General features: G+C 41.3%; 56 protein-coding genes and 13 tRNA genes (1 of these 69 running past the window's edge). 47 read left to right on the plus strand and 22 right to left on the minus strand.

The window, feature by feature from the left end; translation table 11 throughout:
• Positions 1-5 precede the first annotated feature (5 nt).
• The 12 genes from CSV60_RS11295 (at position 6) to CSV60_RS11350 (ending at position 1,102) form a co-directional block, all read left to right on the plus strand.
• Positions 6-80: transfer RNA gene (locus CSV60_RS11295), tRNA-Met, on the plus strand.
• A gap of 1 nt (position 81) precedes the next feature.
• Positions 82-157 (plus strand) — tRNA-Asp (locus CSV60_RS11300).
• 47 nt (positions 158-204) lie between these two features.
• Positions 205-280, plus strand: a tRNA-Phe gene (locus tag CSV60_RS11305).
• Between the two features lie 7 nt (positions 281-287).
• A tRNA-Thr gene (locus CSV60_RS11310) sits at positions 288-360 on the plus strand.
• A gap of 8 nt (positions 361-368) precedes the next feature.
• Positions 369-453, plus strand: a tRNA-Tyr gene (locus CSV60_RS11315).
• Positions 454-456: 3 nt separating this feature from the next.
• Positions 457-527 (plus strand) — tRNA-Trp (locus tag CSV60_RS11320).
• Positions 528-552: 25 nt separating this feature from the next.
• Positions 553-625: transfer RNA gene (locus CSV60_RS11325), tRNA-His, on the plus strand.
• A gap of 55 nt (positions 626-680) precedes the next feature.
• A tRNA-His gene (locus CSV60_RS11330) sits at positions 681-756 on the plus strand.
• Between the two features lie 4 nt (positions 757-760).
• Positions 761-832: transfer RNA gene (locus tag CSV60_RS11335), tRNA-Gln, on the plus strand.
• A gap of 8 nt (positions 833-840) precedes the next feature.
• Positions 841-915, plus strand: a tRNA-Gly gene (locus CSV60_RS11340).
• A gap of 7 nt (positions 916-922) precedes the next feature.
• Positions 923-993, plus strand: a tRNA-Cys gene (locus CSV60_RS11345).
• Between the two features lie 28 nt (positions 994-1,021).
• Positions 1,022-1,102: transfer RNA gene (locus tag CSV60_RS11350), tRNA-Leu, on the plus strand.
• A gap of 659 nt (positions 1,103-1,761) precedes the next feature.
• Here the strand turns inward: CSV60_RS11350 and CSV60_RS11355 are convergent.
• The 3 genes from CSV60_RS11355 to CSV60_RS11365 all read right to left on the minus strand — a co-directional run bounded on the left by CSV60_RS11355 (position 1,762) and on the right by CSV60_RS11365 (position 5,540).
• A complete protein-coding gene (locus CSV60_RS11355; RefSeq protein WP_099637077.1) occupies positions 1,762-3,435 on the minus strand; it encodes a ribonuclease J in 1,674 nt (557 codons plus the stop codon).
• A gap of 888 nt (positions 3,436-4,323) precedes the next feature.
• Positions 4,324-4,836, minus strand: a complete 513-nt coding sequence (locus CSV60_RS11360) for a hypothetical protein (protein WP_369823629.1) — start codon at positions 4,834-4,836, stop codon at positions 4,324-4,326.
• Between the two features lie 2 nt (positions 4,837-4,838).
• Positions 4,839-5,540, minus strand: a complete 702-nt coding sequence (locus tag CSV60_RS11365) for a B3/B4 domain-containing protein (RefSeq protein WP_099630603.1) — start codon at positions 5,538-5,540, stop codon at positions 4,839-4,841.
• A 55-nt stretch (positions 5,541-5,595) separates the two neighbouring features.
• Here CSV60_RS11365 and queG point away from each other — a divergent pair, with 55 nt between their 5' ends.
• Positions 5,596-6,732 carry a tRNA epoxyqueuosine(34) reductase QueG gene (gene queG, locus CSV60_RS11370; RefSeq protein WP_099637145.1) on the plus strand — a complete coding sequence of 379 codons (1,137 nt, stop codon included), beginning with the start codon at positions 5,596-5,598 and terminating at the stop codon, positions 6,730-6,732.
• 14 nt (positions 6,733-6,746) lie between these two features.
• Positions 6,747-7,223 carry a tRNA (uridine(34)/cytosine(34)/5-carboxymethylaminomethyluridine(34)-2'-O)-methyltransferase TrmL gene (gene trmL / locus CSV60_RS11375; RefSeq protein WP_099637079.1) on the plus strand — a complete coding sequence of 159 codons (477 nt, stop codon included), beginning with the start codon at positions 6,747-6,749 and terminating at the stop codon, positions 7,221-7,223.
• 258 nt (positions 7,224-7,481) lie between these two features.
• Here the strand turns inward: trmL and CSV60_RS11380 are convergent, their stop codons facing one another.
• Entirely contained in the window at positions 7,482-8,780 is a 1,299-nt protein-coding gene (locus CSV60_RS11380) for an NCS2 family permease (RefSeq protein ID WP_099630605.1), read from the minus strand.
• A gap of 159 nt (positions 8,781-8,939) precedes the next feature.
• On the opposite strand from CSV60_RS11380, the gene CSV60_RS11385 reads away from it, so the two are divergent.
• Entirely contained in the window at positions 8,940-9,764 is an 825-nt protein-coding gene (locus tag CSV60_RS11385; RefSeq protein WP_099637080.1) for an aldo/keto reductase, read from the plus strand.
• Positions 9,765-9,998: 234 nt separating this feature from the next.
• On the opposite strand, the gene CSV60_RS11390 is transcribed toward CSV60_RS11385, so the two are convergent.
• The 6 genes from CSV60_RS11390 to CSV60_RS11410 all read right to left on the minus strand — a co-directional run bounded on the left by CSV60_RS11390 (position 9,999) and on the right by CSV60_RS11410 (position 13,874).
• Positions 9,999-10,841 carry an RluA family pseudouridine synthase gene (locus CSV60_RS11390; protein ID WP_099630607.1) on the minus strand — a complete coding sequence of 281 codons (843 nt, stop codon included), beginning with the start codon at positions 10,839-10,841 and terminating at the stop codon, positions 9,999-10,001.
• Between the two features lie 13 nt (positions 10,842-10,854).
• Entirely contained in the window at positions 10,855-11,328 is a 474-nt protein-coding gene (locus CSV60_RS11395) for a thioredoxin family protein (protein WP_099630608.1), read from the minus strand.
• Positions 11,329-11,334: 6 nt separating this feature from the next.
• Complete coding sequence (locus CSV60_RS11400; protein ID WP_099630609.1) at positions 11,335-11,754, minus strand: disulfide oxidoreductase; 420 nt, start codon at positions 11,752-11,754, stop codon at positions 11,335-11,337.
• 59 nt (positions 11,755-11,813) lie between these two features.
• The gene (locus CSV60_RS11405) at positions 11,814-13,151 is read right to left on the minus strand and encodes a hemolysin family protein (RefSeq protein WP_199173137.1); all 1,338 of its coding nucleotides are present in this window, start codon (positions 13,149-13,151) and stop codon (positions 11,814-11,816) included.
• 322 nt (positions 13,152-13,473) lie between these two features.
• A complete protein-coding gene (locus CSV60_RS15875) occupies positions 13,474-13,626 on the minus strand; it encodes a hypothetical protein (RefSeq protein ID WP_158232078.1) in 153 nt (50 codons plus the stop codon).
• Between the two features lie 44 nt (positions 13,627-13,670).
• Positions 13,671-13,874 carry a YheE family protein gene (locus CSV60_RS11410; RefSeq protein WP_099630610.1) on the minus strand — a complete coding sequence of 68 codons (204 nt, stop codon included), beginning with the start codon at positions 13,872-13,874 and terminating at the stop codon, positions 13,671-13,673.
• Between the two features lie 83 nt (positions 13,875-13,957).
• Here CSV60_RS11410 and CSV60_RS11415 point away from each other — a divergent pair, with 83 nt between their 5' ends.
• Complete coding sequence (locus CSV60_RS11415) at positions 13,958-14,350, plus strand: ferritin family protein (RefSeq protein WP_099630611.1); 393 nt, start codon at positions 13,958-13,960, stop codon at positions 14,348-14,350.
• 1 nt (position 14,351) lies between these two features.
• Here the strand turns inward: CSV60_RS11415 and CSV60_RS11420 are convergent, their stop codons facing one another.
• Complete coding sequence (locus CSV60_RS11420; protein WP_099630612.1) at positions 14,352-15,131, minus strand: helical backbone metal receptor; 780 nt, start codon at positions 15,129-15,131, stop codon at positions 14,352-14,354.
• Positions 15,132-15,304: 173 nt separating this feature from the next.
• Here CSV60_RS11420 and CSV60_RS11425 point away from each other — a divergent pair, with 173 nt between their 5' ends.
• From CSV60_RS11425 to CSV60_RS11440, 4 genes are all read left to right on the plus strand, one after another.
• Positions 15,305-16,462, plus strand: a complete 1,158-nt coding sequence (locus CSV60_RS11425; protein WP_099630613.1) for a DUF445 domain-containing protein — start codon at positions 15,305-15,307, stop codon at positions 16,460-16,462.
• 11 nt (positions 16,463-16,473) lie between these two features.
• Positions 16,474-16,824, plus strand: a complete 351-nt coding sequence (locus CSV60_RS11430; protein WP_099630614.1) for a YlbF/YmcA family competence regulator — start codon at positions 16,474-16,476, stop codon at positions 16,822-16,824.
• Positions 16,825-16,885: 61 nt separating this feature from the next.
• Entirely contained in the window at positions 16,886-18,394 is a 1,509-nt protein-coding gene (locus tag CSV60_RS11435) for a coproporphyrinogen III oxidase (protein ID WP_099630615.1), read from the plus strand.
• A 117-nt stretch (positions 18,395-18,511) separates the two neighbouring features.
• Positions 18,512-19,294 (plus strand): enoyl-CoA hydratase, encoded by a 783-nt coding sequence (locus tag CSV60_RS11440; protein WP_099637081.1) that lies wholly within the window; start codon positions 18,512-18,514, stop codon positions 19,292-19,294.
• Between the two features lie 64 nt (positions 19,295-19,358).
• Here the strand turns inward: CSV60_RS11440 and mgsA are convergent, their stop codons facing one another.
• Positions 19,359-19,763 carry a methylglyoxal synthase gene (gene mgsA / locus CSV60_RS11445; RefSeq protein ID WP_199173138.1) on the minus strand — a complete coding sequence of 135 codons (405 nt, stop codon included), beginning with the start codon at positions 19,761-19,763 and terminating at the stop codon, positions 19,359-19,361.
• Between the two features lie 172 nt (positions 19,764-19,935).
• Positions 19,936-20,121 carry a YhzD family protein gene (locus tag CSV60_RS11450; RefSeq protein ID WP_029054126.1) on the minus strand — a complete coding sequence of 62 codons (186 nt, stop codon included), beginning with the start codon at positions 20,119-20,121 and terminating at the stop codon, positions 19,936-19,938.
• A 185-nt stretch (positions 20,122-20,306) separates the two neighbouring features.
• Between CSV60_RS11450 and CSV60_RS11455 the strand changes: the two genes are divergently transcribed.
• The 5 genes from CSV60_RS11455 to yhaM all read left to right on the plus strand — a co-directional run bounded on the left by CSV60_RS11455 (position 20,307) and on the right by yhaM (position 27,705).
• The gene (locus CSV60_RS11455; RefSeq protein WP_099630618.1) at positions 20,307-21,206 is read left to right on the plus strand and encodes an ABC transporter ATP-binding protein; all 900 of its coding nucleotides are present in this window, start codon (positions 20,307-20,309) and stop codon (positions 21,204-21,206) included.
• On the plus strand, positions 21,199-22,458 hold the full coding sequence (locus tag CSV60_RS11460) for an ABC transporter permease (protein WP_099630619.1): 1,260 nt from the start codon (positions 21,199-21,201) through the stop codon (positions 22,456-22,458). The genes CSV60_RS11455 and CSV60_RS11460 overlap by 8 nt, the downstream gene beginning before the upstream one ends.
• Positions 22,459-22,710: 252 nt before the next feature.
• Positions 22,711-23,913, plus strand: a complete 1,203-nt coding sequence (locus CSV60_RS11465; RefSeq protein ID WP_099637082.1) for a metallophosphoesterase family protein — start codon at positions 22,711-22,713, stop codon at positions 23,911-23,913.
• 1 nt (position 23,914) lies between these two features.
• Positions 23,915-26,767 carry an ATP-binding protein gene (locus tag CSV60_RS11470; RefSeq protein ID WP_099637083.1) on the plus strand — a complete coding sequence of 951 codons (2,853 nt, stop codon included), beginning with the start codon at positions 23,915-23,917 and terminating at the stop codon, positions 26,765-26,767.
• Entirely contained in the window at positions 26,767-27,705 is a 939-nt protein-coding gene (yhaM, locus tag CSV60_RS11475; RefSeq protein WP_099630622.1) for a 3'-5' exoribonuclease YhaM, read from the plus strand. The genes CSV60_RS11470 and yhaM overlap by 1 nt, the downstream gene beginning before the upstream one ends.
• Positions 27,706-27,908: 203 nt before the next feature.
• On the opposite strand, the gene CSV60_RS11480 is transcribed toward yhaM, so the two are convergent.
• Complete coding sequence (locus tag CSV60_RS11480; RefSeq protein ID WP_099630623.1) at positions 27,909-28,865, minus strand: peptidylprolyl isomerase; 957 nt, start codon at positions 28,863-28,865, stop codon at positions 27,909-27,911.
• A gap of 159 nt (positions 28,866-29,024) precedes the next feature.
• On the opposite strand from CSV60_RS11480, the gene CSV60_RS11485 reads away from it, so the two are divergent.
• Entirely contained in the window at positions 29,025-29,126 is a 102-nt protein-coding gene (locus CSV60_RS11485; protein WP_099630624.1) for a YjcZ family sporulation protein, read from the plus strand.
• Between the two features lie 42 nt (positions 29,127-29,168).
• Here CSV60_RS11485 and CSV60_RS11490 read toward each other — a convergent pair whose 3' ends face one another.
• The 4 genes from CSV60_RS11490 to CSV60_RS11505 form a co-directional block, all read right to left on the minus strand.
• Complete coding sequence (locus CSV60_RS11490; RefSeq protein WP_099630625.1) at positions 29,169-29,354, minus strand: hypothetical protein; 186 nt, start codon at positions 29,352-29,354, stop codon at positions 29,169-29,171.
• An 86-nt stretch (positions 29,355-29,440) separates the two neighbouring features.
• Entirely contained in the window at positions 29,441-30,004 is a 564-nt protein-coding gene (locus tag CSV60_RS11495) for an HTH-type transcriptional regulator Hpr (RefSeq protein WP_099630626.1), read from the minus strand.
• Positions 30,005-30,182: 178 nt separating this feature from the next.
• Positions 30,183-30,539: a YtxH domain-containing protein gene (locus CSV60_RS11500; RefSeq protein WP_099637084.1), complete on the minus strand. Its 357-nt coding sequence runs from the start codon at positions 30,537-30,539 to the stop codon at positions 30,183-30,185.
• A gap of 189 nt (positions 30,540-30,728) precedes the next feature.
• Positions 30,729-31,154, minus strand: coding sequence for an HIT family protein (locus tag CSV60_RS11505; protein WP_099630628.1), 426 nt, complete (start codon positions 31,152-31,154; stop codon positions 30,729-30,731).
• 121 nt (positions 31,155-31,275) lie between these two features.
• On the opposite strand from CSV60_RS11505, the gene CSV60_RS11510 reads away from it, so the two are divergent.
• The 6 genes from CSV60_RS11510 (at position 31,276) to CSV60_RS11535 (ending at position 39,905) form a co-directional block, all read left to right on the plus strand.
• A complete protein-coding gene (locus CSV60_RS11510; RefSeq protein ID WP_099630629.1) occupies positions 31,276-32,022 on the plus strand; it encodes an ABC transporter ATP-binding protein in 747 nt (248 codons plus the stop codon).
• Positions 32,006-33,217, plus strand: a complete 1,212-nt coding sequence (locus tag CSV60_RS11515) for an ABC transporter permease (protein WP_099637085.1) — start codon at positions 32,006-32,008, stop codon at positions 33,215-33,217. The genes CSV60_RS11510 and CSV60_RS11515 overlap by 17 nt, the downstream gene beginning before the upstream one ends.
• 192 nt (positions 33,218-33,409) lie before the next feature.
• Positions 33,410-33,667 (plus strand): IDEAL domain-containing protein, encoded by a 258-nt coding sequence (locus CSV60_RS11520; protein ID WP_099630631.1) that lies wholly within the window; start codon positions 33,410-33,412, stop codon positions 33,665-33,667.
• A gap of 208 nt (positions 33,668-33,875) precedes the next feature.
• Positions 33,876-35,858 (plus strand): excinuclease ABC subunit UvrB, encoded by a 1,983-nt coding sequence (gene uvrB, locus CSV60_RS11525; protein ID WP_099630632.1) that lies wholly within the window; start codon positions 33,876-33,878, stop codon positions 35,856-35,858.
• Positions 35,859-35,865: 7 nt separating this feature from the next.
• Positions 35,866-38,733, plus strand: coding sequence for an excinuclease ABC subunit UvrA (gene uvrA, locus CSV60_RS11530; RefSeq protein WP_099637086.1), 2,868 nt, complete (start codon positions 35,866-35,868; stop codon positions 38,731-38,733).
• A gap of 80 nt (positions 38,734-38,813) precedes the next feature.
• Positions 38,814-39,905, plus strand: a complete 1,092-nt coding sequence (locus CSV60_RS11535) for a DUF4097 family beta strand repeat-containing protein (RefSeq protein ID WP_099630634.1) — start codon at positions 38,814-38,816, stop codon at positions 39,903-39,905.
• A 263-nt stretch (positions 39,906-40,168) separates the two neighbouring features.
• Here the strand turns inward: CSV60_RS11535 and CSV60_RS11540 are convergent, their stop codons facing one another.
• Positions 40,169-40,720, minus strand: coding sequence for an N-acetylmuramoyl-L-alanine amidase (locus CSV60_RS11540; protein WP_099637087.1), 552 nt, complete (start codon positions 40,718-40,720; stop codon positions 40,169-40,171).
• A gap of 204 nt (positions 40,721-40,924) precedes the next feature.
• Between CSV60_RS11540 and hprK the strand changes: the two genes are divergently transcribed.
• From hprK to CSV60_RS11600, 12 genes are all read left to right on the plus strand, one after another.
• Positions 40,925-41,875 (plus strand): HPr(Ser) kinase/phosphatase, encoded by a 951-nt coding sequence (gene hprK, locus CSV60_RS11545; RefSeq protein WP_099630636.1) that lies wholly within the window; start codon positions 40,925-40,927, stop codon positions 41,873-41,875.
• Entirely contained in the window at positions 41,876-42,691 is an 816-nt protein-coding gene (gene lgt / locus CSV60_RS11550; protein ID WP_233189608.1) for a prolipoprotein diacylglyceryl transferase, read from the plus strand.
• Entirely contained in the window at positions 42,681-43,640 is a 960-nt protein-coding gene (locus tag CSV60_RS11555; RefSeq protein ID WP_099630637.1) for a nucleoside recognition domain-containing protein, read from the plus strand. The genes lgt and CSV60_RS11555 overlap by 11 nt, the downstream gene beginning before the upstream one ends.
• The gene (gene ppaX / locus CSV60_RS11560) at positions 43,633-44,289 is read left to right on the plus strand and encodes a pyrophosphatase PpaX (RefSeq protein WP_099630638.1); all 657 of its coding nucleotides are present in this window, start codon (positions 43,633-43,635) and stop codon (positions 44,287-44,289) included. Before CSV60_RS11555 ends, ppaX begins: the two co-directional genes overlap by 8 nt.
• The gene (locus CSV60_RS11565; RefSeq protein ID WP_099630639.1) at positions 44,286-44,807 is read left to right on the plus strand and encodes an acyltransferase; all 522 of its coding nucleotides are present in this window, start codon (positions 44,286-44,288) and stop codon (positions 44,805-44,807) included. The genes ppaX and CSV60_RS11565 overlap by 4 nt, the downstream gene beginning before the upstream one ends.
• Positions 44,808-44,895: 88 nt before the next feature.
• Positions 44,896-46,419 carry a tetratricopeptide repeat protein gene (locus CSV60_RS11570; RefSeq protein WP_099630822.1) on the plus strand — a complete coding sequence of 508 codons (1,524 nt, stop codon included), beginning with the start codon at positions 44,896-44,898 and terminating at the stop codon, positions 46,417-46,419.
• A gap of 149 nt (positions 46,420-46,568) precedes the next feature.
• Entirely contained in the window at positions 46,569-47,522 is a 954-nt protein-coding gene (trxB, locus tag CSV60_RS11575) for a thioredoxin-disulfide reductase (protein WP_099630640.1), read from the plus strand.
• 204 nt (positions 47,523-47,726) lie between these two features.
• On the plus strand, positions 47,727-48,203 hold the full coding sequence (locus tag CSV60_RS11580; protein WP_099637088.1) for an 8-oxo-dGTP diphosphatase: 477 nt from the start codon (positions 47,727-47,729) through the stop codon (positions 48,201-48,203).
• A gap of 5 nt (positions 48,204-48,208) precedes the next feature.
• Positions 48,209-49,096: an RNase adapter RapZ gene (gene rapZ / locus CSV60_RS11585; protein WP_099637089.1), complete on the plus strand. Its 888-nt coding sequence runs from the start codon at positions 48,209-48,211 to the stop codon at positions 49,094-49,096.
• Between the two features lie 6 nt (positions 49,097-49,102).
• Complete coding sequence (locus CSV60_RS11590) at positions 49,103-50,065, plus strand: gluconeogenesis factor YvcK family protein (protein ID WP_099637090.1); 963 nt, start codon at positions 49,103-49,105, stop codon at positions 50,063-50,065.
• A gap of 41 nt (positions 50,066-50,106) precedes the next feature.
• The gene (gene whiA / locus CSV60_RS11595) at positions 50,107-51,033 is read left to right on the plus strand and encodes a DNA-binding protein WhiA (RefSeq protein WP_085131583.1); all 927 of its coding nucleotides are present in this window, start codon (positions 50,107-50,109) and stop codon (positions 51,031-51,033) included.
• Between the two features lie 48 nt (positions 51,034-51,081).
• Entirely contained in the window at positions 51,082-51,339 is a 258-nt protein-coding gene (locus tag CSV60_RS11600; protein ID WP_099637091.1) for an HPr family phosphocarrier protein, read from the plus strand.
• Positions 51,340-51,680: 341 nt separating this feature from the next.
• Here CSV60_RS11600 and clpP read toward each other — a convergent pair whose 3' ends face one another.
• Positions 51,681-52,277: an ATP-dependent Clp endopeptidase proteolytic subunit ClpP gene (gene clpP, locus CSV60_RS11605; RefSeq protein ID WP_099630644.1), complete on the minus strand. Its 597-nt coding sequence runs from the start codon at positions 52,275-52,277 to the stop codon at positions 51,681-51,683.
• Positions 52,278-52,508: 231 nt separating this feature from the next.
• Here clpP and CSV60_RS11610 point away from each other — a divergent pair.
• Positions 52,509-52,580: transfer RNA gene (locus CSV60_RS11610), tRNA-Arg, on the plus strand.
• A gap of 243 nt (positions 52,581-52,823) precedes the next feature.
• Here CSV60_RS11610 and CSV60_RS11615 read toward each other — a convergent pair.
• Both CSV60_RS11615 and CSV60_RS11620 read right to left on the minus strand, forming a co-directional pair.
• On the minus strand, positions 52,824-54,050 hold the full coding sequence (locus CSV60_RS11615; RefSeq protein WP_233189609.1) for a benzoate/H(+) symporter BenE family transporter: 1,227 nt from the start codon (positions 54,048-54,050) through the stop codon (positions 52,824-52,826).
• A gap of 152 nt (positions 54,051-54,202) precedes the next feature.
• Positions 54,203-55,090: a LysR family transcriptional regulator gene (locus CSV60_RS11620; RefSeq protein WP_099637092.1), complete on the minus strand. Its 888-nt coding sequence runs from the start codon at positions 55,088-55,090 to the stop codon at positions 54,203-54,205.
• Between the two features lie 717 nt (positions 55,091-55,807).
• Between CSV60_RS11620 and CSV60_RS11625 the strand changes: the two genes are divergently transcribed.
• Both CSV60_RS11625 and CSV60_RS11630 read left to right on the plus strand, forming a co-directional pair.
• The gene (locus tag CSV60_RS11625) at positions 55,808-56,584 is read left to right on the plus strand and encodes an SDR family NAD(P)-dependent oxidoreductase (protein WP_099630646.1); all 777 of its coding nucleotides are present in this window, start codon (positions 55,808-55,810) and stop codon (positions 56,582-56,584) included.
• A gap of 92 nt (positions 56,585-56,676) precedes the next feature.
• Positions 56,677-57,671, plus strand: the 5' portion of a protein-coding gene (locus CSV60_RS11630) for an aromatic ring-hydroxylating oxygenase subunit alpha (RefSeq protein WP_099637093.1). Its footprint extends 277 nt past the window's final position; the window shows 995 of its 1,272 coding nt (coding positions 1-995); the start codon lies at positions 56,677-56,679; its stop codon lies beyond the right edge, outside the window.

Below are 57,671 nucleotides of genomic sequence, written 5' to 3' on the forward strand. Positions count from 1 at the left end.
ATTATCGCGGGGTGGAGCAGTGGTAGCTCGTTGGGCTCATAACCCAAAGGTCGCAGGTTCAAATCCTGTCCCCGCAACCAAGGTCCCGTGGTGTAGCGGTTAACATGCCTGCCTGTCACGCAGGAGATCGCGGGTTCGATTCCCGTCGGGACCGCCATTTTATACATACGCTTCAAAAAGCGTTTTTATGGAAATAACAAATGTGGCTCAGTAGCTCAGTTGGTAGAGCAAAGGACTGAAAATCCTTGTGTCGGCGGTTCGATTCCGTCCTGAGCCACCATTTATATGCCGGTGTAGCTCAATTGGTAGAGCAACTGACTTGTAATCAGTAGGTTGAGGGTTCAAGTCCTTTCGCCGGCATCCTTACTGGTGGGGTAGCGAAGTGGCTAAACGCGGCGGACTGTAAATCCGCTCCCTCCGGGTTCGGCGGTTCGAATCCGTCCCCCACCACCATTTAGGGGCATAGTTCAACGGTAGAATAGAGGTCTCCAAAACCTTTGGTGTGGGTTCGATTCCTACTGCCCCTGTATTTTTAAATAAATAATTACTATGGCGGGCGTGGCGAAGTGGTTAACGCATCGGATTGTGATTCCGACATTCGGGGGTTCGATACCCCTCGTCCGCCCCTTATTTTTAAAAACATTAACAATCATTACTATACTATAAGTAATCATAACATGGCGGGCGTGGCGAAGTGGTTAACGCATCGGATTGTGATTCCGACACTCGGGGGTTCAATTCCCCTCGTCCGCCCCATTAGTGGGGTATAGCCAAGCGGTAAGGCAACGGACTTTGACTCCGTCATTCGTTGGTTCGAATCCAGCTACCCCAGTCAGTTTTGCGGAAGTAGTTCAGTGGTAGAATACGACCTTGCCAAGGTCGGGGTCGCGGGTTCGAATCCCGTCTTCCGCTCCACTATGTTGGCGGCATAGCCAAGCGGTAAGGCACGGGTCTGCAACACCCTTACCACCGGTTCGATTCCGGTTGCCGCCTTATAAGTTTATATAATTACTTTACACATGCCCGAGTGGTGGAATGGCAGACACGTCGCACTCAAAATGCGATGCCGCGAGGCGTGCCGGTTCAAGTCCGGCCTCGGGTATCACCAAGTCTTATTGTGTTATTTTTAGTAAGACCTATAGCATCTACAAACGTTGATATAATAACGTTTGTAGATGCTTTTTATTTTGAGTAAATACGATGAAATACGAGGTGTTTTTAAAACCTTCATACTAGCATATTCTTACAGATCTAAATTACATCAATATTTAACAACATCGCTTATTTTGTTCCACATATGCGAAATGGTCTTCAGCTTATCCCTAGATTCATATGTCCAATTCATTCGCTGACAGCGTTCATGGAAGTCCTTAAATTGAATTACATGCCCATCAAAACATGTATACATGAGTGTGACATTAAACGTAGAAAGTTATTTTGAAATATCTAATTAGAAGAAGACTTTGTTTAATAATCTATTTAAATTGGTATCGAGTTGTCTTGTATTTTGAAAAGAAAACAGTTGCCTCAAAAGCGGGTTTTTCATGTAATACCTTGAAATAAAAATGCACTAGCAGAAGCGATTAAGCTTTTCAAAAGTCTATTGTTAATTATAATAATATTTTGTGAGAGGAGATTGGAACCGAGAATAATTGAAGTGAACATCTCATTAAACTTCTGACTTTTACAAAACATGTTTCAATCACGCCTGGTTAAGCGTGATGATTTAAATTGACACTATTATTGGCTTGTGAATTTGTTTCATATCTCTATTATGAAGGGAAGGATCATCGGTCTTCTCTTTGTTTGTGTATATAAGAGTTTTTCAATTGACTTTTTTAGAGTATGTTTTAATTCATTTCGTTTATCCCCATTCGATTGTCTTGACTCGGTAACGATCGTAATAACTAACTGATTCACTTCATTTAAAATATTTTCCGCAGCCCGTTCATATACGAACCCGCGGGAAATTATATCCGGATTTGAAATGATATGTCCATCCGTTTTGCTAAGGGAAATCACAACAATCAGCATACCTTCCTCTGAAAGCAATTTACGATCACGTAATACAATTTTTCCTACGTCTCCAACACCTAGTCCATCCACGAAAACATTCCCAGCCTGTATCCGTCTAGTTTGACTAGCAACGGTATTCGTAATATCTACAACATCTCCATTGTTAATAATGAAGATGTTCTCACTTTTCACGCCAACCGATTCGGCTAATGTTCGGTGTTGCTGAAGCATACGAAATTCACCATGAATGGGAATGAAATAAGTTGGTTTCATCAAAGTGAGCATAAGTTTTAATTCTTCCTGGAAAGCGTGTCCTGAAACATGCATACCCGATGCGCTACCGGATCCATAGATAACTTTGGCCCCTAAATGGAATAAATTATCGATGATGCGCGACACACTTTTTTCGTTACCAGGTATAGGGCTTGACGCCAGAATGACGGTATCTCCAGCCAATACAGATACTTGACGGTATGTTGAGGTGGATAAACGTGATAATGCCGCCATAGGCTCGCCTTGACTGCCTGTACAAATAATGACAACCTTATCAGGTGCTATTCGATTGATTTCATTTGTATCAATCAAAGTGCCATCAGGTATTGTTAAGTATCCGAGTTCTGCTGCAACGGATACTATATTCACCATACTTCTGCCGAGCAACGCGACCTTTCGATTTGTTTTAAGGGCAGCGTTAATGATTTGCTGAACACGGTAAACGTTTGATGCAAATGTAGAGATAAATATCTTTTGATTGGCCTTGCGAAATGCATCTTCAATATGTTCGCCAACGACGCGTTCAGATTGTGTGAAACCTGGGCGTTCAGCATTAGTACTTTCAGATAATAGAAGTAGTACTCCGCTGTTTCCAATTTCGGTCATTTTATGAAAATCTGTATATTTCTTATTTATAGGGGTCAAATCAAATTTGAAGTCGCCTGTGTGTACCACAGTCCCTTCTGGTGTATGAATCGCAATACCCAAACAATCCGGAATACTATGATTTACATTGAAGAATGTCAAGTTTAACGTACCTGCTTCGAAGTTCGAATCCGCATTAATCTCATTAAGTTCCGTTGCACGTTGAAGTCCGTGTTCTTTTAATTTCAATTTAATTAAACCAAGTGTCAATTTAGTCGCATACACGGGAATACTTAACTGTTTTAATAAGTATGGAATACCACCGATATGATCTTCATGCCCGTGAGTTACAATCAATGCACGAATTTTATCTTTGTTTTTTTGTAAGTAAGATATATCTTGAATAATTAAATCCACACCTAATAAAGTTTCATCTGGGAACTTGGCACCACAGTCTATAATGATAATATCATCTTCATATTGGAGTACATACATATTTTTACCGATTTCATTTATACCACCCAAAGCAAAAATGGATAACGTGCTTTCTCCTATATTCAAAATAAAAACCCCTTACCTAGTTATTTTCAATTAGTTTGATGTAGATTAAGTTCCTGTCGATTAGGATGCCCATAATAATGAATTTTATGTAGTATAGACTAAGGTGATTTTACTCCGCGTATTTCTAATTTAGGAAGCGCATTTAGATTAGGAAGAAGAGAATTTGAAAAGGTATTAGATAGGAAAGCGATTGAAATAAGTTTAGCTCAGGAAAAATCAGGTGTCTGAATTATTGGAGTTCGAGAAGTAGTAATTCGCTATAAAAGGTAATCAAGAGAAGCTTATAAAGCTATATCATCGAAAAATGTCATGCGGTAGCGGAAGCCGTATATGAAAAAGTGTAGCTTCATATATGTCGACATGGTTGCTTAGAGTTCGAAGGTCAAGGTGTAGATGGCGAGGCAATATGAATAGTGAACGGAAACTAATAAAAAATAAAATACCGTGTGTCGCATTGTAAAGAAGCATGTTGAGTTCTGTTTTCTATACTATATACAATTTGTTAAATACCTCCAAACAAGCATCGGAATTCAGTGCTGTGTTGTAATTTAACGTGCCTTATTTAGAAGATCCAGCTTTTATAGTAACGTTTTATAAAAAGCTTGCCATCATTTCGGTCATTCGATGGCCTTTAGCTTTTGGCTAGCTGTGTTCCGCTTCTCTTATATGGAAAAAATATAAAATTACCTGCTGCCTGTCAACATGACAGGCAGCAGGCCATAGAGGAGAAATATGAAAGGATGTTACTCAGTAAGGGGTCATTGCCATGGACATGGTTGGTTATAGGTCATTGGTCAATGTGTAAAGGGTAACAAGTGATTGGTTTTAGCAAGTTTATGTTCATATTCCCCGCCCTATGCCTCAAAAAGGAGTCTCACCTTTTTGAGGTTAAAAGTAATTAGTGCCATCAAAGTCAAGAGTGATAGTGTAATTTTTCATGTTGATGCGATTCGATAGTTGGTGTGCTGCTTTTTCAGCTTGTTGTGCTCTTTGCCGATATTCTTCCGGATCAAACAATGCTACACGATAAATCGTCGTGGATTCGGCAAAACCATATTGTATTTCTTCTTTACTCGCTAAAGAGAACTGTTTATAGTATGAAGACTTTGCACGCAATTGGATAGCCAGTTCAATAGCTTCAACTAATGGAATTTGTTTGTCTTCAAATTCTACTGTATGGGTACTGTTTGCTACGTAAATGAGATAGTCTAGTTTACGTTGATCTATTCTTACTTGTTCCATCTCAGCTTCTACATCTTCTAATTTCCGGCTGGTTATAGGACGTGGTGCCCCTTTTTCCACTGTAATGAAAGCCACTCGTTGTGCCTCTGTTTCTAATTCCCGTATTTGCCTTGACAGAATACTTTTTAATTTAATTCCTTCAGCTAATGTAATATTCAAGATTACACCTCGTTTGTTAGTATAAAGTTAGGATTTTGACTATCCAATATAGAACTTTGATAGTCTCCACCGTTTATGCTAGTGAACATTTTACCGCAAGCTTCGGCTAATTGCTGAGCCTTGTCTTGATCCAATGAAGGACGAATAAATAGTAATTGAATGATGTTTTCTGTTTCTTCGGTTACGGCTGTTCGTATAGAATCAATATACGGGCTACCGAACGGACTATATCCGTCGCTTAGCAGTAAGATGTTTTCAAAGGTATTGAATTGATTATTCAATCCTTCGTAGCCATCTCGGGCGGTGCCGACAGATAAAATAACATCACCGGCTATTTTATCAGCATCATAAATCACTGTTGGGATTTCGTATTGCAAGGAAAAGAATGTATTGAGATCTTCTGCACTATGGAAGGAAGGGGTATAGAGACGGTCTTGGATCTGTTGTAAGAGTAACTGAAGAGCTGGTGGCTTAGTTGATGGGTCCGCTCCGAAAGTTGTCCAGATGGATTGCCATTCCGCTAAACCGTTGAAATCGGTAACTTCTTTGTCAAGTAGTTCGAAATAGAGTTGTTCTTGAAATAATTGTAGTCGCCCTTTTAGCATCTGAGGTGATGCGGAGACGATTGTTTTGTTATAATAGATTATGCCTAATTTAAAATCAGGGATTTTCGTGAATATAGAAGAATCAATAGTAAGTTGCATCAGTATCACCTGCTTGTAATTTTATTTCATCTTATCATAAGGGAGGCGGGGAATGGTGAATGTCGCTCAGTTACAGCTTGAAATACGAACGTTTGCGGCGTCCATTGGAATAGACAAAATTGGTTTTACGACAGCAGCCCCGTTTGTAAAATTGAAGGATCGTCTAAAACAACAGCAACGATTGAATTATCAATCTGGTTTTGAGGAGCCGGATATAGAGAAGCGAACGGAGCCTTTATTATTACTGGATCAGGCAGAAAGTATTATTGCTATTGCAGTTGCATACCCATCGAAATTATCGGATAGTCCCCGTGGGAAAAAAGGGGAGCGGCGTGGTATATTTTGTAGGGCTTCATGGGGTGAAGATTACCATACAGTATTGCGTGACAAACTAGCACAGCTGGAATTATTTATTCTTACTAAGGTACCGGATGCGCGGCTTCGTTCCATGGTGGATACAGGAGAGCTTGTAGATCGCGCAGTAGCAGAACGTGCGGGGATTGGTTGGTCGGCTAAGAACTGCTCGATCATTATACCGGAGTTCGGGTCTTACGTCTATCTAGGCGAGATGATTACGAATCTGCCATTTATACCAGATGAGCCGATGGAAGATCAATGTCTAGACTGTAATTTATGCTTGGATGTTTGTCCTACGGGTGCGATAATACAGCCGGGACAATTAAATGCCCAGCGTTGTATTGCATTTTTGACACAAACGAAGAAGCCTGTGCCAGAAGAATTCCGGCACAAGATTGGGAATCGCTTGTATGGCTGTGATACATGCCAAACGGTCTGTCCGAAAAACAAGGGAATGAATCATACGCACCAACTGGCATTCACACCTGAGCCCGAGCTCGTTAAGCCTTTGTTGCTGTCACTCTTGTCATTATCAAACCGGCAATTTAAGGAACAGTATGGCCATATGTCAGGCTCTTGGCGTGGAAAGAATCCCATTCAACGAAATGCACTGATAGCATTGGCTCATTTTAAGGATGAATCAGCGATACCAGAACTAACTAGATTAATAAAAGAAGACCCACGACCCATGATCAGAGGAACAGCCGCATGGGCACTTGGGGAAATTGGTACGACAGAAGGGCACGAGGTGCTAAAAGAAGTGTTGCTCATTGAAGAAGATGAGTTTGTAGTAAGTGAAATTACGAAGGCTATGGAACTGCTGCATATTAATTGAAAGAAGGTAGTAAGATGACGATTCACGTTGCATTATTTGAACCACAAATTCCTGCAAATACAGGAAATATTTCACGAACTTGTGCAGGCACCGATACAGCCCTCCATTTAATAAAGCCGCTTGGTTTTTCTACTGAGGATAAAATGTTGAAACGCGCTGGACTAGATTACTGGGAGCATGTTGATATTACGTATCATGAGGGAATCCAGGAGTTTCTAGATGCCTATCCAGAAGGCAAGTTTTATTTCATTACAAAATTCGGAGAGACGAGTTATGATACGTTTGATTATTCGAATACCGATCAGGATATTTTCTTTGTGTTTGGCAAAGAAACTACCGGGTTGCCGAATGAAATTACGGATAAGTATAAAGAGAATTGTTTGCGCATTCCGATGAACGATGAGCATATCCGCTCATTGAACTTGTCGAATACTGCTGCAATTCTTATTTATGAAGCACTTCGTCAACAGCGTTTTGCACATTTAACGTAATGTATAAAAAAAGGGGATTGGCTCATGGCCAATCCCTTTTCTATTTTATTTCATTTGATTCGTTTTTGATTCGCCTGGCTTATTTTCATATCCGCCAGTCAAGATTGCAGATAAGAATGCAAAACAAACAGCAATAATTAGAATTAGTCTCATTGTTTGTACCTCCTATGAAATCAATAGTCCTTCTTACAGTATACCGTAAAAATTATATAAATGAAATAATCTTCGGCATTTTATGTGACAGGTTACTAACAAATCTTAATGAGGCAAGAAAAGCAATTGATAGGTGAACAATACCGCAAAGATATACATTAATAGGGGAACTTGTTTACCTTGTCCCTTTGTAATTTTCAGTAATGGGTATGTAATGAACCCAAGGGCGATTCCTGTCGCAATACTGGATGTAAGCGGCATGGTCAAAATAACCAGAAATGCAGGGAACGATTCATCAAATGAATCCCAGTCGATATTTTTTACCGCACCGATCATTAAACTACCCACAATAATCAAAGCAGGTGCTGTAATGGCCGCGACACCAGATAATGCGCTAACGATAGGACTGAAAAATGCTGCGGCTATGAATAGCACTGCAACTGTTAAAGTAGTCAACCCTGTACGCCCACCTACAGCTACGCCAGAGGACGACTCGACATAAGCGGATGTAGGGCTGGTTCCGACCATTGAACCAACTGTAGCGGCCACTGAGTCGGCTAGAAGCGCATGACGAGCACGTGGTAAAGATTTGCCTTTCATAAGTCCAGCTTGCTTGGCTACCCCAATCATTGTTCCGGTTGTATCAAATAAAGTGACGAGTAGAAACGACAGAACAACACCGTATAAACCGTAAGAAATAACATCTTGCATCGCCAGTACCGGATTCCACACTAAAATACCTTCAGGCAAGTGGGGCATTTTCACAATACCATCGAACTGTAACTGCTTCGTAAAGAATGCGACAATACCTGTTGCAATCATTCCAATAAAAATAGCACCATAGACATTGCGGTTCATTAGAATAATGGTCACGAGCAATCCGAACAATGTCAGTAATACGGCGGGCGAGGTAAGTTCACCTAGCTGAACGATGTTGGACTCGTGGGGAACTACTAATCCCGATAAACGTAAACCGATAAATGCGATAAACAAACCGATTCCGGCAGTGATACCGTGTTTAAGATTTTCGGGAATTTCTTCAATTAGCTTTTCTCGGAAGGAAGTCATCGATAATAAGACAAAGATTAGACCCGCTATAAAGACTGCAGAAAAAGCTGTCAAGTAGTCGAGTTGACCGTCAGACCCAACTACGATGGATGCAAAGTATGCATTCAATCCCATTCCGGGTGCAATAGCAATGGGATAGTTTGCGAATAAGGCCATCCAAAGCGTACCGATCACAGTCGCTATAATGGTGGCTAAAAATACTTGATCAAATGGGACACCGGCTTCGGATAAAATAATTGGATTGACGATGACGATATAGACCATCGTCAGGAAAGTGGTCATTCCTGCAAGTAATTCTGTTTTGACAGTCGTGTGATTTTTCTTTAATTGGAACACTGTGTATTCTCTCCTTATATTACGAACGTAATGAAGTCCATAGACAATAATATTCGTTTTTTTAGAAGAAATCAACCTGTTATATCGAAAAAGCATTCGTAAATTCTGTGAAATAATGTACAATTGCACTAGGGAGTAGTTCAAAGAGGAGGATTTTTCATGACAACAATTTTTGATCAAATGGTTATACTGAGCAACGGTGTGCAAATGCCACAGTTCGGTTTAGGAACCTATAAAATGACAGAACCTGAGCAAACCATTCAAGCTATTGAGAAAGCGGTTTCAATAGGCTATCGAGCAATTGATACTGCATCCATTTATGAAAATGAACAAGCAGTGGGGGAAGCAATTCGTCACACTGGTATTGCGCGTGAAGACTTCTTTGTGACATCAAAAGTATGGAATGATAACCAAGGATATGATGAAACACTACGTGCATTTGAGCGTTCATTAACTAGATTGGATATGAATTATTTAGACTTATATTTGACACATTGGCCTGTTGCCAGCAGCTACGTAGATACATATCGCGCGATTGAAAGGCTATATGATGAAAAATTGATTCGATCAACAGGTGTTTCCAATCACCACGCGTCACATTTACAAGAGATATTTACGATTGCTAATATTCGTCCTATGGTAAATCAAATAGAACTCCATCCACGTCTAACTCAAGAGCCGTTGCGTCTGTTTTGTAGTGAACATCAAATTGCAGTAACATCTTGGAGTCCTTTAGTTAGAGGTCAAATTCTTGAGGATGCAACACTCACTGCAATCGCTGCGCAACACGGGAAGACTGTAGCTCAGGTCATCATCAAATGGCATCTCCAAAATGGATTGATTGTTATTCCAAAGTCTGTGTCATTTGATCGTATTCAAGAAAATAGTGAAGTGGCTGATTTTGAATTGACACTTTCTGATATGGCGATGATTGATGCGTTAAACCGTGATGAACGGACAGGTACAGATCCAGATTCGTTTTAAGTGAATGTATTTAGTTAAACGAATCAAGTTGAAAAGAAGTGGACAACTATTTAGACGACGATATGTAGCTGTTGTTAATGTGTGAAATTTTTTTGACTTTAGACATTAGTAGATTCAGGTTCAAATGCTCAACAGTTTACAAGTCCACTACCTACTTTCCAAGAAATTAATCAAACAGAAATAAAAAAGAGCTGTCACAAGTGGTCTCTACGACCTCCTGGATAGCTCTTTTTTTTATTCAGTTTCCACTACAATCATCTCTGACGTAATGGGATGTGTGAAAGTGACCTTTGTAGCGACTAACTTATAAGGTCCTCTTGATATGGTCTCGCTACCATACAGTTGATCTCCAACTACAGGGTGACCCAGATGGGAGAAGTGGACACGAATCTGGTGTGTTCGTCCTGTTTCCAACTGAGCTTCAACAAGTGTCGTATCAGGTTTACGTTCAAGTACCTTGAAATGCGTGACCGCGGATTGACCGGATGGTGATACTCTACGCTTTGTTGCATGATAGCGATCTTTACCGATTGGCATATTAATCGTGCCACGCGGTTTTCTTAGCTGGCCTTCAAGTTCAGCCGTATAATAGCGTTCGATTTGATTCTGTTCCAACATCCGGTCGAACATCGTTTTCGCTAGTGGATGTTTTGCGATAAGTAAAACTCCAGCTGTATGTTGATCCAATCGGTGGATATGCTCTGCATAGGTACCGCTCTTTGCTTCGATATAACCCATGACTTCGTTCATCAATGTGCCGGTACCAGGTAAGTGTTCCGGGTGTACGGACACCCCTGCAGGTTTGTGTACGGCAAGTATATGTTCGTCTTCCCATAGTACACGTAAGGAATTGAATGCTTCTGGTTTGTAGGCAGATTGTGCCTCAGTGAAACCGAAGACCAGTTCGGTGCCTTCCGGAAGGGGCTCTTTCCAATCCACTGGTTGTCCATCTGTATCCGTTACACTTTTATCCATGCGCATTTGGTGCACAGATTTCTTACCACCTTGCCATTGTTCTCTTAGTAGTTTTTCAATCGTCTCGCCAGGTTGTGTAGTCGTATAATGAAAACTTGTCATTTACGTAGTCTCCTTAGTTGCTTTCAAATTCATCGAAGAATGCTCTAATTTGCTCGTCGGGCTGTGAACCAACTGTTCTGCCTTGTTCTTTACCATCTTTATAATGAACTAGTGTAGGCCATGCTGTAATATCGTATTCTGGTTTCATCTGATCTCCGTACTCGAGCAGATTATACTGATAGACATGTACACCATATTCATCTGCAATTGGCATTAAACGCGGTGTCATATCCATGCAGTGCGGGCATTCCGGACTGAAATAATAAACAGTTGTCGGTTCACCGCTTTCAATTTTTTTGAAGATCTCTTCCGGAAGTGCGACGTTCTGATAACTTTCATTGTCTAATAAATCAATTGTAGATTGTTGTAGGTTATTTGTACCGTACGGATTGTCGGCGAGCTTTGTTTCATTGGATTTATTATTGAGTACGACGATTAAAATGAAGATCACGACAATAACTCCACCAATAGCTAGTAATTTTTTCAATGTGTTTCACTCCTTTGTTTGTTTCAAGATTACAAGACTTGCGATGAAAATAAAAGCAAATGCTATCAATGCAAGAAAAGGAATCGTAATGAAGCCGAGATAATTGATATATGTAGCAGTACAAGAGGCTCCGCTACATTCAGGAGCACTGTCTTGTAAGAAAGTCAGTTTCTGAATACCATAGTGGTAGAGAGAAATACAGCCTCCGATAAAAGCGAATGAAGCCGTAGTCCAGGCAATCGAAATGTTTTTCTGAATGAGTGCGATTAAACCAATCAATACAATAGGATACATGAAAATTCGTTGATACCAGCACATCGTACAAGGTATGTAACCTTTGATTTCAGAGAAATACAAAGAGCCAAGTAATGCGATGAATGCGACGGCCCATATCGAGAGAAGCCAGTTTTCCTGTTTTTTATTCATGGAGCATCTCCTTACAATTAGGTAATAGATAAAAGCTTTCCCGTTTAGACGGGAAAGCTTTATTTAGACGAATCGGTAGCTTCATTGGTTGCAACTTCTGGAGGTTGCTTTTTTGCTTCAAGGTAAAGAATATGGTTGCCATCTACTTCTTTGACAGTAAACTCATACCCTTGTTCAATAATCTTTTCACCTTGTATAGCTTCGAAGCGTTGATCCATGAACCAACCGCCAATTGTATCGATGTCCTCTTCCAGTATTTCGATGTTCAATGCATGATTGACATTTTCAATCAGCATTTTGGCATCTAGAATATAGTGGTCTGCGCCAACAATTTGAAGTTCAGGTAGTTCATCCATATCGAATTCATCGCGGATCTCACCAACAATTTCTTCTAAGATGTCTTCAATAGTGACCAGACCGGAAGTCCCTCCATATTCATCCAGTAGAACGGCCATATGAATACGTTCGCGCTGGATCTTCAAGAGTAACTCTCCAATTGGGATCGTTTCGATGACTCGGATAATCGGCTGCATATAATTAATGACCGATTTACTACCATTTGACGGATCTTTAATATAGGCCGTCAATAAATGTTTCATGTTGATCAGACCGATGACGTGATCTTTATCCCCGTCGATAATTGGATAACGAGTAAACTGTTCAACGCCTAGTAATTCAAACACTTCGGATAATGTCATTTCTTTATCGACTGTCATCATTTCTGTTCGTGGTAGCATAATTTCCTTTGCGACTCGATCATCAAACTCAAAAATACGATTGACGTATTTGTACTCTGCTTGATTTATTTCACCGCTTCGCAAACTATCAGATAAAATGATACGCAATTCTTCCTCTGTATGACCTACTTCTAACTCGGAAATGGATTTGAAGCCTAGCAATCGTGTAACAAGACGTGCCGATCCGTTCATTCCTTTAATAATCGGGTACATAAGACGGTAAAATAGATTCAGTGGGACGGCAAGGGATAAGGATAATTCTTCCGCCTTGTGCAATGCGATGGTCTTTGGAGCTAGTTCTCCTACCACGACATGCAAATAGGTGACGATCGCTAGAGCGATAGTGAATGAAAGAATGGTTTCGACATGGGCATCGAGTATAAACATGTCAAAAATGGGAGCTAGCATCATGCGGACTGTTGGTTCCCCGAGCATACCTAGGCCAAGTGCCGAAATCGTAATTCCGAGCTGACAAGCGGATAAATATTCATCTAAATTATCGGCAATTTTTTTTGAAAGAACCGCACGTTGATTACCTTCGACGATTAGTTGGTCGAGACGTGATGAACGGACTTTCACGATTGCGAATTCACACGCGACAAAAAAAGCGGTGATTGCGATCAAGGCAGCAAATGCTGCCAATCGTATGGCAATATCCAAATAATAGCTTCGCGCTTAACCCAGATGAGGGAAAAGAACAAAGCGTACACCTCCTGTAAAGTAAAGTTAGTTATCTTTTATAATAATTTATTTATAGAGAAATTACAATTCGATTTGCTTACAGAACAGAAAAAAATCGTATTAAGGATACGCAATGTGTCGATATATAAAGTGAAAGGGGATGTGGTAACACTTATACACAGTGAAACCACTATCCATTTACATTTAATTTTGGTATTTTTAAAGTTTTAAAAAATCTTTTAAAAAAGACTGAAGACCATGTCCTTTACATAAGGAAAGTCTTCAATCTTAGGCAATATTTTTACTCACCGTATTTTGGCTGGGTTTCTTTAAATGCGTTTTGCTCGTTGGGGATGTGGCTTTTGTCTTCAAAGACATTTTCAGTTTTTTGGTTTTGTACTCTCAACCGCTCTTTTTCTAACTGTTGTTTACCTTTTGATTGTTCTTTGCCCATAAAAGCACCTCCTCTAGTTAGAGGATGGTCGGTTTAGATGGATCTCATTCATAGACGTGGAAAGTCATGAGATCGTGGACCATTAGGACGATCTTTTCTTCGTCTGGCGGTGTGCCATTTGTCCAATTGATCGTGCCGTCTTTATGGTAATCACCTTTATATTGTTTGTTCTGGTAATAAAATGAGATAGTCCAACCCGGTAGATCAGTATCTTCAAACATTTTTTTATGACTGAAGTGTTGTAGCATCTTGTTTTCTCCTTTATTGTTCCATTAGTGATATCCTGTTCGTTCATTTCATAAACTGACCAAAAGGACGAAAGGATGAGTGTGTGTTTGTTACTCAACTACGTAATGCGATTGAGGAAAAGTATAAATCATATTTTTATTATAAGTCCATGTACCAGCTGACGAATGATTTGTTATGGCAGGAATTCATTCGCCATGCGTATGAGGATGAAAAAAGTCATTACGAGATGTTCCAGCAGCTTCATTATATAATGACAAAAGAGTTTGTGCCGAATCCGAAAAAGCCAGCGCCTTGTACGAATTTGAAAGAATCAGCTAAAAATGCGCTAGTTAATGAACTTGAAGCAGTGGAACAGTGTAAGGAACTGTTTTTGACGATTCCTTTTGAAGAGGCATATGATCCGATTTTTATCGCTTTACATGATGATATGGAGCATGCTATTCGAATGTCTACCATATTCAATGGAGTAAATTAAATCAAACATCGAAAGAAAAGTCTTTGAAATAATCGGCACCATCAAGCATTCGAACCCCATACCAGAACATTTCGCCATCAATTAGCTGGATCCTTGAATTAGGTAACATGTCCTGGAACTGAATTAGTTGTTTTTCCTTAAATGGATAGGGTTCAGAGGATAGCAAGACTAAGTCCAGATCGGCTTTCTCTAATTGTTCTTCCGTTACAGCTGGATAGCGGTCAGATGATTCCGCGAAAGGTGTGATGAAACCGAGTTTTTGTAATAACGAGTTGATATAGGTGTCTTTGCCGACAACCATATACGGCTTTTGCCAAATGACATAAGCAACTCGTGCAGCAGGAAGTGTGGGGAGCGTCGTGAATGCTTGCTTGATTTCCGCGACAAGCGATTTTGATTGTTGCTCATGATCAGTCAAAGATCCCATATCTGTAATCATTCTATAAGCTTGTTCGATCGTCTGCACTTCCGCTACATATACCGGATAGAACTCGGAAAGAATTTCGACCATCTCTTTTGTGTTTTCTTCTTTTTCCATAATAATTAAATCGGGCTGTACTTCATGTATTTTTTCCAACTTCAAATCTTTCGTTCCTGCGACTGCGGGAACGTCCTTAACCTGTTCAGGATATATACAATACCTTGTGCGTCCAACAATTTCTTTTCCAAGTCCAATTCCGAATAAAGTTTCTGTAATACCAGGACATAATGTGACGATTCGTTTGGGTGGGAAATTATACACAACGGTTCTTCCTAAGTGGTCGATAATTTCTTTTTTCAATGAAATGATTGCCTCCTTTAATGGTATGTGAAAACATAGGATTGTGGTAAGTAATACTCTACTTGCAACGTACCTGAACTGCTATCAAATGTAAAGTCAGAAATCTCCGCCTCTAATTGCTTTTCATTCAGCTGGTTTTTGTTATAATTGGAACGAAGACCAAGTGGAATAAGGTGAAGCGATTGAAAATAGTACTAACTATTTTGTTCATGGCGTTTATTGGCGCATTGATTGGTGGAGTAACGAATCATCTGGCGATCAAGATGCTGTTTAGGCCACATGAGGCAAAATACATTGGAAAAACACGTTTGCCGTTTACACCCGGCTTGATTCCGAAGCGCCGAAATGAATTGGCGACTCAGCTTGGAAAAACAGTGACAAATTATTTGCTGACACCTGACCTATTCCGGAAAAAGATGTTGACTCCTGGAATGGAAAAGCGTGTAGAGACATTTATCCAAAGTCAAATGGATAAATACATCTTGCAATCAGATAAGACCTTGAACGATTGGCTCAAGCTTGCGGGTGCCGACAAACTTCCAGAACAAGTGGAAGACAAGTTGATCACATTGATTGATCAACAATTGTATGAGATGAAAGTTAAAGTAACAACAGGTACCGTGGAGGAGGTTATGCCGCTTCGTTGGCAACAACAAATCGAAGAAAGAATTCCTTTAGCCTCTGACTTTGTACTAATTCGCGCAAGTCAATTTGTGGATTCAGCAGAAGGAAGACAGACATTCCAAAAGTTGATCGATGATTTCTTGGCTTCAAAAGGAACATTCGGTGGCATGCTCAATATGTTTTTTGGAGAATCGGAGTCGCTTGTCGGCAAGGTTCAACGGGAAGCATTGAGATTTATAGAAGCGCCTGGAACAAAAGAATTATTAGATAAACTGATTTCGAAAGAGTGGCAAAATGTTCAGCAACAACCAATGGAACAGTTGACGTCTGGATTCGACTTTGATAGTGTGTTTGCTTCAGTGAGAAAGTATGCACTGGATCAATTGGCACTACAAGAAAGACTCGATCACAGTTTGTCACATTATTGGCCACAAGGATCCACATGGACGGCTAACAATGTAACACCACAAATTGTCAACTTTTTATTCACACAGGCTGAAGCGCACCTTGAACAATCATTAAGAAAGCTAAAACTTGATGAGCTGGTGAAAGAGCAAGTAGACACGTTCCCTGTGGCTGTTCTAGAAGATCTAGTTCTCGGCATTTCACGCAGAGAGTTTAAAATGATTACGGTTCTGGGCGCATTTCTGGGTGGTATCATAGGAATTGTGCAAGGAGTTATTGCACTTATATTAAATGGATTGTAGGAGGAGATAGTATGTCAGTAAACATTTATGATGATATGAACAAATTGGAATCTACTTTACGTAAAACAGATGAGTATGTAGCGGTGAAAACAGCAATGGCCGAAGTGAAAGGTGACGAACAAGCTCTTGCATTGTTCGAAAGCTTCCGCGAAATCCAAATGAATTTACAACAAAAACAAATGGCTGGTGAAGAGATTGAAGGAGACGAGCTTGAGCACGCACAGAAAACAGCGCAACTTGCTCAAGAAAACCCGAAAATCTTGGCTATGCTGACTGCTGAAATGAAGCTTAGCGAATTGATTGAAGAAGTAAACCGTGTAGTATTGAAACCGATTCAAGATTTATATGAAGACTTCAATTAATAGATACATCGAAACCGGCCTTGGCCGGTTTTTTTCAACAGATGGAGAGTAGGAGAAAATTATGCAACAATTACATGTAAATCAACAATTCCCCCAAGATTGGATACGAATGTTTACACACTTGGCCAATTTATTTTTTGAACAGTCTAAAATAGTTACGGAACAAACAGATGATACAGCAATTGAATTACGGTTTACTGAGGAATACGAAGAATCACCAAGTGTAACGGTGGATATTCAATGGCAAGGTAAGCAGTATACGTCGCGTTTTGCCGAAGAGGTTAAGGAAATAGAAGAACGCGGGCAAATACGTCAGCGTAAAAGAATGTATTCCCACGTATTGCTAGATGCGCTAGAACAAGCAACTGGAATGAATCAAGAGTGGGGGATCCTAACGGGAATCCGACCTACAAAGTTGTATCATATGTATCGTCAAGATGGCCATACGGTTGCGGAAGCAAAGCAGCTACTTCAGCAACGGCATAGGGTATCCGTACGAAAAAGTGAATTGATTGCAGAAATTGCAGACGTTCAACTGAATGCATTGCCAGATTTGTATTCATTGAAAGAACAAGTGAGTATATATATTGGCATACCGTTTTGTCCAACAAAATGTGCGTATTGCACGTTCCCAGCCTATGCAATTCATCGAAAAAGTGGACGAGTAGAAACATTTCTAGACGGCTTGCATGAAGAAATGCGCGCGATGGGTAAATGGTTAAAAGAGCGTGATATTCGTATTACGACAATTTATTTCGGTGGCGGAACACCCACGTCTATTGAAGCAGATGAAATGGATGCACTCTATCAAACGATGACGGACTCATTCCCTTATATGGAACATGTTCGTGAAGTGACGGTGGAAGCCGGGCGTCCTGATACGATTACGGTACCGAAACTCGAAGTACTGAAGAAGTGGGGCATAGATCGAATCAGTGTCAATCCACAGTCCTATACGGATGAAACATTGAAAGCAATCGGCCGTCATCACACGGTACAGGAAACAATCGATAAATATTGGTTGTCCCGAGAGCAAGGAATGCGCAATATTAATATGGACTTAATCATCGGTTTGCCGAATGAAGGTCTTGAAGAATTCGAACACTCATTGGCTGAAACAGAAAAGATGCAGCCGGAATCTTTGACCATCCATACATTGTCGTTCAAGCGTGCTTCTGAAATGACACGGAATAAGGACAAGTACCAAGTGGCGGATCGGGAAACTGTAGGAAAAATGATGACACGCGGAGAAGAATGGTCGCGCGATAACGGCTATATACCCTACTATCTATACCGCCAGAAAAACATTTTAGGAAATCTTGAAAATGTCGGTTATTCCAAACCAGGTGAAGAAAGTCTTTATAACATATTGATCATGGAAGAAGCACAGACCATTATCGGTTTAGGTTGCGGAGCTTCAAGCAAGTTCATGGAACCGGCAACTGGCAAGCTGACGCAATTCCATAACCCAAAAGAACCTGGCGCCTATATAGTAGGGTTTGAAGAGGCCATAGATAAGAAAATAGCGTATTTGGAAGAGTTATTTCCGTCTTCAGAAACAATAAAATAATACGGATTCCCTCGTCGTAACTGATCGAGGGAATTTTTTTTGTTAAAGTTATGCAAATGCTCGGATAATTGTGTATAATATAATGAATGAACAACCATTCATATAAAGGGGGATTTAATTTTGACAAAACAAATCAAAGTGGAAATTGAAGGAAGATTAGCAACAGTAACCTTTAACCAACCTGAAGTAATGAACGCGATGGATGGAGTTATGATGAAAGAATTGACAGATATCGTAGATCAACTAAAAGACAATTCATCAGTACATGTCGTACTGTTCAGGGGAGCAGGTCGAGCATTTTCCGCCGGTGGCAACGTCAAGGCGATGCTTGACCCGAGTAGCCCGATGAAAATGGAAGATATTATGATCGACTTATCCAGATTGGCATTATCTATGTATAGCATGCCACAAATCACGATCGCATCTGTACACGGTGCAGCAGCTGGGCTTGGATGCAGTATCGCAATCGCATGCGATGTCGTCATTGCAGAAGAATCAAGTAAAATTGCAATGAACTTTATCGGCATTGGACTCGTACCAGATGGTGGCGGTCACTTCTTCCTGAAGGAACGCGTAGGTATAGCCAGAGCTAAACAACTCATTTGGTCCGGGAAAGTACTGGATGGAAAAAGTGCCATGCATATCGGACTCGTTGATGAAGCGGTAGCAGACGGAGAAGCGTGGAATACGGCACAACAACGTGCTCAAGTTATCCTGCACTCCCCAACAGCTTCCATGGCCGCAACAAAGAAAATACTCCATGCAACAGGCATCGCTGAACTCGAGAAAATCTTGAAGCTTGAAGGCGAAGCACAAGTAGCTATGCGCTCAACTACTGATCATCGCGAAGGCGTACAGGCATTTATTGAAAAAAGAAAACCGAGCTTCACAGGCCAATAAATGGAAAGAAGACGCGCTATGAAAACTGCGCGTCTCGTTTATATCTATGATCATTTTTATAGAATTATTGATACTTAGCGGCTGTTTCTCTCCATGAGAAATAGCCTTTTTCTATAGCACGCAATAGTAACTCCGCTGAAGCTAAATTCGTAGCGAGAGGTATACCATAGACGTCACATAATCGAAGTAAGGCGCTCACATCAGGTTCATGTGGCTGTGCAGTCAACGGATCACGGAAAAATAAAATTAAATCTAGCTCGCCTGTCGCGATCATGGCACCCATCTGTTGATCCCCACCAAGTGGACCTGACATGAGTCGTGTGACAGAAAGATCGGTTTCCTTCATGATGCGTAATCCTGTTGTGCCCGTTGCGTAAAGAGTATGTTTAGCAAAAATCTGCTCATAAGCAATTGTGAAATTGACTAATTCAGCCTTTTTTTCATCATGCGCAATCAAAGCAATGTTCAAACGAGTCACTTCCTTCTACGATTTCTTAACGAACATAGCGTATCACAAAATTCTGAAAAAATCTTGTGCTATTTGTATAAAAATTTGTAACTGTGCGCAATACAATATCCCTCTGTTCAGGATTATCGTATAAAAAACAAAACCTCCTCAAAATGGAGATTTTGTCATTTGTTCATGTATGGAATAATAATAGTTTACCAAGAGGGGAAGCTAGGCGGTGTGTTCGCTCGAGCAAATCTTTTTCTGTCAGCAGCTGATGACCTTGTTCTTTTGCTGCATCATCAGATTCCGCAGTGAAAGTCTCTTCTGTAATTAATGAACCATCTTTTTCGTACGCTGTTAGTTTGTAGGTTTTCATTATATCGCCTCCATCATCTTTTACCTAGTATACTATGAATCGTGTGAAATGAATAATGATTCATTTAATAGAAGTGCAAAAAGTTACTTCATGTTAGAATGTAGTGGAGGAATATTTATAATTATGAAACATATGGTCTTTTGGAACGTAGAACGAGATAGAGAGTATTGAAGGAGATGATGTGTATGGCTTTGGAATTGGAACGAGTAACTAAACGATTTGGCGATTTCACAGCAGTGGATCAGCTGTCATTGACGGTGGAAGAAGGGACGATGTACGGATTCCTTGGAGCGAACGGTGCAGGGAAGACCACTACATTTCGAATGATTTTGGGATTATTAACCCCGACAGAAGGAAATATTTCATGGAATGGCCGCACGATTTCGTATGAAACGAGTCCGCTAATTGGCTATTTGCCTGAAGAGCGAGGTCTTTATCCAAAAATGAAAGTGCTAGATCAGTTAATCTTTCTTGGACAGCTGCGCGGAATGAAAAAATCCGCAGCGAAAAGTGCAGCACTTCATTGGTTGGATCGTTTCGAAGTACCGCAAAATACGAATAAAAAGGTAGAAGAGTTATCCAAGGGGAATCAGCAAAAGATACAAGTCATTGCTGCATTATTACATAGTCCCCAATTACTTATCTTGGATGAACCGTTCTCGGGACTTGATCCAGTTAACGTAGAGATGTTAAAAAAAGCAATCGTAGACTTCCGTAACAGCGGGGCAACGATTCTATTCTCTAGCCACCGCATGGATCATGTGGAAGAGTTATGTGAGCAACTCAGTATTATTCACCATGGCAAACAATTAGTCAGTGGAAATTTGCGTGACGTTAAACGTTCATTCGGCAAACAAAATGTCCGGATTCGTGCAGACTTTCCTTTAATGGAGCTAGAGAGCATCGAAGGCGTAACGACAACTCATCACTCATTAGAAGGTGCAGTCTTTCAAGTGGAGGATGAACGAGTGGCGCATACGTTGTTGCAAGCAGCATTGCTAAAGGGACCGATTCGTCAGTTTGAAATAGAAGAACCATCTTTGCAAGACATATTCATTGCGAAAGTGGGGAATGAGCATGCGTGAATTTTGGATTATTTTCAAACAAAGCTTCTTAACTAAAGCTAAAACAAAATCATTTTTCATTACGACACTTATTATGGTAGCAGGGATTTTTCTTTTCGCGAATTTGCCGAGCATTATGGAAAAGGTCGGTAAAATGATGGGGAATGAAGAAGATGATCGTGTACTGGTTGTTGATGAAAGTGGAGTGTTATTTGACCGTCTGCTTGAACATCTTCAGCAAAATGAGCAAGGAATTTCATTAGAGCTGACAGAAGACACGAAAGATCAGCTGTTAGAGCAAGTAAAATCGGAAGAAATTGCCTCGTTCATGGAATTAAGTTTCGATGCGGATCAAACGATTCAAGCGAATTACACTACAAGCAGTCTAGTAGATCAATTTTTACCTTCTGCTCTGCAAGACGCATTACAGAACATTCAAACCGAGGTGAAAGCTGAAAGGCTCTCTCTATCTGTTGAACAAGTTTCCGAGTTGTTTGCACCCATTCAATTTGAGAAACATAATATTTCAGAAACAGCAAAATCAGAAGAAGAACTAAACCAAGCTCGTATCTTGGTGTATGTATTGATGTTCGTTATTTATTTTGCCGTTATTATTTATTCATCGATGATTGCAACCGAAGTCGCAACTGAAAAATCCTCACGCGTGATGGAAATTCTTATCTCGAGTGTATCACCCGTTAAGCATATGTTCGCAAAAGTACTTGGAATCGGCTCACTCGGGATTGTGCAAATTCTCGTCTATGCAGTGTCAGGATTTTTAGCATATAGACTTTCTTCCACAGGAGAGAAAAATGAGCTATCCGCATTCTTTAGTTTAGAAAACCTAGAAGTAAGTACACTTGTTTACGCCGTGATATTCTTCTTGCTCGGCTACTTCTTATACGCTACACTCGCAGCCTTGCTTGGTTCGTTAGTGAGCCGTACAGAAGATGTACAGCAAATGATTATGCCGATGTCGTTGCTGATTGTTGCAGCCTTCATCATCGCAGCAACTGGACTTGGGAATCCAGAATTGGGCTACTTGAAAATCGCGTCGTTCATCCCATTCTTCGCTCCCCTTGTCATGTTCCTACGAGTAGGCATGCTTGACTTACCTTTATGGGAGCCTTTGCTCTCGATAGGCATTATGGTGGTGACCATCTTGATCCTCGGCTGGTTCGGATCAAAGGTGTACCGTGGCGGTGTCTTGATGTATGGGCCATCCCGTTCGCTGAAAGATTTGAAGAAGGCTGTTCAGCTTGGAAAAGAATAGGTTTAAGTGTCCCAAGAAGTCACGGAGCTTCTTGGGGCTTTTTTGCGTGATGATACGTTCAAAATCAAAGTGTGAATGGTAGAATTAGGTAATTAATGTGTACGATGTGATGGAAGCTGTACCTCGGAAAGCGTCCGCCTGGAACGTCGATCAACGGTGCCTTCAAGTCACCTCATTTATAGATGTTCACTTTCCAGTAATAGATGAAATATGGTAAAATAGGAACGAGTATTCGTGGAAGAGGTGCGACCTATGGAACCTATACGTTTTTTACATACAGCCGACCTGCACTTGGACAGCCCCTTTAAAGGCATGGCCGCAGCAGGTCCGGACGAGCTAGCCAGACTGCAGCAGTCCACATTCGCTGCATTCGACCGATTTATAGCATACGCAGTCAAAGAGCGACCGGATTTCATTGTCATTGTCGGCGATATTTACGACGGTGAAGACCGTAGCTTGCGTGCGCAAATCCGTTTCCAGCAAGGTATGCAACAACTTCAAAAAGTGAATATCCCTGTCTATCTATCATACGGAAATCATGATAACTTGTCGGGCAGATGGACTAGAGTTTCATTGCCTGAAAATGTCCACGTGTTTTCTGAACAAGTGGAACAAAAACAATTGGCTATCCGTGACGATATAATATACTTACACGGCTTCAGTTATCCGCAGCGCCATGTGAAAGAACCAATGATTAGGGATTATCCGGAAGCTACTGACGGAATACATATCGGTCTATTACACGGAAGTGTGGCAGGAGATGTAGAGCACGCTGTCTATGCACCGTTTACAGTCAGTGAATTGCAAGATAAGCACTATCAATACTGGGCGCTTGGGCATATTCATAAACGCCAACTATTATCAGAGGAACCACCGATCGTCTATCCCGGCAATATTCAAGGTCGTCATCGCAATGAATCAGGACAGAAAGGTTTTTATGATGTCCTGTTGACATCGACTCAGACGTCCATGAAATTTGTAGGCACATCGGATATTATGTACACTTCATTGACTGTTTCGTGCGAAGGAATTGAATACGCAGATGACTGGATTTCTGCTTGTCAGGAAGCGATAGATCAACTGACAGCTGAAGCCGGTAGTGTCGTCGTGGAGTTAGTGATGGAACAAACGGAAGGCCTTACAAACGACTTGGCTAGAGTGGAAGGGGAATGGCTCGACATTTTGCGAGAACAGTATGAAGCTATAGAACCATTTGTGTGGATATCAGCAATTGAATGGCCACCAATCCATGATTCAGTAGTTCCGAATTCTTTACTGGAACCGGTGGAAAGAACCATGTCTTCTTGGGAAACGAATGACTGGCATGATTTGGTGAAAGAAGTATACAGTCATAAAGCCGGTCGTTATTTAGAGGCATTGAAGCCTGTGGATTTTGAGCGGTTGAAACAGCAGGCAACTGCATTGCTTAAGAATGAACTGTTGAAGGAGAGCTGAAATGAAAATCCAGAAAATACTTCTTTATGGATTCGGTCAGCATGAGAATCTAGAAATTAATCTGCGCCCCGGTATGAATCTTTTGTATGGACCGAATGAAGCGGGGAAGACGACCATTCAGCAAGCCATCCTTCATATTTTATTTGGATTTCCTCAAAAGAATCAACAGGAATTGCGCTATGAGCCGAAAACAGGTGGTAAATATGGCGGCTGTCTGTATATAGAAGATCAAGAGTATGGTAATTGGATGATTGAGCGGGTGCGCGGTAAGTCCTCAGGTGACGTCTTAATCCGTTTTGAAGATGGGCGTATTATGGAGGAAGCCGAACTAAAGAGGTTATTGAGAGGTTATGATCGACAAGCATTTGAATCTATATTCTCTTTTTCCTTATTCCAATTACAAGGTCTCGAGAAGATGGATGAAAATGATTTAAGCCGTACATTACTTGCATCCGGAACGACCGGCCTGGATACACTTTGGAAAGTGGAAAAGAAGATGGAGAAAGAAATGGGTAGCCTCTTCAAAAAGACTGGGAAAATACCACAGATGAATAAAAAACTGACCGAAATACGTGAACTTGAACAAGCGATGCAAAAAGAGCAGCAGAAGCTATCGATGTATGAACCGCTTACTAGTCGCAAGCAAGAACTCGACGAGCAAGTGGCGACTTTACGCTTGGAAGAGCAACGTCTTTATAAGCAGTCTGAAGAACAACGAATTGCCATGCAAATTGTTCCGCTACAGCAACAACGTAATCAATTACTTGAACAACTTTCCCACTTGACAGATACATTCCCAGCGGCAGGCATCCGACGGTACGAGGAACTGGCTAGTAAACAATCCGAATTGCAATTAAAGAAAACGCGTCTAGAGAAAGAACAATCGGAATGGCAATCGGAGTGGATCGATTTACGGCCTACTAGTGAAAGGCAGCAGTTAGAGCGCTGGGTCACACAAGAAGCAGAGTGGCATCGGTTACGTACGGACCGAATTTCTGCTGAACAAGAAATCCGTTTGCTCGAAAAGAAACTACAGCAACTCAGTAATCGTTTAGGATTAACCCATGATCAGCAGTTGTCGATAGGGAAGATGGATGTTTCCATCCAACGTGAACGCCAGCTTGAACCAATCCTCGAAGAACAGAAAGAGTTGGATCAGCAATTAAAAGCATTGCAACGTCTTCTCGCGGAAGCGGAAAGTGAACGGCAGGAATCAGAGCAACGAAAAGAACATACTGAACGTATGCAATTGACTGAAACTGAACGAAAGAAACTGACGGCCTTGCCCGAACTGCAACGTCAGCTCGCGGAAGCTAAATTCATTGTATCTGCGTCGGATAAGCAGGCATCGAATCAGATGGTTCCAGTAATTATTATGCTCATTGGCCTAGCGATTGGGGCATATAGTGTCTTGCAGCAGCAATGGTTGTTCACGTGCCTCGGTATAGTAATGGTGGCGATCGGTGCTTGGTTATGGAAACAACGACCCGCTTCTGTATCAGATCAGCAATCGTTCATTCGAGATAATGAACCGTTAGTGGCGGAACTCGAAAGACTGGCTGAGCGTGATGAGCTGCAACAGCGTGACCAACGGCAAGTGGCAGCAGAGATTGAAAGACTAGATTACAAATTACAGAAATATGCGGAAGAAATGGAACAACTTTATGATCAGAAACAACAAGCGGTGAAGAAATGGCAAGACCTGTTGCAAGATGAACCATTCGATTTGACATTCAATATTCAGGAAAGCTTCCGCCTACTGCGCGAGTTCCAGGATGCGGAAATAGATCAGAAAACATGGCGGCTACGTTTACTAACCGCGACGCAACACGTACAGTCGCTAATTAAAGAAGTGGAAAAAGTGCTCGGACCTGTCGCGGAAGAAGGTTTATTTGAAAGAATTCGCCAAGAACTACTTCATCAGAATAGCTTGCAAGAAAAGCAGTTAAGCAAGCAAAAAACAGTACTTGAAATCGAAGAGCAATTACTAGAAACAAATGAGCTGTTGGAAACGACAACAGCGGAAATTTTACAATTGTTTACGATCGTTGGCGTATCAGAAAAAGAGCAATTTTATACAGCGTATCAGCAAGACCAAGATGCACAATTGCTGAAACGACAGCTAAAAGAAGTAGAAGCCCAGCTTTCCTTATACAATAAGGAACCATTGGTAAAAGAGTGGACTATACCGGAACTAGAACGACAACGCAGCGAGACGACGAACCGCCTTCAAATAATACGGCAAGAAGTAGAAGCGCTTGTAGATGAGCAAGTCAAAGTAGGGCATGAAATCTCACAAATGGGTACCAGTCAGTCGTACAGTGAGCTTCAGCAGTTAGTTGAAGTGCGAAAAGCCGAGTTGGAAGAAATGACAGAGCAATGGGTAATCCGTAAAGCTGTCCGTGAGTCGATTCGACAGACGATGAGTGAGTGGAAAGAACATCAATTGCCAGCCGTACTCATTCAAGCAAATAAATGGTTCAGCTATTTAACAGGGGATCGGTATGCGACGATTGGTTTAACGGCAGAAGGTTATTTTGAGGCAGTCACTGCCGAAGGACAAACGTTCATGATCAATGAGCTCAGTCAAGCTACAAAAGAGCAAGCTTATCTTTCTTTACGACTAGCGTTAGCCTATGAATTATCAGAGCGTGCACCGTTCCCAATCATTATGGATGACCCATTTGTTCACTTTGATAATGAGCGACTTTCGCGTATGATAGAAATACTTACGGAGTTACAGCCATCACATCAATTTCTGTACTTTACTTGCCATCAAGAAATGAAATTGAAATGGCCAAGTGAACCTCATACAATTGAGATTGGACGAAAAGTAAAAGGGGAGATTTACTGATGAAAAAACTACTTGACTATCAAGTCGGTGAAACGATCGACATGTATTTATTGATTAAGCAGGCAACAAAAGGTGTCACACAGCAGGGGAGTCCGTTCATGACGTTGATTCTGCAAGATAAAAGTGGGGACCTTGAAGCTAAACTTTGGGATGCGGGTGAAGAGCAAGCCCAGATGTATCAGGGAGCGACCATCGTAAAAGTAGGTGGAGAAATCCATGAATACCGCGGGAAAAACCAACTTCGTCTTAAAGCAATCCGTCCTGTAAAAGAAGATGAAGGCGTGACAATTGCAGATTTAGTACCGTCTGCTGAAAAGAGTAAGGAAGTATTGCTAGACGAATTGATGCAATATTTCTTTGAAATGAAAAATCCACAAATTCAGCGTGTTACCCGTCATTTACTGAAGAAGCATCAGCAGGACTTCGTGTTATATCCAGCAGCTACGAGAAATCATCATGACTACGTATCCGGCTTGCTAGATCATGTAGTTTCGATGCTGAAACTTGGCAAGGCGATTGCGGAATTGTATCCGACGTTGAACAAAGACTTGCTGTATGCAGGAATTATTTTGCATGACATCGGAAAGGTCATCGAGTTGTCAGGTCCAGTCGGCACGCAGTATACGATTGAAGGGAACTTGCTAGGTCATATTACGATCATGGTCAATGAAATTTCCAAGGCAGCAGAAGAGCTGGAGATCGATGGTGAAGAAGTGATGTTGCTTCAGCATATGGTGTTGTCTCACCACGGTAAAGAGGAGTGGGGCAGTCCAAAGCGCCCGATGTTGAAAGAGGCGGAAATTCTTCATTATATCGATAATATTGATGCGAAGATGAATATGCTGAACCGCGTGATGTCAAAGACTACGCCAGGCGAATTCTCCGAGCGCGTATTCCCGCTAGATAACCGTTCGTTCTACAAGCCTACTTTTGAATAAACTACTATGGAACGGGGCACGACCCGTTGCAAAATAATAAATTTTGTTAAGTTGTGGTTTTACAAGAAGAACGATTCATGAAGATACTGAGTTTTTACTTATCATTGTAATAAAAAGAAAACAGGCAAACATTACGATTATAAAAACACAAAAAAGGTCTGCCAGTGGAAGTTATAACTTCCAAGGCAGACCTTTTTCATATATTACTTACCTTCTTTAACTTCCACTTCAGCATCGTCAGCTGGAGCATCTTCTGCAGGTGCTTTTTCGTCAGTTGGAGTACCTTCTTCAGCCGGTTGCTCTTCCATCTTGAACAAATCAAGTGCAGATTTTAAATCTTCATCTTTAATTTTTACATCTGCTGCTTTCACTAGCTTTGCAACTTTACTCAATAGCTCGTTTTCATCAGCCTTTTCCATCAATAGTTCATGACGGATTTCGTCTTTCTTTTCATCCGTAATCTTTTTATCATCAGTTTTGCGCTTTTCTTTTACTTCGATGATATGGAAGCCGTTATCTGATTGAACAGGCTCACTGATTTTACCTGGCTCTAAGTCATATGCAGCGTTCCAGAATTCAGGAACCATTACACCGTAAGCGAACCAGTCAAGATCTCCACCTTCATCTTTAGAGCCTGGGTCAGTGGAGTATTCTTTTGCTACTTTTGCAAAGTCTTCTCCCTTATCCAACTTTTCTTTTACTTCTTTTGCTGTCTTTTCATCTTCAACTAATATGTGACGAGCGTTGATTTCTGATTGAGATTCTTCGAGACGCTTGTTTAACTCTTCGTCAGAAACTTCAATGCCGTCAGTCAATGCAGCTTCTTGCAATTTATTCAAACGAATCATTTTCTTGAAGCTCTCAGGTGTTTGACCTTGTTGAGCTAAGAAAGCTTCGAAGTTTTCACCAAGTTGTTCTTTGTTTTTTTCAAATTCTGCGTCTACTTGCTTATCGTCTACATTATACTTGTCATCCAGAACCTTTTCCAAGATGATCATTTGTAGAGCTTGTTCACCAACAGATGTTTTCATTTCTTGATAAAATTCATCTTTCGTTACATCTCCTGCTTTGGACGTCATAACTTTTTCATCCCCGCCAGAACAAGCGGATAAAGCTGCAACCGAAGCTGCAAGTGTAAATGCTAACATCTTCTTTTTCATGTAATTAACTCCCCTAATCTAAGTATAGATTCTGATTATTCTTCAAGTAAACACTATATCATATAACGTATGAAAAACAAAAAGGTTCCATTCATCTGAAACAGCCCAACCGGTTTTTTCTACTTTCGCATAGGATACAATGTGAAAGGGGGTGCCTTCATGAGCGGTTACTCACAGGGCGGATCAGGTTCATCTTGCTTTGCTTTAATTGTTGTGTTGTTCATTTTGTTGATCATCGTCGGTGCAGCATTCTGTTATTAAAAAATGCCCTGCCTCCAGCAATGGGGGCGGGCATACATAGTGTCAGGCACTAAAGAATACTTCTACATATAAGGATAAAATGAGGATCGTGATCAGAATGTTTACAGTTCGATAAATCTTTGGCTGCTTATCTTCTGGAATCTCTCTAGATTGGCAAAGAGCAAATGTCATTTTATTAATTTGATATAAGTAGAACAATGAAAATAGAATGGTAATCGCAATAACCATTATAGACCTCCTCTTTCTGCTTCTTTACTATCATAGCAGAATTTGTGATCAAAAGGAAAAAACTACGCTGTCTACAGAGCAGGTGATTAAGACTCTACTTTAGATTTTATAAGGTAATCGTTTGAATCGATATATGTCTTCTCAATGTTCTGAAAACCGCGTTCGAAAATGTCCATAAAATCATCTCCATAAATGTTACGCAATACTGACATGACTTCTAGGAATTCAGGGAATTTGCCATAAATATCACGAATAGGGAGGGAACTCTGAAGTACGCTATAATCTTCATTATGGTAATTTTCATTCATCTGGATGAGTAGTGCTTTGCCTTTTTCTGAAACCGTTACATAGGTATTACGTCGGTCATCTTCTTTTTTTGAGAAATATAAAAGCTGGCGTTGTTCCAATTTTTTTGAGAAGTTAAAGGCGGTTGAGACATGCATTACACCAAACTTTGCGATGTCTGAAATGGTAGCACCTTCCAAATGGTAGGCGATCCATAAAATATGATGTTCATTAATATTGAGTTCATACGGCTTAATCCATTGTTGCCAATCCTTCTCTACAGCTTTCCATAATGCCTTGGACATTTGGGCTACACGCTGATTGAAGATCATGGCGTCTTTACGTGAAATATTTTGATCGGCCATCGAGACACCTGCTTTCTTTCTGTCATTTTATTTATTATACCAAAAAAACAACAAATAAAGAAGACGGAATAATAAAATAAATCAGTTTGAGTGTATATCCCATAGAATGCAGCTGTTTTACTATGGGTACGCACTCAAAGATTAGCAAGTGAACAACTGGCGCCTAAATGGAAATACGTTAGCGAGCTCCAATTGATTTTTCGAGATCATCCAAAGCTGCTTGAATTGCAGAAATTTCTTTCTCTAAGCGCTTCTTATTGTGTTCGGTCGAGCGCTTCCAGTCCGCTACAGAAACCTTCATTTCTTCGACAGTTTCTGGTACAAGCTCTTTTGCTTCCTTCGTTAGATCGGTTACAGAATCTTTTAGATCCGCGACTTGCCCTTTGACATCTTTCAACTTATCCTTCAATTCGAGTGATGCATTTTTGACACTGTCACGCAGTTCACTTCCGGCTTTTGGTGTAGAATATAGAACAGTTACCGCAGAAGTAACAGCACCTGCCGCCAGACCAATAAAGAATGTGGACGCTTTCATATAGAGAACACTCCTTTTGTATAGTTATTATTTTATTAAAGCATGTTAGTGCATAGTTGAGCAAGATATGAATGAAATATTATACAACCAAAAGCATTTCTAACGGTTTGAAGAAGTGGACAGAAGAGTAGAATTTCTTTTGAGTGATGAAGAAAAATATCGTACGCTTCTGCCTACAACCTCCCCATGTTATTCTTGCAGTCGTCTAGAAATATGGGTAGCTAATTCAGACACTACGTTCATCGGGAACTGCTCTACTTTTGTATCAAATTCTACTTTCAGCCCATCTGATTTGTCATAGCGCGGTATTAAATGCATATGGAAATGATAGACTGACTGACCTGCGAAAGAGCCATTGTTTTGCAATAAATTCATTCCACACGGTTGAAATTCTTCTTTTAATGCATTGGCGATTTTTGGTGCCACTTTAAATAAATTCGCGGCTTCATCTTCAGTTAATTCATACACATTTTCACGATGTGTTTTAGGAATTAGGAGTACGTGTCCTTTTGTGACGGGCATAATATCCATAAAGGCGATAACGTGATCATCCTCGTATACTTTTTCTCCTGGAATCGTTCCTTCTACAATTTTGCAGAAAATACATGAGGTCATTTCTACACTTCCTTTCATGTTTGGATGTATTGTAGCATATTTTCAGATAGTTAACGAAGACGGATAAAGCAATTTTACAATTTCTTTGCTAAAATAATACCAGAAGATAGGGGGAAAGATAATGGCAATCCTAGAACTAGAACACGTTACAGGTGGTTATACGCGCAGGCCTGTTTTACATGACCTTTCATTTCAGCTAGAAGAGGGGGAACTGGTCGGATTAATTGGTCTGAATGGCGCAGGAAAGAGTACGACAATCAAACATATTATCGGTGTGATGAATCCGCTTGAAGGAATAATCAAGATTGACGGGGCGACGTTTAGTGATAAAGAACATTACCGCCAATCATTCAGTTATATTCCGGAGACGCCAGTGTTATACGAAGAACTTACATTACAAGAACATTTGGAACTGACTGCGATGGCATATGGACTGGACAAGCAACAATTTGAAATCCGTACCGAACAGTTGCTGAAAGAGTTCCGTATGGAAAAACGCTTAAAGTGGTTTCCGGCTCACTTTTCCAAAGGTATGCGACAGAAAGTGATGATCATGTGTGCTTTTCTGGTAGAACCGAAATTATATATTATCGATGAGCCATTCGTTGGATTAGATCCATTGGCAATTCGCGCTTTGCTCGATCAAATCATTGAACGAAAAAATGCGGGTGCTTCTATTTTGATGTCGACTCACGTATTGGCAACGGCTGAGAAGTATTGTGATCGCATTATCTTGTTGCACGAAGGACGGGTACGTGCGAATGGGACGATGGACGACTTGCGCAAAGCATTCGGGCGACCAGATGCAACACTTGATGACTTATATATTGCCATGACTGAGGAAACTGATTATGAACAACATGCATGAAATTTGGGGACAGCGGTTCTTCCATTACGTCAATGAACTACAGAAATATATGCGCTATGTATTCACTGGACATTTGGCTATCGTTTTCATGTTTGCCATTGGAGCGGGTGGGTATGCATATAGTGAATGGCTAAAAGAAGTGCCTGTTTCATTCCCTTCTGCCTTAATCATATCCGTTGTCCTTGCGCTTTTGTTGATGAAGGCTGCACCAACCACGTTACTCAAGCCGGCAGACATTGTTTTTTTCTTGCCATTAGAAAATCAATTGTCGAGTTATATGAGACGCTCGATCACTTGGTCGACGTTTTCACAACTTCCGCTACCATTGATTGCTATGGTAATTGCGTTGCCGTTATTAAAGGCAACAGAAGTGGGGACGGGCATTGATTATCTTCTTGTATTGTTGGTAATCATTGTATTTAAAGGACTGTTTGTAGGAACTGAATACAGCGTCCGTATTGCGAATCATGACTTCGTTTGGCCGGATCGTGTTCTTCGACTGGTTTTAACATTTTTAACGATTCAATTCGCACTTACTTGGAGTACAGTTGCCATCTTTATCGGAATTCTTATCGCCATGCTCTATGCAAAATTTTGGGATAAACAAGCAGCGCGTTATCCGTTTCCGTATGAGCAGTTTATTGAATTGGAACAAAATCGTATGATGCGTTTTTATCGATTTGCGAATTACTTCACGGAAGTACCGCATCTAGTTGGATCCGTGAGTAAGCGTAGCTGGTTAACGATGGCTATGAAACGTTCTACATTCAAGCGCAAGGATGTGCAAAAGTACTTAATCGTCAGGACATTTATTCGTACAGATGATACATTCTGGTTGTGGGTTAGATTAACGGCGTTGTCTGCATTGGGTGCGTTCTTAATACCGTTACCAATTGTATCTTTCATCTTTGTAGGAGCGCTAGCGTTTGCGACTGCTGTTCAGTTGATATTGGCACTTGAAGGTGGAGACGAGTTTACTATGGATCAGCTGTTTCCCGAAGAACAGGAAAAATCGCAAATCAAAGCGGTTCGTTCGTTAGTGAGAAAACTGATTTGGCTACATGCAATCATTCTATTACTTGCGGCATTACCGTTATACGGCCTAAGCATTATACCTGTTTTGATTGCGGCTATCGCACTCATTGTCGGTGAGGCAACGATCCGATTGACCAAAGAGCAAATGATAGAATTTTGATAATAGATACTAGTAAAGTTGAACTAAAGTTCATAATTTAAGAATTGTCACAGAATCATCTGAATATATGTGCCTAGTAAATACTCCACTAACTACATTGAAATAATTCAAAAGTTCGAATAGTTAGAATAATGGTTGCAATTTATATTCTATTGCATATATAATTACTAAAAGGTATCAGGGGTGAGAGAGATGAATAATAACAACTCATATGCTGAATTTTTGAAAGCGGTAGGTAATAATAGCACTTCTCTCCAAGCGGAAAAGCTGCTGAACGAAATCTATTGGGATCTGTTTCTACAACACATTCACTGGGAACAAACACAATCGCGAATCATGTTATTGATTGACGATGCGCTGGATCAAAATGACAAAGAAGCATTCGACCTGTATACACAACAATTGCTCGACATTTCACAAGAACATGGATACGAACTTAAAACGAAATAATTTATTTATAGGCACTGCTAGGACAAAATCCTGGCAGTGTTTTTTATTTGTATAGAATGTCTTAGCTGTAAGTTTCTTTCACAAAGTACAAGGGTACAATAAAGTACATAGAGAGTTAGTTTAAAACGTACGTTCGTTATTTCTTTAGAAAAAACAATAGTTGTGGTAAAATAGAAGGATAGGTGTTTAAGAAGAGGAGTGGAACCATTTGAACGAAACATTTCAATTGCAGGCACCATATACACCGCAAGGAGATCAGCCAAAAGCGATTAATAGCCTTGTTAACGGCATAAAAGAAGGCAAGAAACATCAAACGTTACTTGGTGCAACGGGGACAGGTAAAACATTTACAGTTTCTAATGTACTGACGGAAATCAATAAACCTACACTGGTCATTGCCCACAATAAAACGTTGGCTGGCCAATTATATAGCGAGTTCAAAGAATTTTTTCCAGATAATGCGGTAGAATATTTTGTTAGCTTCTATGACTTTTATCAACCGGAAGCGTATGTGCCACAGACGGATACTTTTATTGAAAAGGACTCATCGATCAATGATGAAATCGATAAACTTCGTCACTCCGCAACTAGTGCTTTATTCGAGCGTAATGATGTATTGATTGTGGCATCTGTATCTTGTATTTACGGTCTGGGTTCACCAGAAGAATATAATGAAATGGTATTTTCATTACGCAAGGGAATGGAAATACCGCGTAATCAACTATTGCGGACGCTTGTGGACATTCAGTACGAACGCAATGATATTAATTTTACGCGGGGTACATTCCGTGTCAGAGGCGATGTAGTCGAAGTCTTCCCGGTGGCACGTGATGAGCGTTGTATACGTCTAGAGTTTTTCGGAGATGAAATTGAACGAATCCGTGAAGTGGATGCCTTAACAGGTGAAGTCATCGGTGATCGTGATCACGTGGCTATTTTCCCTGGTTCCCACTTCGTTACACGTGAAGGAAAATTATTAAAAGCAATTGAAAATATTGAAATTGAATTGGAAGAACAGCTTAAATATTTACGAGATAACGATAAGTTATTGGAAGCGCAACGCTTAGAACAACGGACGCGTTATGATCTGGAAATGATGCGAGAGATGGGCTTCTGTTCTGGCATTGAGAACTACTCCAGACATTTAACGTTGCGTGAAGCAGGTGCAACACCTTATACATTGCTAGATTACTTCCCTGACGATTTTTTAATTGTCGTGGATGAAAGTCACGTCTCTTTGCCGCAGATTCGCGGCATGTACAATGGAGACCAAGCGCGGAAAAAAGTATTGGTAGAACATGGTTTCCGCTTGCCTTCTGCATTGGACAACCGACCATTGATGTTTGAAGAATTTGAAAAGCATATTCGCCAAGCGATGTATATTTCAGCAACGCCCGGCCCTTATGAAATTGAGCATACAGACGAAATGGTAGAACAGATTATACGTCCTACAGGATTACTGGATCCAATCATTGAAGTGCGTCCTATTGAAGGGCAAATTGATGATTTATTGGATGAAATACATCTTCGAATCGAGCGAGATGAACGTGTATTGATTACCACTCTGACGAAAAAAATGTCAGAAGACTTAACGGATTATTTAAAAGATATCGGGATTAAAGTTCAGTATCTCCATTCTGACGTTAAGACACTGGAACGTACAGAAATTATTCGCGAGTTACGGGTCGGTACGTATGATGTATTAATCGGGATCAACTTACTGCGTGAAGGGATCGACATCCCGGAAGTTTCATTGGTTACGATTTTGGATGCGGATAAAGAAGGATTCTTGCGTTCAGAACGTGCGTTGATCCAGACAATTGGTCGCGCAGCACGTAACTCAGAAGGGCGCGTCATTATGTACGCAGATAAAATGACAGATTCGATGAAGAAAGCCATTGATGAAACGGAACGTCGTCGTGAAATTCAAATAGCTTACAATGAAGAACATGGTATAACGCCTACGACAATTGTCAAACCGATACGTGAATTGATCCGTGCGACTCAAGTGGCTGAAGAAACGGAATCGTATTTGCAAAAGGTGACGAACGGCAAGAAGTTATCGAAAGACGAGAAAGGCTTATTGCTAATCAAATTGGAAAAAGAAATGAAAGACGCAGCAAAAGCCTTGGACTTCGAAAGAGCGGCAGAGTTACGCGATACCGTAATAGAACTGAAAGCAGAAAGGTAGAGTCCGCATGAAAAATAAAGAACTTGTAATACAGGGAGCGAGAGCGAATAACCTGAGAGATATTACGGTGAAGATTCCACGCGATAAACTGGTTGTGCTTACGGGCCTGTCGGGTTCAGGCAAGTCTTCACTAGCTTTTGATACGATCTACGCGGAAGGGCAGCGCCGCTATGTGGAATCATTATCCGCATATGCGCGTCAGTTCCTTGGACAAATGGATAAACCAGACGTGGATTCTATAGAAGGATTGTCCCCCGCCATTTCCATTGACCAAAAGACAACTAGTAAAAATCCACGGTCTACTGTAGGAACGGTGACAGAAATCTATGACTACTTGCGTTTACTCTATGCGAGAGTTGGGAAACCACATTGTCCATATCATGGCATTGAAATCTCTACGCAGACGATTCAACAGATGGTGGATCGTGTAGTTCAATTGCCTGAGCGTACAAGAATTCAAATTTTGGCTCCAATTATTTCAGAACGTAAAGGGACGCATGCTAAATTATTTGAAGATATCAAAAGACAAGGCTATGTACGCGTTCGAGTCAACGGTGAAACAATTGATTTGGATGATCATATAGAGTTAGATAAAAATAAAAAACATACAATTGAAATCGTCATCGATCGAATTGTCATGAAGGAAGGCGTCGAAACACGTCTAAGTGACTCGTTGGAATCCGCCTTGCAATTAGCTGATGGTAATGTGCTGGTAGATGTAATCGGTGAAGAAGAATTGTTTTTCAGTGAACATCACGCGTGTCCTATTTGTGGATTCTCTATTGGCGAACTAGAACCACGTATGTTTTCATTTAACAGTCCATTCGGCGCTTGCCCTGAATGTGACGGACTTGGAATGAAGCTCGAAGTCGATCCAGATTTAGTCATTCCAAATAGTGACCTAACCCTAAAAGAACACGCCATTGCCCCATGGGAGCCAACAAGCTCGCAGTATTATCCAGAACTCCTGAAGACGATTGCGAAGCACTATAAAATTCCAATGGATGTACCGGTTAGCGAATTGGCTGACTCGGATATTGAAAAACTGATGGTAGGATCGAGAAAAGAAAAGATTCGCTTCCGCTATACAAATGAATTTGGTAATACCCGTGATAGCGATATTTATTTCGAAGGGGTTTTGCGCAACGTTGAACGACGTTATCATGAGACATCATCAGACTACATTCGTGAGCAGATGAGTAAATATATGACAGAAAAGTCATGTCCTACTTGCACAGGCTACCGCCTAAAGCCCGAATCACTTGCGGTATTAGTTAATGGTCAGCATATCGGAAAAATCACGGAACGCTCGATTGTTGAAACGACAAAATTCTTTGACCAATTAATTCTTTCCGAGAAAGATACACAAATTGCAGATATGGTCCTAAAAGAAATCCAGGAACGCTTGGGCTTTTTGGTGAACGTAGGTCTCGACTATCTGAATTTATCCCGTTCAGCAGGGACATTATCTGGTGGAGAAGCACAACGAATTCGTTTGGCTACACAAATTGGATCACGTTTGACGGGTGTTCTGTATATACTGGATGAACCTTCAATCGGGCTTCACCAGCGGGATAATGACAGACTAATTGGCACGTTACAAAGTATGCGAGATATCGGTAATACATTGATTGTTGTAGAACATGATGAGGACACGATGATGGCTGCGGACTATTTAATTGATATCGGTCCTGGCGCTGGTGTGGCAGGAGGAGAAGTGGTAGCTGCAGGTACACCTGCAAAAGTTATGAAAAACAAGAAATCGCTGACCGGACAATACTTAAGCGGAAAGAAATTCATTCCACTTCCGATTGAACGAAGATCACGTGATGAACGCAGCATTATCGTTAAAGGTGCTTCGGAGAACAATTTAAAGCATATCGACGCAGAATTCCCTCTCGGTCAATTTATTGCAGTTACTGGTGTTTCTGGTTCAGGTAAGAGTACATTGGTCAATGATATTTTGCATAGAACATTGGCTCAGAAATTGAATCGCTCCAAACAAAGACCTGGAAAGTTCGAGAGTATTAGTGGTGTGGAACATTTGGAAAAAATTATCGATATTGATCAATCACCAATCGGACGGACACCACGCTCCAATCCAGCTACGTATACAGGCGTTTTTGACGATATACGTGATGTCTTTGCGATGACGAATGAAGCAAAAGTTCGGGGCTATAAAAAAGGTCGCTTTAGTTTCAACGTAAAAGGTGGACGGTGTGAAGCATGCCGTGGAGATGGAATCATTAAAATCGAAATGCATTTCCTTCCGGATGTATATGTACCATGCGAAGTATGTCACGGCAAGCGGTATAACCGGGAAACGCTGGAAGTGAAATATAAAGGAAAAAATATTGCGGACGTACTGGAGATGACCGTGGAATATGCAGTGGTGTTTTTCGAGAATATCCCGAAAATCCACCGTAAATTACAGACGATAGTTGATGTAGGCTTAGGCTATGTTCAATTAGGTCAACCCGCAACGACACTATCAGGTGGGGAAGCCCAACGTGTGAAATTGGCTTCGGAATTGCATAAACGTTCCACGGGTAAATCGTTTTATATTTTAGACGAGCCAACAACGGGTTTGCACGTACATGACATTGCCAAGTTACTAGAAGTTCTTCAACGTCTAGTTGATGGGGGTAACACGGTTCTCGTTATTGAGCATAATTTGGATGTTATTAAGACGGTTGATTATATTATCGATATCGGTCCGGAAGGCGGAGACAAAGGCGGAGAAATTGTTGCAACGGGGACACCGGAAGCGATAGCAGAAGTTAAAGAGTCCTACACAGGGAAATATTTGAAAACCATCCTGGAAAGAGATCGAAATCGGATGAAGGAACAAATTCAGAGTGTAGTAACGAAATAGAAAATGAAACTTTTGTTCCGCAGAACCGTATAAATAGATAGCTGCTAAAAAGATTAGTCAAAACGAGGAGGAATCTGGATATGCAAAATGAACGCATACGAATACTAACGATGCTTGAAGAAGGTAAAATCACAGCTGATGAAGCATTGAAATTACTGGAAGTCATGGGTAAAGAATCTGAAAAAGGAACAGCAGAAGAGGGCTCTTCTGCTGATGCTTTCTTCGAGGATATCCGTAAAGAATTCGTCACAGCAGGTGACCGCTTCATGCAATTTATGGATACGGCAGTACACCGTGTGAAAAAATTTGATTTCGAAGCACCATTCAGCAAATCTGTCTCCTTTACACATACCGAAAGTAAATCAGTAGAAGATATTGAAGAAGTCATCATCCATATTGACCATGGTACTGTGGAAGTTCACCCTTCAGACAATGACGAGATCATGGCGAAGTTCTCTGTAAAGCATTTTAATAATGATTCCGAAGCAGACGCGCTTAGTCAGTTCCTTGACAAGTTATTGTTCGTAAAAGACGGCAATAAGTTGCGTATCGGAAGCGACTTGAAGATGTTACAAGTAAATGTTGATCTGTATGTACCGACTGCCACACCGTATAGTAAACTCTCTGTACGTTTATTGAACGGCGGCTGTTCAGTGGAAGGTGTAGATTTTAAAGATCTACGGATTAGAACAGCGAATGGTAAAATTGAATGTGCAGATAGTAAATTCGATGAAGCGAAGCTGGAAACTGCAAATGGTATGGTGCGTTTATTAAAAGTTACCGGTGAAAAGTTAGAGGCTGAAACATTAAACGGTCGAGTTTATGTAGATGGCGCGGTAAATGATGTAGACGCAAAATCCCTAAACGGAAACGTGACGTTGACGACTTCATCCCCTGATGCAAAAAGATTAGAAGCGAAGTCCATCAGCGGTACGGTTGAAATTTACTTCCCGTCATCTTTAGGTCTAAAGGGAGAGATTTCATCCAACATGGGTAAGCTTGACTTACGGTTGAATGACGTATCACGTGTGGAAGAGCAAGAGCAGTTCTTGCACCGTACAATCCGTTTCAGCAAGAATGTTGAGGACGCAACGAAAGAGCCATTGCATGTTACGGGCGAATCCAAGACTGGTACTGTTATGGTCCGTTATAACTCTGTCGATATGGATTGATAGCTTAATGAAACACCTGCATTTGCCGTTTCTGGCGGTGCAGGTGTTTTTTGTATGTTTGTAATTAGATGGGGGCAGTCGCTTAGGACGCTCATAAAATTCGTGAAAACGCTCATAGTTCTTGCGTAGCCGCTCTATCACATCAGCTAACCACCCTATGACACGAGCTAACCGCTCTATCACGGTCTGTAACCGCTCATACCCACGCAATACACGATCAATCACGACTCATATTCGCTCATTGCCTCCCGCATCTCCCCAATTCATCTAACATACTCCCAACACAAAATGCCAAAAGCTATAGCTCGTGCACATTGAAGTTGATACGTTTTGCTTTGCAATAGAGTAGCCTCTGTCTGATTCGACATAAAGCCACATTCAACTAAAATCGCGGGCATGTTGGTGTCACGCAGGACCGCAAAATCGGCCTTCTTCACGCCGCGATCGGGACGTTGGCAAGCAGAAATTAAAGCTTTCTGTACCGCAGAGGCGAGAACTGCGGAACTTTTGCTTGCTTGTGGATACATATACGTTTCAATCCCTTGTGCCGTATTCCAGCCATTGCCGAATGCATTTGCATGGATTGAAACAAAGGCATCCGCTCTCATACGGTTAGCCGAAGCTGTTCGTTCACCTAAAGGTACGTCGTGTGTAGACGCATGCGTATACTTTACTGTCATGCCTTCCTTCGTTAAAAACTCTCCGGCCAGTACAGCTACTGCTGCATTAAAATCGTACTCACGAAGCTTTCCATCAGGCGTTCTTTTGCCTGGTGTATCTGGCCCGTGACCTGCATCAAGAATGATTAGTGTCAATTCTGTCCACTCTCCTTTATCCTCTATATATAGAAGACTTTTGAAAAGGATACAAAAAGGGAATATAGATCAAGAAGTAATCCATTTCTTTTCATTTCCTTCATGGTAAAATAGGTTTGAATGATTTGTACATAAGCACAGGAAACGATGATTCGGCAAAAGATTGCCGGAATACGTACATCGTAGCAGAAAGTGAGGAACTTCATGGGTGAATTAACAGTAGAAGATATTATGAATCGATTTGGATTGGAATTGATTGCTGGACACGCGGGCATTCATAAGCAGATCCTAATGAGTGATATTTCACGGCCGGGGCTTGAGATGGCAGGCTATTTCGATTATTATCCTGCCGAACGCGTGCAATTGATCGGGCGCAAGGAGATGTCTTTCCTTGAAACATTGTCTGCCATTACGCGAAGAAAACGCTTAGAGCGACTTTGCTCGGACGATACGCCGGCTTTCATTATTGCTCATGGCGAGGAAGGTCCAAAAGAATTGAGCCAATTAGCTGAAGAGAAAAACATTCCTGTTCTTCGGACGGATTATAAGACTACACAGTTTTCTGGAATGCTGACGAATTACTTGGTCGGGCAACTCGCTCCGATGACGACAGTTCATGGTGTGCTAGTCGACGTATATGGCGTAGGGGTTTTAATAACAGGTGGTAGCGGGGTAGGTAAGAGTGAGACTGCATTAGAACTCATCAAAAAAGGGCATAGATTGGTTGCAGATGATTCTGTTGAGATTCGTCAAGTATCCGATAACATCTTAATCGGAACGTCACCGAAACTGTTGAAGCATATGCTAGAGATTCGCGGCGTCGGTATTATCGATTTGATGACGTTATTTGGTGCAAGTTCCGTGAAAGATGATAAGCGTGTATTGTTAGCGGTCGATTTAGAGATTTGGGATGATAAAAAGCATTATGATCGTCTGGGAATTGATGAAGAGAAGGTCGAGATACTCGATTCGCAAATTACGAAATTGTCCGTCCCCGTAAGACCAGGGCGGAATATCGCGGTGATCATTGAAGTAGCGGCAATGGATTATCGCATGAAACGTCTTGGCGTTAATGCTGCAGAGGAATTTACCAAGCGTTTGGATCAAGCAATCGCAGACAATGCAGAACTATTAGAAGAAGAGGAGCGCGACTAAGTGAATGTATCCATGCTAGCGATTAATCCAGTCGCGATCAGTATTGGCAGCCTAGAAGTTCGCTGGTACGGTATTTTGATCGCGCTCGGAATTATTTTAGGATTTATGGTAGTTCAACGAGAAATGCTAAAGCGGGGAATGCACCCCGACTTACTAACGGACATGCTCATATGGGCGATTCCTATTTCCATCATCAGTGCACGAATTTACTATGTTATTTTCACATGGGATTATTATCGTGAGCATCCGGACCAAATCATTCAAATTTGGAATGGCGGGATTGCAATCCACGGTGCCTTAATAGGTGCGGTCATTACAGCGGTGATTTTCTGTAGGAAGCGTGGGGTATCCTTCTGGAAAGTTGCAGATATTACGGCGCCTGGTTTATTAATTGGACAAATTATCGGTCGCTGGGGAAATTTTATGAATCAGGAAGCCCATGGTGGACCGGTTTCAGATACGTTTAAGGAAAACACAATAATTCCTGACTGGATTATGAATCAAATGACGATTGAGGGTATAACGTATCATCCGACATTCTTGTATGAGTCGTTATGGAATGTAGTCGGACTCATTTTGATTTTAGTTATCCGAAGAATGCTGAAGATGAAACGAGGCGAAGTTTTCTTATTTTACGTCATTTGGTATTCAATCGGTAGATTCTTCATTGAAGGGATGCGGACGGATAGTCTATATGTCATCGGTAGTTTGCGGGCAGCACAATTAGTATCTGTAACAGGAATTGTCGTAGGTCTTGCCATCTTGTTGTATCGTAGATATGTAATGAAAGTGAAAGAGAACTATGATGACAAATAAACATAATATCGCACTATCCAATACGTTGAAAAATGGTTTACAAGTGGGATTAAAAACGACATGGTCACTCGGCAAGATCATTTTCCCTATTACTTTGCTTGTAACCATTTTGCAGTTTACACCTATCTTACCTTGGCTTGTGCAATTGGTTGAACCTATTATGCATCTATTTGGCTTGCGTGGTGAAGCAGCTGTGCCCCTCGTGCTTGGTAATGCATTAAACTTATATGCTGGAATTGCGGGCATCATTTCATTAGAATTAACGGTTAAAGAAGTATTCATCATTGCTGTGATGATCAGCTTTGCGCATAATCTGTTCATTGAGACAGCCGTCGCCATAAAAGTAGGCGTTAAACTATGGACAGTGCTTGTCGTTCGACTTGGATTGGCTGTGCTAGCTGGAGTGCTGATTAATATATTCTGGACAGGCGGCAATGAAATCGCGCAATACGGTCTAACGCCGCAAGCGGAAGTTGTGCCAGAAGGCTTTTTGCAGATTTTCATACTAGGACTTGAAAAGGCAACATTTGGTGTCTTGCAGTTGGCATTGATCGTCATTCCATTAATGTTAGTTGTGCAGTATGTGAAAGATCGCAATTACTTAGAGCGTTTTTCTACTGGGTTAGCACCGTTTACAAAAATGATTGGTGTGAAACCCAATGCGTCGATGACACTCGTTGCGGGATTATTGATTGGTTTGGCATACGGTGCAGGTGTCATGATTCAAGCAGTGCAGGAAGATGGCGTATCGAAACGCGATATTACACTGGCCTTCATTTTCTTGATGGCATGCCATGCGGTGATTGAGGATACACTGTTATTCCTGCCACTCGGTATACCGATTTGGCCATTATTGATAATTCGGCTTGTGACCGCCATTGTATTGACGATCACTGTGAGTATTTTATGGAAACAGCCGAGAGAGAAGGGGGAAGCTGTTATTGACTAATCAACCAATTACTACATTACTATTTGACTTTGACGGAACGCTTGCCGATACAAATGAGTTAATACTCTCATCTTTCCAGTATGTATTGGAAAAACATTTCCCTGGACGTTTCCAGCGAGAAGAGATGTTACCGTTTATCGGACCTACATTACATGATACTTTTTCCTCGATTGCATCGGATAAGACAGAAGAACTGGTAGCAGAATACCGTGAATGGAATCTAGCGCATCACGATGACTATGTAACCGAATTCGAGGGTGTGACAGATACGCTTCGTAAATTATATGATCTAGGCTTGAAGATGGCAGTCGTTTCCACAAAGAAGCGCGATATGGTAGAAAGAGGGATCAACCTTCTAGGCATTGCACCTTATTTTGAGACTGTGATTGGACTGGATGATGTAATGAATCCTAAACCGGATCCAGAGCCGATTTTACTGGCATTGAAACGCCTTGATCGAACAGCAGAAGAGTCACTCATGATTGGGGATAACTTCCACGACATACTCGGAGGACAAAATGCAGGAACACGAACTGCGGCAGTTGCATGGGCACTAAAAGGGGAAGAATATTTGCAGACATTTAAACCCGACTTTATGTTGCAACATATGTCCGACTTACTTAAAATCACCGCGGGAATCAAACTATGAGACGCACGGAACGGCATCCTTCCAAAGGAGATGCAAATTCACTTTGGCATATTTACCGTACAATCTCGATCTTTAAGGTAGCCAAAAATTTCATCGTCATTCAGATTGCGCGGTACACGCCATTTGTTTCGTGGAAAAACGTTCTGTATCGATGGTTCTTGCGGATGAAAGTTGGAAAACATACGGCATTTGCGCTAATGGTTGTACCGGATGTCATGTTTCCGGAACGAATCTCTGTCGGTGAAAACTCCATAATTGGGTTTAATACGACGATTTTAGCGCATGAATACTTGATAGACGAATACCGTATTGGAGATGTGGAAATAGGCAATAATGTACTGATTGGAGCCAATACAACGATTTTGCCGGGTGTGAAAATTGGTGATGGTGCCATTGTTTCCGCTGCATCACTCGTCAATAAAGATATTCCGGCCGGTACATTTGCTGGCGGTAATCCAGTGCGTATTATATATACGGCCGAACAAATGGTAGAACGTGCAGCACGTGAAAGCAAATGAATGACGGGCCATGTAGTTGTGCTATACTAGAGGATACATTGCAGGGGGACGTCAAGTGCGTTCCTCTTACTTTTTCGGAGGAGTTCGATTGAAAAACAACCAACGTTTTAAAAGAGATAAAATTATATCATTCCTGCCTGACGGTGATTTTTATCGTAAACGCGCGATGCAAGCTATGCAACGTGAACAATTTTCTGACGCGGAAAAATATTATAAACGTGCACTGGATTTGAATCCAGAAGATGCACTGACACATATGGAATACGGTGTGTTTATTATGGAAGTTGGCCGCTTTGAAGATGCTTATGAACTTCTGCAAACGGCTGATGACCTGGATCCAAACAATGAAGAGACGACATTCTATTTAGCAGAAGTTCACGCACATCTGGGCCTACTGCGTGAAGCGAAGCAGTATGCATTGAAATATGTTGCTATAGCACCGGATGGCGTATTTGTGGAAGAAGCCCATGAAATCTCTGAATTCGCCGATCAAGAAGAAATGTTTGTTGAAGAAGGCGAACAGCTGGATGGGGAAGTCATATTCAGGCAAGAAAAAGCGCGCCGTATGATGGAACAAGGGGACTTTGAAGATGCCATTGACGTGCTTGAGGATTTATTAGTGGATTATCCAAAGACATGGGCTGTCCATAATAATTTGGCGCTTGCATATTTTTATATAGGTAAAGAAAAACATGCGGAAGATATTCTATACAATGTCCTACGTGAGGAAAAAGGCAATATCCATGCGCTGTGTAACTTGGCAGTGTTCTTTTATTACAATCGGGATGAAGAGCGTCTGAACAGCATGATGGAACTGTTGTCGAAGATTAAACCGTATCAATTCGAACAGCGCTATAAATTAGGAGCGACATTTGCGCTGACAGGTCGTTATGAAGAAGCGTATCACTGGCTTCGCAGTCTACAAAAACGCGGATTTGAAGGTGATGTCGGATACTACTTCTGGCTGGCGAATGCTGCATACTTTACAGGTCACCGAAAAGTAGCGGAGCAGGCAAATGAAGCCTTGCTGAAATTGGACCCTACTAAAGAAGGATTTGAACCATGGAAATCATTGGACGAAGAGGTGGACGTGGATTCTTACGAAGAGGATGTTCCGTTTTTAATTGAAAAGATTTCGAGTCCTTATCGCAGTGAGCGAATGTTCGGCTTATATGTAGTGGGAAAGTCGTCACATTTACAGGAAATCCTTTCGCATCCAGGATATATAGACGTTGAAAAATTGACTGCTGCGGAACAGTTGTTTTTAGCGCATAGCCTGAGTTATTCATTCCAAGTGACGAATCCATTCGAAAAGGCTTTGAAAAAAGCGCTAGCTATTTGTGATCTATTGTATGAAGAGTATAAACCGCTTGATGAGCGAAGTGTACAATTCTTTCAAATGTGGTTTACGTTATGTGAACATGCACTTGAACAGAAATATATGTTCAGTAACGTGCATGCACTTGCTGCTGCGGCAGATTATATGTTCCAATCATCGCATGACAAAAAAGTGACAAAGAAATCTGTAGCAGAAAACTATAACGTATCCGTTTCAACGCTATCCAAGTATATTCAGGAATTGCTTCAATTTCTGCCTTATACAGAAGAATAACTACTTACAGAAGTTGCATTTAAGTTGAAATTCGAGTGTGTTTCTCGTACGATTTTATATAGCGATAGTTTTATCTGCCAGTCAGATGAAATTTTTGACGAAGTGAATAACACCAAATAAGGTGCATATTTTGAAGGAGGAAAACGACTATGACGACGGAAGAAAAGATTTATGACGTAATCATCGTGGGTGCAGGACCAGCAGGTATGACAGCGGCTGTCTATACATCACGAGGAAATATGTCTACATTGATGTTAGAAAGAGGCGTGCCAGGCGGTCAAATGGCTAACACAGAAGAAATAGAGAACTATCCTGGATTTGAGAGTATTTTAGGTCCAGATCTCTCCACAAAAATGTTCGATCATGCGAAACGTTTTGGTGCAGAATATGCTTACGGTGACGTAACGAAAATCGAAGACGGCCGCGAATTCAAAACAATTTATGTGGGTGAGAAACAATATAAAGCACGTGCGATCATCTTGGCAACAGGTGCTGAATACCGCAAGATAGGCGTTCCGGGCGAAGAAGAATTGACTGGTCGTGGTGTGAGTTATTGTGCGGTATGTGACGGAGCATTCTTCCGTAATAAAGATATCGTCGTAATTGGCGGCGGTGACTCGGCGGTAGAAGAAGGTTCATACTTAACACGTTTTGCTAACAAGGTAACAATCATCCACCGTCGTGATACATTGCGTGCACAAAAAATTGTACAAGAGCGTGCATTCGCAAATGAGAAGATTGATTTCATTTGGAATTCAACGGTTAAGCAAGTGAATGAAAAGGATGGTAAGATTGGTTCCTTGACGCTCGTCTCAACTGAAGACGGTTCTGAACGCGAAATGGAAACGGAAGGTATGTTCGTTTATATAGGATTGGATCCCATAACAGGGCCTTTCAAAGATCTAGGCATTTTGGATGAAAACGGCTATATCGAAACGAATGATATTATGGAAACAAAAATTCCTGGTATTTTTGCTGCTGGCGATGTGCGGGAGAAATTATTACGCCAAGTCGTGACGGCTACAGGAGACGGCAGTATTGCAGCTCAAGCAGCTCAGAAGTATATTGAAGAGTTGGCGGAAGAAGTAGAAGCAAAGGCATAAACGATCGTTGAAATTGTAACGTGTGTGTAATCGTCTTGCAATATAAGAGAGGGATAATAGAAAAAGAAAGACACCCCCTTTCATAATATAGCAACTTTGTGGCTATTTACGGTATAAACTTCCGTGAATAGCCGTCTTTTTTTTTCGTTTTCAATGAAAGCGTTGTATACTATACATACATACTTGAAAAGTGGGGAACTACATATGCAAAAAATTGCTAACTTGCTCGTGGTGAAAGACGGTCAAGTCCTATTACTAAAGAAGCCGAGGCGTGGATGGTATGTGGCACCGGGAGGGAAAATAGACGAAGGTGAATCGGTCTATGAAGCAGCTCATCGTGAATTTCTCGAAGAAACCGGTGCGCAGGCAATCTCGCCACATGTAAAAGGCATATATACGATGATGATTATGGACGATGAGGGAAAAGAATTATTGAACGAATGGTTACTCTTCACATTTGTCGCACATGATTATTCCGGAGAATTGATGAAGACAACTATCGAAGGTGAATTAGAATGGCATCCGATAGAAAGTTTGCATACACTGCCAATGGCGGAAGGTGATCGCAAGAATTTGCTCTTTGCAGTGAATCAGCAAGGCATGCAGTATGGAACATTCTATTATACAGAGCAATTCCGCCTCTTGCGGGAATCACTTCAACAATCAATGGAAGGTGAATAATATTTATGGATCAACCACAAGTGGTAAATGAATATGAAGTGGTAATTATTACGGGTATGTCAGGTGCAGGCAAGACAGTCGCTATGCAATGCTTTGAAGACATGGGATTCTATTGTATCGACAATTTGCCACCCGAACTATTTGTAACATTCCTCGATTTGATGATGAAGTCGAATAATCAGATGAGACGTATTGCCGCAGTGATGGATACGCGCGGCGGAAGTTTATTTGATTCCATGATTACAGCACTCGAAGGATTATTCAAGATGGAAGATGTCAAAACCAGTTTGTTGTTCCTGGATTCAGATGATGAAGCTCTTGTGAAACGTTATAAAGAAACGCGCAGATCACACCCATTATCGGAAGGTGGCGTGTTACTCGAAGGGATTCGCAAAGAGCGTCATTTACTGACTGAAATAAAAGGTCTTTCACGTTCTATTATTGATACATCGAAATTAAAGCCCAAGGACTTACGGGAAAAAATCACACGTGAGTTTTCCGAAGCAGGCGAGCCGAACTTTACCTTGAATTTTGTATCATTTGGTTTCAAGCATGGGATGCCGATTGATGCAGATGTAGTATTCGACGTACGATTTTTACCGAACCCGTTTTACTTGGAAGAATTACGTCCGTTGACAGGTTTGAATCATGAAGTATCGGATTATGTATTGAAATGGGCGGACACGAAAGAATTAATTGAGAAACTAACGGACTTATTCAAGTTCTTAATTCCACAGTATAAACAAGAAGGAAAAGGTCAGGCAGTCATCGCGTTCGGTTGTACAGGTGGTCAACACCGTTCTGTTACACTCGCTGAATACTTTACTGGCGTTTTTAAAGGCGATTACCCAACACATGTATCGCATCGGGATGTTGAAAAAAGAAAGGGTTGACATAATATGCAATCCACTACGAGGAAACGCGTTGTTGTGTTCGGAGGCGGTACAGGATTATCTAATATCCTTCGCGGTTTAAAGCGTTATCCAATCGAATTGACAGCTATTGTGACAGTGGCGGATGATGGGGGAAGTTCAGGTCGTTTATTTGACCAGTACAACGTCCCGCCGCCTGGCGATATAAGACAGGTTATGGCAGCGCTTTCAGATGTTGAGCCCATGATCGAAAAAATGTTCCAGCATCGCTTTGAGGGATCAGATGGTTTGAAGGGACATTCTCTTGGGAATTTAATGCTTACGGCCTTGACAACTATTACTGGCGATTTTGCCCGTGCAGTCGAGCAGATGGGCGCTGTTCTAAATATTAAAGGAACAGTATTACCTGCAGCAAATCAGCGAATTACCTTGCATGCAGAGCTTGAAGATGGTTCAATCATTACAGGCGAATCGAAAATTCCTCTCTATGGAAGGAAAATCCGTAACGTTTTCATCACGCCTCAGGATGTAAAACCATTACCAGAAACAGCCGATACGATAAAAAATGCAGATTTAATCGTATTTGGACCGGGAAGCTTGTATACTAGTACTTTGCCAACACTTTTAGTGCAGGACATTCGCGAAGCGATTCTCGAAAGTGCTGCAAAAAAGGTCTATGTTGGTAACTTAACTACACAACGTGGCGAAACGTATCGATATACTGCTTCTGAGCATGTTCAGGCACTCTATGATCATGCGGGAGAACCGTTTCTTGATGCAGTTCTAGTGAATAATGTAGAAGCGTTCAGACGTATGCATAATCTGTTTGAAAATGAAGAGCCTTGGCTTGTGGAGAATGATTTGGAGGTCCTGCAAGCGCTAGTGCCTGAAGTATTTGTGCAAGAGATTGCGTCCCTTATCGATGGGACGGTTATGCATAAAACAATGGAAGTGTCAGATATGTTGATGCGTTATATAGAGAGAACGTAGAAGGCGGATAGATGTGAAAATCGCCGAAGAGGGGGAATATCATGTCTTTTGCATCCAAAACAAAAAAAGAATTGACGCAGATTGAAACGGATGATTGTTGTACGAAAGCAGAAATTGCGGCATTCATCCGTATGAATGGTGTTATGTCTTTTTCAAATAAACAACTTAGTCTTGATGTTCAAACGGAAAATGCCTCTATTGCGCGTCGTTTGTATTCGAATGTGAAGGCGTTGTATCCATATAAAGTGGAATTGCTTGTACGGAAAAAAATGCGTTTAAAGAAAAACAATGTCTATATTTGCCGTATCCGTGATGGAGCCAAGCACTTACTGGAAGAATTATCAATTATGACACATGACTTCCAAATGATTAACACGATCGATCCACAGCTAATTGAAAAAGACTGCTGTGCACGCGCATACTTACGGGGAGCTTTCCTGGCAGGAGGTTCCGTTAATAATCCCGAGACGTCTTCTTATCACTTGGAAGTCTTCTCAAGCTATCAAGAACATAGTCAATCACTTGTTGAGTTGATGAACCATTTTCATTTGAACGCAAAATCTATTGAACGCAAAAAAGGATTTATCGCGTATCTGAAAGAAGCAGAAAAAATATCCGATTTCCTGGGCATCATTGGTGCACATGTATCCCTTATGAAGTTTGAGGATGTGCGAATCATGCGAGATATGCGCAACAGTGTGAATCGGCTAGTGAATTGTGAAACCGCTAATCTGAATAAAACGATTGGTGCAGCACAAAGGCAAGTAGAAAATATTAAATTGATTGAGCGCACGATTGGTTTAGATCAATTACCGGAACGTCTACAAGAGATTGCTCAATTACGTGTTACTCATCAAGATGTGACGCTAAAAGAGCTAGGCGAGCTAGTAACGGGTACACCGGTTAGTAAATCGGGTGTCAATCATCGTTTGCGTAAGATTGAAGAAATCGCAGATCGATTACGGTAAATTATTAGTAGATCCTTCTTAAGAAGAGGAAGAAAAGGAGCACACAATATGGTAGAAAAAACAGTGAAAGTAGGAATTAAACCTGGTTTGCAAGCGAGACAGGCGGCGTTATTTGTGCAGGAGGCCAATAAGTATTCGGCTGATATTTATTTGAAGAAGGATAATCGTCAAGTGAATGCAAAGAGTATCATGGGGATTATGAGTTTGGCGATTGCGAAGGGGACGGAGATCACGTTGATTACGGACGGGATTGATGAGGATTTGGCTCTTCAGAATTTGGCTGACATAGTGGAAGAGGAGCAGTAAGATGATTTGATTAGGTGACGGTAACCTGTAGTTGGGTTTCGTTACCTTTTTTATTTTTTTACGTAGTGAGGGGGAAGGCGCAGTTGATCTGCGTTCCAGGCGGACGCTTTCCTGCGGGCATGGCTTGAGCTTCCTCGTCCGCTTCGCTACCTGCGGGATCTCAAGGCACATGCTATTCCCGCGGGAGTCGCCGCCTTCCACTCCGATCAACTGGTGTCGCTTTTTAGGAGTTGGAATGCTGATGCATTTATACGGAAAGATTAGACCGAAATCCAAACCCAAATCCAAATAAAAAAGGTTGTCACGGAAGGCCATTTGGCGTTCCGGACAACCTATAGTGATTATTTCTTTTCGATTTCGCTGCGTTCTAGAACGTGGTCGACTAGGCCGTATTCTTTAGCGCGTTCGGCAGTCATGAAGTTATCGCGGTCTGTGTCTTTTGCGATGACGTCGATTGGCTGACCCGTGCGATCTGAAAGGATTTGGTTTAGTTTTTCACGTAGGTGTAAGATGCGTTTTGCGGCAATTTCGATTTCAGTTGCCTGACCTTGTGCGCCACCTAGTGGTTGGTGAATCATTACTTCTGCGTTTGGCAAAGCGTAACGTTTACCTTCTGTACCAGCAGTTAGCAAGAATGCACCCATAGATGCTGCCATACCTACACAGATTGTGCGGATGTCTGGCTTGATGTATTGCATTGTATCGTAGATTGCCATACCCGCTGTGATACTTCCACCTGGGCTGTTAATGTAAATGGAGATATCTTTTTCTGGATCTTCAGCTTCCAAGAATAGCAGTTGTGCAACGATGGAGTTTGCCACGTTGTCGTCAATGCCGCTCCCCAACATGATAATACGGTCTTTTAATAGACGAGAGTAGATGTCGTACGCTCGCTCACCACGATTTGTTTGTTCAATAACTGTAGGAATTAGATTCAATTAGACTTCCTCCTTTAATCACTTCATAATATTCGTTCGGTTGAAATCATTTCGTATTTCAACTATAACTGTATTTTACCTATTAAGGTCAACAAAGGTCAAATCATTTGCCTTAAAAATACACATTGCTTTTCATTATATTCTACGATATAATGGAAGATGTCTCTTACAGAAGAAAAGCTTTTTTCTGTAGTTGAGTAATTATAGTTAAAGCTTGATACTACACGTTTAGTCCTCGTGGTGCAATGGATAGCACGCAAGCCTCCGAAGCTTGAAATGTGGGTTCGACTCCCGCCGAGGGCATCATAGTGAAGCGTTTGAACAGTTCGCATTTTGCGATTATGCTCAAACGCTTTTTTTATGCTCGAATTTCTATTGCTCTCGGCTTTCTATTCTTATTTTCCCCGTCTGGCACTTCTTTTAAACTTCGTTGCTAAATATCCCTTGGCAGTCTTTGGTTTCGTATAAGTATTCACGAATCGCTTGGCTTTGCGAACGCTGGCTGTTTGGCTAAATCCGGAATATAGGACGCCGGTTACCGGTGTCCTACACAGCCGTTTCCACTTTTTTATCCGAGACGAAGTGCTCTTTTTCAACGAGGAATGAAACGAGTAAACTACCAACGATTGCCCATAAAGGTGCGCTGATGTTCAGGAAGCTAATATCTGACATACCGATGATTAAAGAAAAGAATGCGCCCATCTGGAAATTGTTTGGTGAGAAGGCTTTCTTCAGTGAATTCATGAGAACGCCGAGCATAGCAAGTCCAGCGATGACACTGACAATTACTCCTGGCATGGCGATGACAAGAGGAACAACCGCCGCTGCAAACAGCCCGAACGTTGAGAACAGGACGCCGCATACTACCGAAGCCACGTACCGGCTCTCTTTTCCTCCCACATCATCAGCAGAACAAATGGCTGTCATAGGGCCTGCGATGTTGATGGCATGCGCTCCAAAGAAAGAGCCAATCAAACCAATAACAGAACCATGAATCGCCATCATATTATTCGGAGGCTTATAACCCTGAGCTGTCAGTACGCCGGATGCCTGGGCATTTTCTGTACAGATAATCAGCAGAGCAAGCGGTATGCCAATAGACAAAATAGCGTTTAAGTTGAAGCTGGGCATAATGAGCTGCGGCAATATAAATGTACTGGTAATGTCTTGCAATTGAAACTCTTTCATAAAGATAGCCAATGTAACAGCGATCAGAAGCGCTAGTAAAACCGGTGGGAATTTCTTCAAAAAGCGTGTTGACAGTAAAAATACCAAAATAGTAGAGCCTGCCAATAGTGGGGAAACCGTGACGGAGGTAATCATTTCTGTGGAAAAACGGATCATGACACCGACAATCATCCCCATGACGATTGGCACTGGTATCCACTTCATCACTTTGTCGATTATGCCCGATGAACCTAGAATGATTACTAACACATGCGCCACTAAATAAGCCCCGATGGCTTCTTGAAGAGAGAAATGGGTTAAAGATCCAGCAACTAATACTGCACCGGCAATGGAGTGGGCGCCTGCGATAGGCTGACGATATCGTAATGAGAGAAAAATACCGAGCAATCCACTGAAAAAATAAACGGCAAATATCCAACTTATGGTCTCGCTATAAGATAAGCCACCGCTTGTTGCGCCACCAATGATGATTAAAGCTGGACCTGTGCAACCGAAGATTGCTGCCACCAACCCTGCGCTGATGGTATTTAAGTTTGTGTGATTACCCAGATCTTTCAAGTGCGCACGCAGAGTAGTTATTTTCACATATCCCAGCCTCCCAGCTATAAATCTGCGTTTCTATTTCCACGGTAAAATGGTGCAGATGCTGCCTCGCCATGGAAACGAAAAGAATTCCTGGAAACAGTCTTTCTGCAGTAGATTAATTATTTAGAAATATAAGCGCTTACATTTATGGCTTAATTACATGTTACTTCCATTTCATGGTTGATGATGGAGTATATAATTTTCTTGACAGGCGCAGCAATTATAGAGCTTTTTCTGTACTGCACATAGACTCTGTTCGGGATATTAGAGATATCTTCAATACTTTTGACGATTATATCATTTTTATTTAATCTATGGATTCCAAGAGATGGTGTAATACCGACTCCTATTCCACTTTCGATAATCGTTATCAGCATTTCGTTATTGTCCACATCAATTCGTTTAATATCGGGAACACCGACCAACTTCTGATCAATTTCTTTCCAGAGATTGGATTTTCGCCTGTAACTGATCAGTGTTTCACCTTCTAGGTCACCGATTGCGAGTACATCCTTATCAGCCAGATGATGATCTTTTCCTAGAACAACGACTAAATTATTATCAAAAAGATATTCCGTTATGATTTCTGGGCGGTGGGCGCTAACGTTTCGGGTGAATACTAAATCCAATTCACCTGATAAAATCTGTTCGTTCAGACTGCAGGAATCTTCACCTTCAATTATTGTAATATTTAAGTTTTCAATCGTAATGATTGCGTTCAGGAGTTCGGTCATAAAGGAATAGGAATAACCGGGTGAAAAACCAATTCTGATTTCAGGGAAGTTGGAATGCTTTGTTACTTCTTTTGAATGGTTCATATACGTTAATATGTTCGTTGCATATTCAAAAAAAACCGTGCCTTCTTTTGTCGGAACAATCTTCCGGCCGACTCGTTCAAATAACGAGCAGGACAACTCGAGCTCCAGATTCTTTATCCGGGCTGTGACTGTAGGCTGTGTAACATTTAGCAAATTTGCTGTTTTTGAATAGCTCTTCTGTTCCACGATAGTCAAAAAAGTTTCCAGCTGAGTTTTATCCAATTGCTTACCCCCTATGCAGATAATAAGATGGAATTTATTCCAAATTGGTAATTATTCAATAAGTATAGCACTAGATTTAAAGCTGTCAAAAACATTTTTCAGTCGTAATACCCAAATGATTTTTTCCTTCATCTATAGAGCAGAAACTAAATCTACCAAATATCTTTACTGTAAGGGTCTGGAAAAGTTGAACACATAGTAAGGCGTGAAGACACCGGAAAATCCGTATAGAAAAAATCTTCAGAATAGTACAAATGACAAATTATATTCGATTGGTGTTATCTATTTTCACATCTTATACTGAGAGTAAGTTAAGTTCATTGAACTGACACAATTACAAGTTTACTTGGGAAACAAGTTTGAGGCGCTTTACTCAAAACGTGGAAATCCAGCGGAAGGGAAATTGTTTCTTGTCGAAAAATGTATGCGGTTACAATCCGTGGTTTAAAATGGATCATTATTCTTTCAGGAAACTGAGCACTCAAACAGGTGTTTTTCATTTCACTAATTCGTCCATCACAATTGTGTTAGTGATTGGAGTGGTAAAACGTTCCACGCAGTATAGAAAGTACTCAATGAATGATAACTGGACACTGTATACAGCGAAGAGTCAACTTTTAGTGACTAACTGTAGGATATGAAAAAAATACTGAATTTCATTTGACTACCGGATCAAAAATGTATGGTTTTCACAAATCGAAGGAGATGACTGAAATTATGGCTAGTCAGCAGCAGGAATCACTTTTAGAAGGCAAGGTTGCAATTGTGACAGGTTCTTCGAGAGGCATCGGGAAAGCGATTGCAATCGGACTTGCACAGCAGGGAGCGAATGTATTAGTAACTGGAACAAATCCTGAACGTACAAAAGCCGTTTCAGAGGAGATTACCAAGGAGACGGGTCAGCAATCGGATTATTATATCGGTGATCTATCCAAGGAAGAGAATGTCGCGGAAATGACTGACAAGGCGATTCAAAACTGGAAGAAGATAGATATCCTCGTGAACAATGCAGGTGGCGGTGTCATTCTACCGTTCCTAGAACAGACACCGGAAACGTTGAAAACAACCATTGATCGGAATTTATGGACGATGCTCTGGTCATGCTATAAAGTTCTACCTCATATGGTCGAGCAAAATTACGGAAGAATCATAAACATCGGTGCAGATTCAGTCCGTAACGGTTTATGGGATCATGCGGCATATAACGCTGCGAAAGGCGGAGTTCACGCTATTGTTTCGGGATTAGGGAGAGAATTTGCGAAGAGTAATATCACCGCAAATGTCATCGCCCCTCCAGCAGTAGAAGGAGAGTTGCTCGATGATATCCGTGACCGAGATACTAAACTAGTAAACCGCTATATCGATATTATCCCGATTGGAAGGGGAGCTTATCCAGAAGAGGTTGCAGATGCAGTGGTGTTCTTGGCTTCCGATAAAGCATCATTTATAAATGGCCAGGTAATTAGTGTGAATGGCGGAAGTACAATGCAATAAAATCAAATTGCCAGACGGGATCTTCATTTAGAATTGTAAATACTAATTTGGGTGCAGTGGAAGTACTGCCAACATGAAGGGGAGGAAACATAATGAAAAGCTATATCATTGAGAACGTCAAGAAGTCTGAGTTTTCCGTTCACCGCAGCGTCTTTACTAGTCACAATGTTTTACAGGAAGAACGTGAGAAGATCTTCAGCGAGTGTTGGATCTATATTGGACATGAATCAGAGCTTCCGAAAAACGGTGATTTTAAGAGAAAGAAAGTCGGCGGACGAAACCTCATATTCACTCGTGATAATGAAGGCGTAATCAGGGCTCTATATAATTCCTGTCCTCACCGCGGTGCGTTAGTCTGCAGGGAAAATGAAGGAAACACTAAAGTATTCAGATGCTTCTATCACGCCTGGACATTTAAAAATGACGGGGAACTCGTAGGGATGCCAGGTAAAGACGGATTCCCTGATACGTTCAACTGTGATGGTTCTAAAAACATGACGGAAGTCTCCCGTTTGGAAAGTTATCGCGGCTTTATGTTTGTAAACTATGACAGCGAAGCAGTTTCGTTGGAAGAATACCTTGGAAATGCGAAAGAATATATCGATCTGGTGGCAGACCAGTCAGATGCAGGATTGGAAGTTCTGGGCGATCCGCAGCAATACAGTGTCCGTGCGAACTGGAAGCTGATTTCTGAGAACAGTGTGGATCTTTACCACGGCATGCCGACGCATAAAACCTATTTTGATATTAAAGCCGCTCAGGATCCTACGATGAGAAAAGCAGTTCTTGAAGGAAAAGGAACTGACCTTGGGAACGGCCATGCGGTAATTGAATATATTGCGCCTTGGGGAAGACCGGTTGCGGAGTGGACGCCTGCATGGGAGGAAGAAGACAAGAAGGAAATACAGGAACTAAAAGACAAATTGATTGAACTACATGGTGAAGAGCGCGGGGAACGAATAGCTAAATATAACCGGAACATATTGATCTTCCCAAACCTAGTCATAAACGACATCATGGCAATCACGGCACGGACCTTCTATCCTACTGAACCGGGTTATATGGAAGTGACAGGGTATTCGTTAGC

The sequence above is a fragment of the Sporosarcina sp. P7 genome (assembly GCF_002743425.1).
Taxonomy (GTDB): Bacteria; Bacillota; Bacilli; order Bacillales_A; family Planococcaceae; genus Sporosarcina.

What these genes read in the sequence shown, in the direction of transcription:
- CSV60_RS11365 (WP_099630603.1), bottom strand. Translation starts at nt 5,540, where the DNA reads ATGCAACTTACTATTGATTCTTCTATATTCACGAAAATCCCTGATTTT.
- trmL (WP_099637079.1), top strand. Translation starts at nt 6,747, where the DNA reads ATGACGATTCACGTTGCATTATTTGAACCACAAATTCCTGCAAATACA.
- CSV60_RS11385 (WP_099637080.1), top strand. Translation starts at nt 8,940, where the DNA reads ATGACAACAATTTTTGATCAAATGGTTATACTGAGCAACGGTGTGCAA.
- CSV60_RS11390 (WP_099630607.1), bottom strand. Translation starts at nt 10,841, where the DNA reads ATGACAAGTTTTCATTATACGACTACACAACCTGGCGAGACGATTGAA.
- CSV60_RS11400 (WP_099630609.1), bottom strand. Translation starts at nt 11,754, where the DNA reads ATGAATAAAAAACAGGAAAACTGGCTTCTCTCGATATGGGCCGTCGCA.
- CSV60_RS15875 (WP_158232078.1), bottom strand. Translation starts at nt 13,626, where the DNA reads ATGGGCAAAGAACAATCAAAAGGTAAACAACAGTTAGAAAAAGAGCGG.
- CSV60_RS11410 (WP_099630610.1), bottom strand. Translation starts at nt 13,874, where the DNA reads ATGCTACAACACTTCAGTCATAAAAAAATGTTTGAAGATACTGATCTA.
- CSV60_RS11430 (WP_099630614.1), top strand. Translation starts at nt 16,474, where the DNA reads ATGTCAGTAAACATTTATGATGATATGAACAAATTGGAATCTACTTTA.
- CSV60_RS11435 (WP_099630615.1), top strand. Translation starts at nt 16,886, where the DNA reads ATGCAACAATTACATGTAAATCAACAATTCCCCCAAGATTGGATACGA.
- CSV60_RS11450 (WP_029054126.1), bottom strand. Translation starts at nt 20,121, where the DNA reads ATGAAAACCTACAAACTAACAGCGTACGAAAAAGATGGTTCATTAATT.
- CSV60_RS11455 (WP_099630618.1), top strand. Translation starts at nt 20,307, where the DNA reads ATGGCTTTGGAATTGGAACGAGTAACTAAACGATTTGGCGATTTCACA.
- CSV60_RS11460 (WP_099630619.1), top strand. Translation starts at nt 21,199, where the DNA reads ATGCGTGAATTTTGGATTATTTTCAAACAAAGCTTCTTAACTAAAGCT.
- CSV60_RS11465 (WP_099637082.1), top strand. Translation starts at nt 22,711, where the DNA reads ATGGAACCTATACGTTTTTTACATACAGCCGACCTGCACTTGGACAGC.
- CSV60_RS11470 (WP_099637083.1), top strand. Translation starts at nt 23,915, where the DNA reads ATGAAAATCCAGAAAATACTTCTTTATGGATTCGGTCAGCATGAGAAT.
- yhaM (WP_099630622.1), top strand. Translation starts at nt 26,767, where the DNA reads ATGAAAAAACTACTTGACTATCAAGTCGGTGAAACGATCGACATGTAT.
- CSV60_RS11480 (WP_099630623.1), bottom strand. Translation starts at nt 28,865, where the DNA reads ATGAAAAAGAAGATGTTAGCATTTACACTTGCAGCTTCGGTTGCAGCT.
- CSV60_RS11485 (WP_099630624.1), top strand. Translation starts at nt 29,025, where the DNA reads ATGAGCGGTTACTCACAGGGCGGATCAGGTTCATCTTGCTTTGCTTTA.
- CSV60_RS11490 (WP_099630625.1), bottom strand. Translation starts at nt 29,354, where the DNA reads ATGGTTATTGCGATTACCATTCTATTTTCATTGTTCTACTTATATCAA.
- CSV60_RS11495 (WP_099630626.1), bottom strand. Translation starts at nt 30,004, where the DNA reads ATGGCCGATCAAAATATTTCACGTAAAGACGCCATGATCTTCAATCAG.
- CSV60_RS11500 (WP_099637084.1), bottom strand. Translation starts at nt 30,539, where the DNA reads ATGAAAGCGTCCACATTCTTTATTGGTCTGGCGGCAGGTGCTGTTACT.
- CSV60_RS11505 (WP_099630628.1), bottom strand. Translation starts at nt 31,154, where the DNA reads ATGACCTCATGTATTTTCTGCAAAATTGTAGAAGGAACGATTCCAGGA.
- CSV60_RS11510 (WP_099630629.1), top strand. Translation starts at nt 31,276, where the DNA reads ATGGCAATCCTAGAACTAGAACACGTTACAGGTGGTTATACGCGCAGG.
- CSV60_RS11515 (WP_099637085.1), top strand. Translation starts at nt 32,006, where the DNA reads ATGAACAACATGCATGAAATTTGGGGACAGCGGTTCTTCCATTACGTC.
- CSV60_RS11520 (WP_099630631.1), top strand. Translation starts at nt 33,410, where the DNA reads ATGAATAATAACAACTCATATGCTGAATTTTTGAAAGCGGTAGGTAAT.
- uvrA (WP_099637086.1), top strand. Translation starts at nt 35,866, where the DNA reads ATGAAAAATAAAGAACTTGTAATACAGGGAGCGAGAGCGAATAACCTG.
- CSV60_RS11535 (WP_099630634.1), top strand. Translation starts at nt 38,814, where the DNA reads ATGCAAAATGAACGCATACGAATACTAACGATGCTTGAAGAAGGTAAA.
- hprK (WP_099630636.1), top strand. Translation starts at nt 40,925, where the DNA reads ATGGGTGAATTAACAGTAGAAGATATTATGAATCGATTTGGATTGGAA.
- CSV60_RS11555 (WP_099630637.1), top strand. Translation starts at nt 42,681, where the DNA reads ATGACAAATAAACATAATATCGCACTATCCAATACGTTGAAAAATGGT.
- CSV60_RS11565 (WP_099630639.1), top strand. Translation starts at nt 44,286, where the DNA reads ATGAGACGCACGGAACGGCATCCTTCCAAAGGAGATGCAAATTCACTT.
- trxB (WP_099630640.1), top strand. Translation starts at nt 46,569, where the DNA reads ATGACGACGGAAGAAAAGATTTATGACGTAATCATCGTGGGTGCAGGA.
- CSV60_RS11580 (WP_099637088.1), top strand. Translation starts at nt 47,727, where the DNA reads ATGCAAAAAATTGCTAACTTGCTCGTGGTGAAAGACGGTCAAGTCCTA.
- rapZ (WP_099637089.1), top strand. Translation starts at nt 48,209, where the DNA reads ATGGATCAACCACAAGTGGTAAATGAATATGAAGTGGTAATTATTACG.
- CSV60_RS11590 (WP_099637090.1), top strand. Translation starts at nt 49,103, where the DNA reads ATGCAATCCACTACGAGGAAACGCGTTGTTGTGTTCGGAGGCGGTACA.
- whiA (WP_085131583.1), top strand. Translation starts at nt 50,107, where the DNA reads ATGTCTTTTGCATCCAAAACAAAAAAAGAATTGACGCAGATTGAAACG.
- CSV60_RS11600 (WP_099637091.1), top strand. Translation starts at nt 51,082, where the DNA reads ATGGTAGAAAAAACAGTGAAAGTAGGAATTAAACCTGGTTTGCAAGCG.
- CSV60_RS11625 (WP_099630646.1), top strand. Translation starts at nt 55,808, where the DNA reads ATGGCTAGTCAGCAGCAGGAATCACTTTTAGAAGGCAAGGTTGCAATT.